We start from the raw sequence: 57,671 nt of genomic DNA, 5'->3' as shown, positions 1-57,671 counted from the left end.
TAATCTTTGTTTTTGTGGTATAATTCAATTGTAAGCGTATCCAAAGATCTGTTTTTCACATAAACAAATGAAAAGAGAGGTAGAAATGATGCAAACAGTGAAACAGGATGCAGATAAAACAGTGTATTCAGTAACCATTAATGGCAAAGAAGAGAATTGTGAAGAAAATAAGAATTTACTAGAATTTCTACGCGAAGATTTAAACTTAACAGGAAGCAAAGACGCTTGTTCGCAAGGTGCGTGTGGTGCTTGCACCGTCTTAATTGGTGGTAAGGCAAGCAAGGCATGTTTGTTTACTTTGGCAAAAATCGCGGGCAAAGAAATCATAACCATTGAGGGCTTATCAATACGAGAAAAAGAAGTGTACAGCTATGCATTTGCAGAAACTGGAGCTGTTCAGTGTGGCTTTTGTATTCCAGGCTTTATCATGTCTGCAAAAAGCCTCTATGAAAAAAATCAACAACCAACAAAAGAAGAAATAGCTAAAGCGATTCGAGGAAATATTTGTCGCTGTACTGGTTATGTCAAAATTATCGAAGGAATTGAGCTTGCTTTTCAATTACTACGTGATAATTTGAGCATACCTGAAGTGTCTTCAAGCGGTAAGCTGGGCGATGATTTTCAGCGTGTAGATGCGAAAGAAAAAGCGCTTGGCACCGGAGAATATGTCAATGACGTAAAACTTCCAGGTATGGTATTTGGATCAGCGATTAGAAGTCGTTACCCACGAGCAAAAGTGGTAAAAATCATGACGGATAAAGCAAAAGAACATCCAGATTGTGAAGCGATATTCACTGCAAAAGACGTTCCTGGAAATAATAAAATTGGCCATCTGGAATTCATTTCTGATTGGGATGTGCTGATTCCAGAAGGTGAGACCACGCGCTATGTCGGCGATGCGATTGCACTGGTCGTATCAAAAAATAAAGAAACATTAAACGAAATAAAAGAACTTGTTGAAATCGAATACGAAGAACAAGTCCCGCTTTTAACCGCAGGAGAAGCACTTAAAGAAGGGGCTCCAAAGCTTCATGAAAAAGGAAATCTTTTATCACAAGAACATTTAGTGCGGGGAAATGCAGAAGAACGATTAGCAAATTCCAAGTATATTGTAAGTGATCATTACTCTGTTCCAATTAATGAACATGCTTTTATGGAACCAGAATGCGCCATCGCTCTTAAAGAAGGCGAAGATGGGTTATTTATGTATACAGGCGGGCAAAGTATTTATGATGAACAGCGAGAAGTTGCGAGAATGCTTGGTGTTGAGAAGGAAAAAGTACATATTCAGTCAAAACTTGTTGGTGGCGGTTTTGGTGGGAAAGAGGATATGAGCGTGCAACACCATGCAGCATTAGCCGCTTGGATCTTGCAAAAACCGGTTAAAGTTTTGTTAACACGTCAGGAAAGTTTAATGGTTCATCCAAAGCGTCATGGGATGGAGATGGATTTCACAGTTGGATGTGATGAATCAGGTAGATTAACGGCGCTTAAAGCTGTGATCGTCTCAGATACAGGCGCTTATGCATCACTTGGCGGACCCGTTTTACAAAGAGCGTGCACCCATGCAGCGGGTCCATATAAGTATCAGGATATCGATATCGAAGGGAAAGCTGTTTATACAAATAATCCGCCTGCTGGAGCTTTTCGTGGTTTTGGAGTTTGCCAAACTTCTTTTGCATTGGAAAGTAGCTTAAATGTGTTAGCAGAAAAAGTTGGGATCTCACCATGGGAAATTCGTTACTTAAATGCGGTTGCACCAGGTGATAGTTTACCAAATGGACAAATTGTTTCTAAAAATGCAGCGTTAAAGGAGTGTTTACTAGCCGTAAAAGAAACCTATGAAAAAGCTACATGTGCTGGCGTTTCTTCCTTTTTTAAAAATAGTGGACTTGGCGTCGGTGTACCAGATACAGGTAGGTGTATTCTCTCAATCGAAGGGGGTAAAATTCATATTCGAACAAGTGCTGCGTGTATTGGACAAGGGCTTGCAACGGTTACAACACAAATTGTTTGTGAGACTCTAGATTTGCCACCTGAGATGATGATTGCCGAGCCCCCTGATACCATTCGGACACCAAATTCTGGAACAACAACGGCTTCAAGACAATCGCTTTTCACCGGAGAAGCAACACGAAGAGCGGCGATGCAGTTACGCTATGAACTTGACATGGGACGAGCGATTTCTGATCTTGAAGGAGAAGAATTTTACGGAGAATATACCGCCAAAACCGATCCGCTTATGAATGACAAAAAGAACCCAGTAAGTCATGCAGGTTATGGTTACGCAGCAGAAGTTGTCATATTAGATGAAAAAGGAAAAATTGAAAAATTTGTTTCAGCTTATGATGTGGGTCGCGTGATCAATCCCAAAGCAGCGGCAGGACAAATTGAAGGTGGAATCATTATGGGAATGGGCTATGCTTTGACCGAGAATTTTGCAATGGAAAATGGTTTTGTTCAAGCGAAATATGCCACACTTGGGCTAATTAAAGCAAATGACGCGCCACCAATTGAAAATTCTTTTGTTCAAGCAAAAGGAATTGATGTCGGTTTAGCTTATGGTATTAAAGGCGTTGGTGAGCTAGCAACGATCCCAACAGCACCAGCTATTGCTGGAGCATATTTTGCATGGGATGGACATTTACGCAAATCATTGCCACTTGAAGACACACCCTATCTGAAAAAGAAACGTTAGGTGAAAATGATGCTAACCAAAACAAGTGTGATTATTATGGCTTCAGGCAAATCAAGTCGGATGGAAAGCAATAAGCTCTGGTTAACGTTTTCAGGAAAAACATTCATTGAACGCGTGATTCAACTAGCCAGCCAATTTGCTTTTCATGAATGTCTTTTGGTTATTTCTGAGCAAAATGCTAAAAAATTACCACAACTTAAAAATAACATGCAAATCATTATCAATGACCAAGCACACATGGGACAATCCGCTAGTGTGAAGCTTGGAACGTTGAACGCGACCGGAGCTGGATACCTTTTTTTACCAGTTGATCAGCCTTTACTTACGCCACAAGTTTTGATGAAAATCCTCTCAAAAGCCACCAGTGAAAATATTGTTGTCCCAACAAACAGGTGCCATCAGCCATGTACGCCAAGCTTCTTTGGCTATAAATTTCGGGAATCGTTATTACATGTGAGAGGTGAAAAAGGTGGTCGAAGCATACGTGATCAAAATACAGAGGATGTGATTGAAGTCATGATTCAAGATGATCAGGTCCTGTTTGACGTTGACACACTGAGTGATTATTCTTTTTTATTAGGGCAAGAAAGATGAAACAAGTTTATTTAAATTGGGCAGCTACTTCTTACCAAAAGCCACCAGAAATGATTGCAAAAGTGACAGAAGAGCTACAAAACAACCAAGCCTTTACTTCTGATCGAAATCTGCCAATGTTTGAAACAGCAAGTCTGGTGTTTAAGACACGATTAAAAATCGCGGAATTTTTTCATGCGGATAAACCGGAACAAGTTATTTTTACAGCAAATATCACAACGGCAATTAATGTCGTTCTTCAAGGATTGCTTAAGGATGGGGATCACGTTATAACAACGAGTGTAGAGCATAATGCTGTGACACGAACGCTTTCTTTTCTTAAAAAAGAACGAGGTATTTCTGTTACTTATTTGCCGTGTTCAAAAGAAGGCGAGCTTGATCCAACAGAAGTTGAAAGGGCGATTCAATCCAATACGCGATTGATGATTATGACGCATGCTTCAAATGTTCTTGGGACAATTTTAGATGTAAAAGCAAGTTTTCATATTGCTAAAAAATATGGCGTTTTAACAATGCTTGATTCAGCCCAGACTGCCGGTTTTTTGAAGATTGATATGAAAAGAGAAGGTATAGATATATTGGGTTTTACAGGGCATAAGAGTTTGATGGCCTTAAGTGGGATTGGAGGCTTCATTTTAGCACAGCAAGTAGCTGATCAACTAACTCCCCTTATTACCGGTGGGACTGGGAACCAATCCAATCTTCCACAACAGCCAAACGAATTGCCAAATAAATTTGAAGCGGGAACCGAAAACACGATCGGGATCTTTAGCTTGTTTCATTCAATTTCTGCGATTGAAAAAATTGGTCTAATCAATATCCAACAACATGAAAACAGTCTTTTTGATCAGTTTGTGCATGGACTTAAGCCAATGCCCGTTCAAATTTTAGGAACAAAATTAAGTCAAAAATCTGTTCCGGTTGTCTCAATAACAGTTCAGAACTTAGAAATGAATGAGCTTGCTATGCAGTTGTTTAGGCAATTTGGCATCATAACACGAGCAGGGCTTCATTGTGCCCCATTTGCGCATCGAACAGCTGGTACCGAAAAGACAGGTGCACTTCGCTTTAGCTTTGGTTACTATACAACAAAAGAGGAAGTAAACTATGCGTTAGCAGCACTTGAACATATTTTTAAGCAGAGAGGAATGGCGTAATATGGAATTTTTATCATCGTGCACTTCAGGAGGATGCGGGGCGAAGATTGGACCAGGCGAGCTCGGGCAATTGTTAAAATCATTGCCGGCCTTTTACGATGATTGCCTGCTTGTTGGTTTTAATAAAGCAGATGATGCAGCTGTCTATCAAATGAATGAAAGCGAAGCCCTAATCTCAACCATTGATTTTTTTTCACCAATGGTAGATGACCCGTATCTTTTTGGGAAAATTGCAGCAACAAATGCTCTTAGCGATGTTTATGCCATGGGAGGGAACGCTCTTTTTGCTTTAAATTTAATTTGCTTCCCGGAAAAAATGGATAAAGCTTTTCTTGCTGACATGATGCGTGGCGGTGCTGAAAAAATTCAGGAAGCAGGCGCTGTCCTTGCTGGTGGACATTCGATTTATGATTCTGAAGTGAAATATGGTTTAGCTGTGACTGGAGTTACCCCACCAGATAAAATTATCCGTAACAATACGCCTATACCAGGAGATGTTCTTATTTTAACGAAAGCGCTTGGCATAGGTTTAATCCAATCTGCAGCACGTGGAAATCTAGCCAGTGAACAGGCAAAACGTGCAGCACTTTCTTCAATGACTCGCTTGAATAAGCAAGCAGCGGAAAAGATGAAGCGTTATCCTGTTCATGCTTGTACTGATGTCACTGGTTTTGGTTTGCTCGTGCACGCAGCAGAAATGGCAGGTAGCGAATATACACTTGCGATTGATTCTGCTGAGTTACCGCTACTTCCAGAGGTTGAAGAATATGCCGCTGCTTATTTGATGACAGCTTCAGGGGAACGCAATCGCCAATTTCTTGAACATTCGGTAGATCTCAAACATATCAAGCCCGCCGTGCAAGAAATTTTATTTGATCCACAAACTTCTGGTGGGCTGCTGATTAGTGTTTCTGCCATTCATGCACAAGAACTCTTAAATGAATTAAAAAAGGATGACCCCGTGTCTTGTATTATCGGTGAAGTAGGCGTGCGAGAAAGAGCAGAGCCTCCTATTTTAGTTTTTTAAGAAAGGGTGAAAAGGATGATCCAAGTAGATGCAATAGGAAAACCTTGTCCAATTCCAGTCATTGAAGCTAAAAAAGCCATCCGCAAGCTTGAAAATGGCACTGGAATAATCGAAATCTTCGTTGATAATGATATTGCTGTCCAAAATATTGCTAAGTTTGCACGTGGCAATGATTATCAAGTGTCTATTGAACAAAGGAAAAAGGATAGGTGGGAAGTGACCATTACCGTTCATGAACCAACCGTAAAAGCTGAAAAAAAACAAGCGAGTTTGATTGTTTGTGCTACAGATCGGTTTGGTGAGGGGGAAGAAGCTTTAGGGAAAATTTTACTAAAAAGTTATTTCTACTCATTAACAGAACTAGATACACCACCAGAGCACCTTATTTTCTTAAATCGTGGGGCTTACTTAACGAGTCGTGATTCTGAAATTATTGAGGATTTAAAAGAATTGGCTCAAAAAGGCACAATGATTAGTACATGTGGCACTTGCTTAGATTTTTATCAGATTAGCGATGCTGTTGTCATTGGGGAAGTGACCAATATGTATGGTATTTCAGAAGCAATGAATGAAGCAGATAAAGTGATTACACTTTAAGGAGAAAAAAATGAAAGTTTTACTGACTTTTCCAAATGTGACACAGGCCATTTGGGCTGAAAAATTGTTTCGTGATAACAAGATGGCGATTCGTGTCATACCTCTTCCTACTAGTTTAGGCGATTTTTGCGGTATTGCACTCCAAATTCAAACAGACGTCGTAGTAAAAGCCAAACAGATCCTACACGAAGCAGGCGTTGTGCTTGAAGCCATTTTTCAGATGGAGGAAAAAGAAGAAGGGACAAGGTATACAAAGTGGGAAATTTCATAGACATTTTTCAGATTGCTCATTGTGAAGTGGTCTCAATTATCGGGAGTGGTGGAAAAACGAGCTTATTAAACGAATTAGGGAAAGCTTTTGCTGATCAGAAAGTCTTATTAGCAACAACAACGAAAATGGCTTACCCACTTCAGAATTTTCATGCGATCTATACAGAAAACTTTGAGCTTGCTGGTTTATATGATCAAGGGATTACGGCAGTTGGAATAATAGATGAAGTGGGTAAATTTAGTGCACTAGAAAGTAAAGCACTAGCCAGTCTTTTCCCGCGCTTTGATCAAATTTTCCTAGAAAGTGACGGATCTAAAAATTTACCCTTAAAGGCATGGAATAAAAGTGAACCCGTCATACCAGAAGAAACAACGACAACAATTGGTGTCATTCCAATACATGTTATCGGCCGAAAGTTATCTCCCAAAATCGCACATCGATTCGCATTATTTAAGCAACATTTTGCTATTTTTGAAGGCGAAAAAATCACAGTTACCCATTTAAGCAAAATCATTTCAACAACAAAAGGGCTTTTTCGTGAAGCAAAAGGACGCAAAATTCTTTGCTTCAATCAAGTGGATACGGAAAAACAGTTAAAAACAGCTAAAAAAGTTGTACAAGCTTTACCAACTGAATTTTTTAAACAAATCGAGCGAATTGTCGCAACGAGTATGTTGAACAAAAGGGGTGTTATTTTATGGCAACAGGGCCCATTGTGATTGTAAGGGGTGGTGGCGATATTGCAACAGGTGTCATTCAGAAATTGTGGCACGCTGGTTTTCGTGTGCTGGTTTTAGAAATCGCATCCCCGCTTACGATCAGGCGAACGGTAGCGCTTAGTACTGCTGTCACAAAAAAAGAAACAATTGTTGAGGATATGTACGCATGTTTAATTGAGGAGATTAGCGCGTGTCCGGATGTATGGCGGGCAGAACAAATTCCTATCCTTATCGATCCCAAAATGGAAAGTGTAGATCGATTAAAACCTGCTATTTTAGTAGATGCGATTTTAGCTAAAAAAAATTTGGGAACAACAAGACAAGCGGCGAAAGTTGTGATTGCTCTTGGTCCAGGATTTGTAGCTGGTAAAGATGTTGATTGTGTGATTGAAACGATGCGTGGGCCTACTTTAGGACGCCTGATTTTGGACGGTCCAGCCTTACCAGATACTAAAACACCAGGGCTAATCGCCGGAAAAAGTCATGAAAGAGTGATTCATGCGGCAACTTCTGGAATTTTAAAAAGTGAATGTGCTATCGGAGATTACGTGCAGGCTGGAGAGATTTTATTTTATATTGATGACACGCCAATGACTGCTCCTTTTAATGGGATAATTCGCGGTTTGATTGGCGACTTTACACCTGTTGAAAAAGGGCTAAAAGTAGCGGATATTGATCCTCGTTTAGATGTTGATTGTGATATGATCTCAGATAAAGCACGTGCTATTGGTGGTGCTGTTTTAGATGCGAGCCTTTATCTATTAAAGAAAGTTTCTAAAAAAAATTATTTTGGTTAGAAAAAAGATTGTAATTATTTTGTTTTATGTTATATTATAAGCATAGGTAGATGACGCTGTCTTCCTTTGTGATCTTATGTACAAAATGAGAAGATGGAAAATGATGGTGTTAAAAAGGTGGAACTATTTTCCCTCTTCAAAATACCTCAATAATGAAAGGATATGAAAAAAATGACAGTAGCAAAAATCGTATACGCAAGCATGACAGGAAATACGGAAGAGATTTCTGAAATTATTGAAAGCGCTTTAGAAGAAGAGGGAATCGAAGTAGAACGCGAAGAATGCACGGATATTGATGCGGATTTTTATGATGATGCAGATCTTTGTATTGTTGCCACCTATACATATGGCGACGGGGAATTGCCTGATGAAATTGTTGATTTTTACGAGGAGTTAGCAGAAAAGGATTTAAGCGGTAAAATTTATGGCGTTGTTGGTTCTGGTGATAAGGAATATGGTGATTTATTCTGTAAATCAGCGGATGACTTTGCCGCCATTTTTGAAAAAATAGGTGCAGAAAATGGTGCCGCAACCGTCCGTATTGAAAACAATGCTGAAGAGGAAGATATTACATTAATTAAAAATTTTGTTAAAAGCCTGGCAGCAAAAATCTAAAAATTAACGTGGGAAGGGAATTATTTTGTATAAAATAATCAAAATGAAGCAACTTACAGATTCCATCTATGATTGCTTGATTGAAGCGAAAAGAATTGCGAGCTCTGCTCATCCTGGACAATTTATTATTGTGCGTAAAGATGAGTTTGCTGAACGGATTCCTCTTACAATTGTTGAAGCAGATAAAGAGACAGGTGTGATCCGGATTATCTTTCAAGTCATTGGCAAATCAACCCGAGACTTAGCACGATTAAAAACAAAGGATACCTTACGTGATGTAGCTGGACCACTTGGGCAAAAAGCTGCAGTGAAAGAGTATGGGACAGTGCTATTAGTTGGTGGAGGCGTGGGGATTGCTGCCCTTTTTCCAATTATAAAAGCGCTGAAAGAAGCAGGAAATCATGTCATTACGATTTTAGGTGCTAAAACGGCGAATCTACTCATGTTAACCAATGAATGTCGTACCTATTCAGATGAGCTTTTGATCACAACGGATGATGGTTCATTGGGAAGTAAGGGTCTTGTAACTGATGTGATGACAGAGATTTTTCAAAAAACAACGATTGACCAAGCTTGGGCAATTGGACCAGGAATCATGATGAAGTTTTGTACGGAAAAAGCGAGCTATTTCAAAGTGCCAATTTATGTATCGTTAAACCCGATTATGATTGATGGAACTGGTATGTGTGGTGGGTGCCGGGTAACTGTTAAGAATAGTATGAAGTTTGCTTGTGTAGATGGACCCGAATTTAATGGTGCTGAAGTAAATTGGACCGATTTTTTACAGCGAATGAAGCAATATCAACAAGAAGAAATCACGGCAAACGAAAAGCAGGTGAAAAGCTAGTGGCGAGGAAAAGTAAACAGCAAACACCGATCAAAGAGCAAGATCCACTGATTCGTCAAACCAATTTCCAAGAAGTCTGCCTTGGATACACATTAGAGGAAGGAATACTTGAAGCTGATCGCTGTCTTCAATGTAAAAATGCTCCGTGTATCAAGGAGTGCCCTGTAAATATTGATATTCCTGGTTTTATTCTTGCTGTTCGTGAGGGCGATCTGAATTTAGCGAGATCTATTTTAGCAGAGTATACAAATCTACCTGCTATTTGTGGACGCGTTTGCCCGCAAGAAAAACAATGTGAGCAGGTTTGTAAGCTTGGTAAAGCAAAAGGATTTGAGCCCGTTGCAATCGGTAAGTTAGAACGCTTCGTAGCAGATCATGTGCGACCTCGTGTATCTCAATTAGTCCCATCTCAGCAAAAAGAAAAAGTAGCAATTGTCGGTTCAGGACCATCAGGACTTACAGCAGCAGGAGATTTGGCAAAACTTGGATATGACGTAACAATCTTTGAAGCTTTGCATTCACCAGGTGGCGTTTTGACGTATGGGATTCCAGAATTTCGCTTACCAAAAGACATTGTTCAGCGTGAGATCAAACAAATAGAGGATTTAGGTGTGACAATCGAAACCAATGTGATTGTTGGTAAAACGCTTAGTATGAGTGAGATTAAAGAACAGTTTGCAGCATGTTATCTGGCAGTTGGCGCTGGAACACCTTACTTTTTAGGGATACCCGGCACAACGTTAAGCGGCGTATATTCTTCTAGTGAATATTTGACACGAATTAATTTAATGCGTGGCTATGAATTTCCGCGTTTTGATACACCCGTTAAGCGTGCTAAAAAAGTAGCTGTTATAGGTGGTGGGAATGTAGCGATGGATGCAGCAAGGTCAGCAAAACGACTTGGTGCAAGCGAAGTAACCATCGTTTATCGACGTTCATTAGAAGAATTACCTGCACGAATTGAAGAGTATCATCACTCCGTTGCAGAAGGTGTTTCCTATCGCTGGTTGACGAATCCAATGGCTTATCTTGGTGATGAATCTGGAAATTTAACAGGGATGACGTGTATTCAAATGGAGCTCGGTGAACCTGATGCATCGGGTAGAAGAAGGCCAGTAGAAATAGCAGGCAGTGAATTGACACTTGAAGTAGATGTGGTGATTGAAGCTATTGGACAAGGCGCAAATCAAGTACTGCTTGATCATTTTAAAGAATTGCCATTAAATGAACGTGGTTATATTAAAACGAGTGAAAGTTCGGCTAAAACAGAAATTGAAGGAATTTTTGCTGGCGGGGATATTGTAACTGGAGCAGCTACCGTTATTTTAGCTATGGAAGCAGGCAAAAAAGCGGCTTGTGAAATAGATACCTATATCAAGCAAAAAGCAGAAAATAAAGGATGAGGATAATGAAAAAAACAATGGACGGGAATACCGCAGCAGCTTATATTTCTTACGCATTTACTGAAGTTGCTGCAATCTACCCAATTACACCTAGTTCAACGATGGCAGAAGTTGTTGATGAATGGGCAACAGGCGGGATGAAAAACGTTTTTGGGAATCGTGTTGAAGTAGTCGAAATGCAATCAGAAGCAGGGGCAGCTGGTGTTGTTCACGGTTCGTTAAAATCAGGCGCACTGACAACCACTTATACAGCATCACAAGGGTTACTTCTGATGATTCCTAATATGTACAAAATTGCAGGGGAACTTTTACCATCTGTTTTTCATGTAGCAAGCCGTGCAGTAACCACGAATGCACTCAGTATTTTTGGAGATCATGGGGATGTTATGGCTGCACGTCAAACTGGTTTTTGTATGCTTGCTGAAAGTAGTGTGCAAGAGGTGATGGATTTATCACCCGTTGCTCATTTAGCTAGTATTGAAGCAAGCCTTCCTTTTATTAATTTCTTTGACGGGTTTAGAACAAGCCATGAATTACAGAAAATTGAAGTGCTTGATTTTGCTGATTTACAACCAATGATGAATATGGAAGCTTTACATCATTTCAGATCGCGTAGTATGAATCCTAATCATCCAACCGTTTCAGGTACTGCACAAAATCCAGATATTCATTTCCAACAACGAGAAACAGCCAATACTTTTTATGACGATGCACCAGAAATCGTTCAAAAATACATGAAAAAAATAAATCAATTACGTGGGACTGATTATGATCTGGTCAATTACTACGGGGCGAATGATGCAACAGAAGTGATCATTTCAATGGGTTCTGTTTCACCGGTGATTAGACAAACTGTAGCAGCACTAAATAATCAAGGAAGAAAAGTTGGACACCTTAATATTCATCTCTATCGCCCGTTTCCACGTGAAAACTTGTTAAGTAAGTTGCCACAAACCGTCCAAAAAATTGCTGTACTTGATCGAACAAAAGAATCAGGAGCAGATGGTGAGCCATTGCTTCTTGATGTTGAAAGCGCGCTTTATAATCAGCCTAATCGTCCAATTGTAATTGGTGGACGGTATGGTCTTGGCTCAAAAGACGTGCAACCAAACCAGATTAAAGCTGTGTTTGATCACCTTAGGCTTGATCAAGAGAAACTTAAATATCGCTTTACAATTGGAATTGAAGATGATGTCACTCATCTTTCTTTACCACTTGAGCCTTCGTTTGATTTAACAGCAAAAGGTACATTTCAAGCTAAATTTTGGGGGTTTGGCTCGGATGGAACAGTGGGTGCCAATAAGCAAGCCATTAAGATTATTGGTGACCATACCGATTTATATGCACAAGCTTATTTTAGTTATGATTCGAAAAAATCAGGGGGATTAACCATTTCTCACCTACGTTTTGGAAAAAAACCGATTACGTCGTCTTATTTAATTGAAGAAGCCGACTTTATTGCCTGCCATAATGCTTCATATGTGCATAGGTATGATCTTTTGAAAGGACTTAAAAAAGGTGGTATTTTCCTGCTAAATACCACATGGGACAAAGAGAAAGTCATGCAACTTTTGCCACAAAAACTCAAAAAAACTTTAAGTGAAAATAACATTCAATTTTATACGATTAATGCAGTAAAACTTGCGCGTGAAGTTGGCTTAGGTCGAAAAATCAATACAGTTATGTCAACGGCTTTTTTTGAAGTGGCAGAGATCATGAATAAAGAAGAATACTTACCTCTGTTAAAAGCCGAAGTTGAGAAAGCTTATGGAAAAAAATCGCAGGAAATTGTTAAGCGGAATCATCAGGCGATCGATCAAACGCTTGCTGTTTTAACAAAAATAGACGTTCCTAAAGAATGGAGCGTACTTACCATTCAAGAAACGCCAGAAGATACAAGCAAGCCAAGTTTTGTCACCAATATTCTTGAGCCGATTAATCGGCAAGTTGGTGATGACCTAACAGTAAAGCAGTTAATTGATAATGGTATGCTTGGTGGAGCCATTCCAGTGGGCACGTCTGCTTATGAAAAACGAGGAATTGCACTTGAAGTACCAGAGTGGCTACCTGAAAACTGCACAATGTGTAACGAATGTGCATTTGTTTGTCCACACGCCGCTATTCGTCCATTTTTAGCAAATGAAAAAGAAGTAGAAGAAGCGCCAAATAATTTTATCACACGTGAAATGCGCGGAACAGATGGTCTTATGTACCGTATTCAAGTATCTATTGAAGATTGCACAGGCTGTGGGTTATGCGTCCAAGCTTGTCCTGCAAAAGAAAAAGCCATCATAATGAAGCCTTATGAGGAACAAAAAGAACAAGCAATTAATTGGGCTTTTGCCATGACACTCAAGCACAAAGAAAATCCAGTTCGGAAATTATCAGTGAAAAGTACACAATTTGAACAGCCATTGATGGAATTTTCCGGGGCATGTGCTGGCTGCGGAGAAACACCTTATGTTAAGCTGCTTACACAAATGTTTGGGGATCGAATGATGATTGCAAATGCAACGGGATGTTCATCAATTTGGGGTGGTTCTTCACCAGTTACACCTTATACAACGAATGAATGCGGTGCAGGACCAGCGTGGAGTAATTCGCTATTTGAAGACAACGCAGAATACGGTTTTGGCATTCACTTTGCGAACAAAGTCAAACGTCATCATTTAGGAGCATTAGTCGCCAAAGCATTACAAAAAGAATTAGGCCCGATAGATGTACGAAAACAGCTTACCGATTGGTTAACCCATATCGATGAAAGCGAGGGTACAAGTCAACGCGCAGCGAAATTAAAAGCTATTTTAGCGTGCGAGAAAGATCCATTATTACAATCCATTTATGAGCAACATGATTTATTTGTCAAACCAAGTCAATGGATTATGGGCGGTGATGGTTGGGCTTACGATATTGGCTTTAGTGGTATTGATCATGTGCTTGCAAGTGGGGCAGATGTTAACATTCTTGTGATGGATAATGAAGTTTACTCCAATACAGGTGGCCAAACGTCAAAAGCAACACCAGCAGCAGCGATCGCTAAATTTTCAGCAGGAGGAAAACAAACCGCGAAGAAGGATTTAGGGATGATGGCAATTACGTACGGTAATGTTTATGTCGCACAAATTGCGTTAGGTGCAAATGCAACACAGACGATTAAAGCTTTTGAAGAAGCAGAGAAATATCCAGGGCCATCTTTAATTATTGGCTATACACCATGTATTAATCATGGTGTAAAAGGTGGCATGAGCCAAACCTTACTAGAAGCAAAAGAAGCTGTTGAATCTGGTTATTGGTCATTATATCGTTACAACCCACTTTTAGCTGAAAAAGGAAAGGAACCATTTGTGCTGGATTATAAGAAAACTGATTTTAGTAAAATGCCCGCGTTTTTGGCGAAACAAACAAGATTTTCTGCTTTATATAGCGTAAAAGAAGAACCCGCATTTGCAGATGAGTTGTTAGAAAAAACGGTTAAAGATGCAGAAAACCGCTCAGAACACTATGAGCGCTTGATGAGTCATACAAAAGCATTGAAAAATAAATGATTCAAAGTTAGCTAAGACAACTTGTTAAAAGTAACTGAACTACGCAATCGATGTGTAGAAAATCCAATTCCGCAACTATTTTAAGCTCTTTTTCGAGAGCGAGCTTAAAATAGTTGCGGAATTTCTTTTTTTATTATATTTTGTAAGGAGATATGTCGGGAAAGAAAGGGGAATAAATCTTGGAAAATCCGATCATTGTTGTTTTAACTATTTTTTGCATTAATATTTTATACGTTGCGCTTTCTACAATTAGACTTTTGCTTACGATGAAAGGATATCGTTATCTAGCAGCTTTTGCAAGTATATTTGAAATGATTATTTATGTCGTAGCACTTAGTCTAGTACTTGATAATTTAAATAATGTTTACAATATCATTGCCTATGCTGTTGGATTTGGGGTTGGCCTTTTTATTGGTATGAAAATAGAAGAACGACTTGCTTTAGGCTATATTACTGTTAATGTGATCACTAAAGACTACAACCTTGATTTACCTAATCAAATTCGTAGTTCTGGATACGGTGTGACAAGTTGGCTTGCAAATGGCAGAGATGGTGAACGGATGATGCTTGAAATTTTGACACCACGTAAAAACGAACGAAAATTATACAAAGAGATTATTGCTATTGACGAAAGAGCATTTATTGTCTCATCTGAACCTAAGCAAATATATGGTGGCTTTTGGATAAAACAAATTAGACGCTAAAAATTAACCTGACGATCTGCACTTTGAGTGTAAATTCGTCTTTTTACCCATTATAGAAAGCGTTTTCTTTAATGAACTTGAAAATAAAACTAAAAACGAACAATACATTCGATTATTTTATAAATGTTCGATTTTTGTTTGACAATTGCTGTTAATGTTGCTAAACTAAAATGGTAATAAGGGAAAAACATAACATTCAAAGGAGTTGAGCCGTAAATGTCCGTAGAAGTTGGCGTGATTATGGGAAGTACTTCTGACTGGGAAACGATGAAAAATACCTGTGACATACTAGATGAATTACATATTCCTTTCGAAAAAAAAATCATATCCGCTCATCGCTCACCAGATTATATGTTTGACTATGCTGAATCTGCGAGAATTCGTGGCTTGAAAGTTATTATTGCCGGTGCTGGAGGTGCCGCTCATTTACCAGGGATGGTTGCTGCAAAGACAACTTTGCCTGTTATTGGTGTTCCTGTAAAATCACACGCATTAAACGGAATAGATTCGCTTCTTTCCATTGTTCAAATGCCAAGAGGAGTCCCTGTTGCTACAGTTGCAATAGGTGAAAGTGGTGCAATCAATGCTGGTTTGCTTGCTGGACAAATCTTATCCATTTCAAATGAAGCAATTAGTAGCAGATTAGCAGAGAGACGTGCTAAACTAGAAGAAAATGTACTAGAAAGTAGTGATTTTCTTGAGTAAACATTATTTGCTTCCAAACAGTACCATTGGGATTATTGGTGGGGGACAATTAGGTAGAATGATGAGTCTAGCTGCAAAAAGCATGGGTTTTCGAACGATTGTTTTAGATCCTACCCCAGATTCTCCCACTGCTCAAGTAGCTGACGAACAGATCATTGCAGCTTATGATGACAAAGAAGCGCTTAACCAATTAGCCATTAAATCAGACGTTGTGACTTATGAATTTGAAAATATTGATTACGAAGCACTTCTAACCATTGAAAAAGAAGTAAGCATTCCCCAGGGTTCTGAGCTTCTTTCAATCACACAAGATCGCATTTTAGAAAAAGCCTATTTGGAATCATGTAACGTTAACATTGCGCCGTATGTCGTTGTTGTAGAGCCAAGTGACATTTATGAAAAAATCAATAGCTTAGGCTATCCAGCTGTTCTTAAAACCTCACGTGATGGCTATGATGGTAAAGGTCAAATGATCATTCACACAGAAAGCGATATTGACAAGGCAGGAGAATTGTTGAAATATGGCTCTTGTGTTCTTGAAGCTTGGGTGCCATTTGATAAAGAAATTTCCGTCATTGTTGCACGAAACAATCGCGGCCAAATTGAAACGTTTCCAGTGAGTGAAAATATTCACCGAAACAATATTTTGCATCAATCGATTGTCCCGGCACGTATTGAAGTAGAGGTGGAGGAAGAAGCAGCTAATATTGCGAAACGTTTAGCTGGATTTTTGCGTTTACAAGGCGTTTTAGCCGTTGAGATGTTTGTGACAAACGCTGGTGCCATTTATGTTAATGAGCTGGCACCACGTCCGCATAATTCCGGGCATTATACGATTGAAGCATGTAACATTTCCCAATTTACTGAGCATATTCGCGCCATCTGCGGCTTGCCATTATTAAAACCAGAACTGATTAAACCTGCTGTTATGGTCAATATTTTGGGTCAACACGTAACAGATGTCAACAATCAGATGGGTGATTATCCACATTGGTTTATTCATTATTATGGGAAACGTGAAATGAAAGTCAATCGAAAAATGGGGCATCTAACCATTTTAACAAAAGACACAAACGATGCATTAACTGAGTTAGCTAAAACGAAAATTTGGGAATAATTGGAGGAACAAAAAAGCATGTTAGAACGCTATACAAGAGAAGAAATGGGCAAAATTTGGACAGAAGAGAATCGCTTTAAAGCATGGTTAGAAGTGGAAATTCTTGCTTGCGAGGCGTGGGCAGAATTAGGTGAAATTCCACGTGAGGATGTAGCAAAAATTCGTGAAGATGCAACGTTTGATGTAGCGCGCATTAAAGAAATTGAACAAGAAACACGTCATGATGTTGTGGCCTTTACAAGAGCAGTTTCTGAAACATTAGGAACTGAAAAAAAATGGGTACATTATGGCTTAACCTCAACAGATGTTGTTGATACAGCAAATTCTTATTTGTTAAAACAAGCAAATGATCTTTTACGCCAAGACATTGAAAAGTTCATTGCCATTTTAGCTGAGAAAGCAAAGGAACATAAAATGACTGTTATGATGGGCAGAACACACGGAGTCCACGCTGAACCAACCACTTTTGGGTTAAAACTTGCACTCTGGCATGAAGAAATGAAACGCAATTTGGAGCGCTTTAATCAATCGGCAAGCGGGGTTCAGTTTGGAAAAATTTCTGGGGCAGTGGGAACTTATGCCAATATTGATCCATTTGTTGAAGAATATGTTTGTAACAAATTAGGAACAACACCAGCACCCATTTCAACGCAAACATTGCAACGAGATCGCCATGCCGATTATATGGCAACACTTGCACTTATTGCCACTTCAATTGAAAAATTTGCCACTGAAGTACGTGCGCTCCAAAAAAGCGAAGTACGGGAAGTAGAAGAATTTTTTGCAAAAGGTCAAAAAGGCTCGTCGGCGATGCCACATAAGAGAAACCCGATTGGCTCTGAAAATGTAACTGGCCTTGCACGTGTCATCCGGGGGCACATGGTAACCGCTTATGAAAATGTTCCCCTATGGCATGAGCGTGATATTTCGCATAGTTCTGCTGAGCGTATTATTCTTCCAGATGCAACGATATTGCTTGATTATATGCTAAACCGTTTTGGAAACATCGTTAAAAATTTGACAGTATTCCCTGAAAATATGAAACGGAACATGGAGCGAACACTTGGACTTATTTATTCACAGCGTATTCTTCTGGCTCTTATCGATAAGGGCATGGCGCGTGAGCAAGCTTACGATATCGTTCAGCCAAAAGCAATGGAATCTTGGGAAAAACAAATTCCTTTCCGAAAGCTTGTTGAACATGAGCCGAAAATAACCCAACTCCTTTCAGAAGAAGAAATAGCGGATTGTTTTGATTATCATTATCACTTGAAAAAGGTTGACATGATCTTTAAACGTTTAGGCCTTTGAGCATTTTGGCTGATAGAATTTTCTATCAGCCAAAAGAATCAAGGAGAGGAAGTGCTAAGATGAATGAACTAATTTATGAAGGAAAGGCAAAGCAATTATTTCGAACGGATCAGTCTGAGATTCTCCGTGTGTTCTATAAAGATCAAGTAACAGCTCTTAACGGGGCGCGTAAAGAAGAAATGCACGAAAAAGGGCAACTTAATAATCAGATCACTAGCTTGATTTTTGAATATTTGATTAAATCTGGCATTAAAACGCACTTTATCAAACAAATTTCCGCGAATGAGCAACTGGTGTCAGCGCTAGAGATGATCCCTCTTGAAGTGGTTGTGAGGAACGTCATAGCAGGAAGTTTGGCTAAGCGCTTTGGAAAAACAGAAGGTAAGGAATTAAAGACACCAATCATTGAATTTTATTATAAAGCAGATGAGCTTGATGATCCGTTTATCAATGATGATCATATCTGTTACTTAAATATCTTAACAAAACCTGACATTGAATTATTAAGAAAAAACGCATGGCTCATCAACCAGATGCTGCAAACGTTATTTACGCAAATGGACGTGACGCTTGTTGATTTTAAATTAGAGTTTGGGAGAAACCAGGAAGGTGAACTTATTTTAGCAGATGAAATTTCACCTGATACCTGTAGGCTTTGGGATAAAAAGACTGGAGATAAGCTAGATAAAGATGTTTTTAGACGGAATATTGGGAATTTAATATCAACTTACCAAGAAGTACTTCGAAGGTTAAAGGAGGGTACCTAAATGTATCATGTTAAAGTTTACATCACACTTAAAAAAAGTGTTCTAGATCCACAAGGTGTAGCCATAAAAGAAGCAGCTACAAGCTTAGGTTATACAGAAGTTGATGATCTAAGAATTGGGAAATACATGGAGCTTAAAGTCGTTAAATCTAACCGAGATATTGACCAAGTATTAAATGAATTGTGCGCTAAATTATTAACGAATCCAGTCATGGAAGATTATCGTTATGAAATTGAGGAGGCCTAATCATGAAATTTGCAGTGATACAATTTCCTGGGTCAAATTGTGACCTTGATATGCTTCGAGCTGTCTCTCATGTCTTAGATACCGAAGCCGAGCTTGTTTGGCATCATGAAGATTCACTTGCAGGATTTGATGCTGTCCTTTTACCTGGAGGTTTTTCATATGGTGATTACTTAAGGACAGGCGCCATTGCAAAATTTGCAAATATTATGCCGGAAGTTATGCGTTTTGCTGAAGAGGGGAAGCCTGTTTTAGGTGTATGCAATGGTTTTCAGATTTTAACAGAATGTGGGCTTCTTCCTGGAGCGTTAATGCGCAACGATCAATTACGTTTTATTTGTAAGACAATAACACTTGAAGTTGTTAATCAAAAGACAATGTTTACTTCACTTTATCACGAGGACGAAAAAATTAAAATCCCAATTGCTCACGGAGAAGGCCATTATTTTTGCGATGAGAAGACACGATTACGTTTACAAAAAAATAAGCAAATTGTTTTCCGGTATACTGAAAATCCAAACGGTAGTGTAAATCATATTGCTGGAATCACGAATGAACGTGGAAATGTCCTTGGCATGATGCCTCATCCCGAGCGAGCCGTCGAAAAAGTAATTGGTGGAACAGATGGCTTGAAGTTATTTAAATCGATTGTAAAAAATTGGAAGGAGTCGCAACAACATGTCAAATAAAGAACCTTCTACCTATGAGATAAAAGAACAAAAACTTTACCAAGAAATGGGTCTCACTGAACATGAGTATCAATTGATTTGTTCCATTTTAAAACGACTGCCTAATTATACTGAAACAGGCCTTTTTTCTGTCATGTGGTCAGAGCATTGCAGCTATAAAACGTCAAAACCAATTTTAAAAAAATTTCCAACTACTGGCCGAGTTGTATTACAAGGTCCTGGTGAAGGAGCAGGCGTTGTTGACATTGGAGATGGTCTTGGAATTGCTTTTAAAATTGAAAGTCATAATCATCCTTCTTACGTTGAACCCTATCAAGGCGCAGCAACAGGTGTTGGCGGAATTATTCGCGATGTTTTTTCAATGGGGGCTAGACCTATTGCCATCCTCAATTCTTTGCGTTTTGGTGAGCTTACACAAAAGCACACGAAATATTTAGTGAATCAAGTCGTAGCTGGGATCGCTCACTATGGAAATGCGATTGGAATTCCAACAGTTGGTGGTGAAGTGCAATTTGATCCTTGTTACCAAAAAAATCCATTAGTTAATGCGATGTGTGTTGGCTTGATTGAAGCAAACGCGATTCAAAAAGGACAAGCCTCAGGTAGTGGAAATATCATCATGTATGTCGGCGCAAAGACAGGGCGTGACGGGATTCATGGTGCTACTTTTGCTTCTGCTGAATTCAATGAAGAAGAGGAACAAGAACGTTCAGCAGTTCAAGTTGGCGATCCATTTATGGAAAAGCTACTACTTGAAGCCTGCCTTGAAGTCATTCACCAGCATGCTGATATTTTAGTTGGGATTCAAGATATGGGAGCAGCTGGGCTTGTCAGTTCGAGTTCAGAAATGGCATCGAAAGCAGGATACGGGCTAAAACTTGTCATGGATGATGTTCCTACCCGTGAAATAGAAATGAGCGCTTATGAAATGTTACTTTCTGAATCGCAAGAGCGAATGCTTCTTTGTATAAAACAAGGCCATGAAGCAGAAATCAAAGCCCTTTTTGAAAAATATGATCTAGAGGCAGTGACGATTGGAGAAGTGACGGATGATAAAATGTATACGATTATTCATCACGATAAAATTGTTGCAAGTGTTCCAGTAGATGCACTTTCTGAAGATGCACCAATTTATCATAAAGAAATGGCAGAACCAGCTCGCCTTAAAGCTTTTAAGCAAGAAAAACCACTAAAAATACCAAACATTCATCCAGTTGAGACTTGGAAAAAATTATTAGCCCAGCCGACCATTGCAAGCAAAAAAGTAATTTATGAGCAGTATGATTATCAAATCCGTACAAATACAATCGTTACACCTGGATCAGATGCAGCGATCATTCGTATTCCGGGCACTAAAAAAGCGATAGCACTTACGACAGATTGTAATGCGCGCTATTTGTATTTGGATCCAGAAGTTGGTGGATCGATTGCCGTTTGTGAAGCTGCCCGAAACATTGTTGCAAGTGGTGCTAAGCCACTCGCGATTACAGATGGACTTAATTTTGGAAATCCTGATAAACCTGAAACCTTCTTTGAAATGGCAATGGCTGCTGATGGGATAAGTGAGGCAGCTACATTACTTAATACGCCCGTCATTTCTGGCAATGTGTCCCTTTATAATGAAACCGATGGAACTGGAATTTACCCGACACCAGTGATTGGGATGGTTGGCTTAATTGAAAATGATCGCCATATCATGACGCAGGATTTTAAACAAGCAGGGGATTTGATTTATTTAATTGGTGAAACAAAGCTTGAACTTAATGGAACGGAATTGCAAAAATTAGTTCAAGATAGAATTAGCGGTAATGCTCCAGAACTCGATTTAGCAATTGAAAAAACACATCAAGAAATGGTGCTAAAAGCCATTCAAACAGGACTATTAAATAGTGCTCACGATTTATCAGAAGGGGGGGTTGCTGTTTCTTTAAGTGAATCACTTTTTCAAAATGAATTAGGTGCGGAAATTGATTTTCCATATCCTGATGTGGCACTTTTTAGTGAAACACAATCGCGTTTTCTAGTTTCTATTCGTCAAGAAAAACAAGCCGCTTTTGAAAAAATGTTTCAAGAGATCCATTTGGTTCTATTAGGGAAGGTAACAGCAACTGGTTTTGTAAAGATCAAGACGAATGAACGTAAATTTTTATTACAAACAAAAGAGCTAAAACAAATCTGGGAAGGAGCGCTACCATGTTTACTGAAATAAAAAGTCTGAATGAAGAGTGTGGTGTATTTGGGATTTGGAATCACGCGCAAGCAGCTGAAGTCACTTACTATGGCTTGCATAGTTTGCAGCATCGAGGGCAAGAAGGAGCTGGTATCGTTTCAACAGACGGGACTCGTTTACAAGGGCATCGTGATCTTGGTTTACTAGCAGATGTCTTTAAACAGGGAGAACTAAGTGCTTTAACTGGCCACGGAGCAATTGGGCACGTGCGCTACGGAACAGCAGGTGAGAAAAGCATCGATAATGTTCAACCTTTTTTATTCCATTTTCAAAATTCTTCCTTTGCTTTAGCGCATAATGGGCATTTAATTAATGCCAAAGCACTTCGTAACCGGCTAGAAGACGACGGGGCCATTTTTCAAACGAGTTCTGATACCGAGGTGCTCGCTCATTTAATAAAACGCAGTAAAACAGGGGATTTTCTGCAAGATTTAAAAGCGGCATTAAATCAAGTAAAAGGTGGTTTCGCCTATCTTTTACTTACTGAAAATGCTCTGATTGCAGCACTCGATCCTAATGGTTTTAGACCACTTGCGATCGGAAAAATAGGCGATCGTTATGTCATCGCTTCTGAGACGTGTGCCTTTGATACTGTTGGTGCTGAGTTTGTTCGGGATGTTGAACCAGGAGAAATCATTGTTATTGATGAAAAGGGTCTTCATATTGATCATTTCACAAAAGAGATTACTCACTCAATTTGTAGCATGGAATATATTTATTTTGCCCGTCCAGATTCAAACATCGCGGGGATAAACGTTCATGCTGCTCGAAAGCGCTGTGGCAAGCGTTTAGCAAAAGAAGCCTTTATTTACGCAGATGTTGTCACAGGCGTTCCTGATTCAAGTATCTCAGCAGCGATTGGTTACGCCGAAGAGGCTGGACTTCCTTATGAATTAGGATTAATTAAAAATCGTTATGTGGCAAGAACGTTTATTCAACCATCGCAAGCATTACGTGAACAAGGCGTGCGTATGAAGCTTTCGGCTGTTCGGGGTGTAGTAGAAGGCAAACGCGTTGTCATGATTGATGATTCGATTGTTCGCGGGACAACGAGTAGGCGAATTGTTGAGCTGCTTCGTTTGGCGGGAGCAAAAGAGGTTCATGTCAGAATCGCTTCGCCACCACTTGCTTACCCTTGTTTTTATGGCATTGATATCCAAACGCGAAATGAATTAATTGCTGCAAATCATAAGAAGGAAGAGATTTGTGAACTCATTGGCGCTGATTCATTGGAATTTTTGAGCGAAACAGGCCTTATTGAAGCGATTGGAAAACCTTATCCAGACGAACCATATGGCGGATTGTGTATGGCTTATTTTAACGGTGATTATCCAACTGCACTATATGATTACCAAAGAGACGGTTTAGCAAACTCACACTGAAAAAGAGAGGGTGTACATGATGAGTAGAAATGCGTATAGCCGTGCAGGCGTTGATGTGAAAGCTGGTTATGAAGTGGTGGAACGAATTACAAAACACGTTGAACGGACAAAACGTTTAGGTGCAGTTCATTCACTTGGTTCTTTTGGTGGGATATTTGATTTAAGTAAGCTTCATTTGCAAGAACCTGTACTTGTTTCAGGAACAGATGGTGTAGGTACGAAGCTGATGCTGGCTATTCAAATGAAAAAACATGACACCATTGGTATTGATTGTGTTGCCATGTGTGTGAATGATATTTTGGCGCAAGGTGCCGAGCCACTTTATTTTTTAGATTATCTAGCTACAGGAAAAATTAACCCTAGCAAAATGGAACAAATTGTAAAAGGTGTAGCAGATGGTTGTGAGCAATCCGGATGTTCACTAATAGGCGGAGAAACAGCTGAAATGCCTGATATGTATGCGACTGAAGACTATGATTTAGCAGGTTTTGCAGTGGGAGCAGTAGAGAAGAAAAAACTCATTCAAGCAGAACAAGTTAAGGCAGGGGATCTTTTGATCGGTCTTGCCTCCAGTGGGATTCATAGCAACGGCTTTTCCTTAGTTAGAAAAATCTATTTTAAAGATCATGACTTTACTTTAAATGAAAGATTACCAGAATTTGAGCGAACACTTGGAGAAGAGCTCCTTGAACCAACACGAATTTATGTCAAACCTGTTTTAGCACTTTTTGAGAAATACAACATTCATGGCATTTCGCATATTACTGGCGGCGGTTTTATCGAAAATTTACCACGCATGTTTTCTGAGGATTTGGCTGCAGAAATTAAACATGGAAGTTGGCCAATGTTGCCTATTTTTACAAGTTTGCAAAAGCATGGGGATTTACTAGAAATGGAAATGTATCAAATCTTTAATATGGGAATTGGAATGGTCCTTGCCGTTTCAGAAAAAGATGCAGAGGGCGTGCTAGAAGTGCTAACGAAAGCTGGAGAAAGAGCGTATCAAATTGGACAAGTGGTTCCAAAAAAAGCAGCCTCTGTCATTTTTACTGAGGGAGGAGAGTAAATGAGGATTGCGGTTTTTGCTTCTGGCGCGGGCACGAACTTTCAAGCGATGGTGGACGATGCTAGGTTAAAAAAACATATTAAACTGCTTGTCTGTGATCACCCTTTAGCAGGGGTTTTAAAACGCGCTAAACAGGCAGGAGTCCCGTATTTTTCTTTTAAACCGAAAGACTATCCGAATAAGGAACATTTTGAACAAGAAATATTACAACTTTTGCAGAAGATGAAGATTGATTTCATCGTTTTGGCTGGGTATATGCGCTTAATTGGGCCTGTTCTCTTGAAAGCCTTTGATCGTCGTATGATTAACCTCCATCCTTCTCTTTTACCAAACTTCCCTGGGAAAGATGCGATTGGCCAGGCGCTTTTAGCTAGAAGTGATGAAACAGGGGTAACGGTCCATTTTGTCGACCAAGGGATGGATACAGGTGAAATCATTGCGCAAGAACGAGTTTGCATAGCAAAAGACGATACAAAAGCAACATTAACAGCCAAAATCCATCAAGTAGAACATCATTTTTATAAAGAAGTGATTAAGCGATATTTTTTAGAAAAGGAAGATGATTTATGAAAAGGGCGCTAATAAGTGTTTCTAATAAAACGGGCATCATTCAATTTGCTAAATCATTAGTTGATATTGGTTTTGAAATTATTTCAACGGGTGGTACGAAAGAGGCGCTTGAGCGGGCGAACCTACCTGTTACATCTGTTGAAACTGTGACTGGTTTTCAAGAAATGTTAGATGGACGCGTCAAGACATTAAACCCTCACATTCACGGGGGCCTTCTTGCTAAACGGGATGATCCAGAGCATATGAAGCAACTCGAGTTAAAAAATATCTGTCCAATTGACCTGGTTTGCGTTAACTTATATCCTTTCCAAGAGACAATTGCTAAAAAAGAGATTTCTTTAGATGAGGCCATTGAGCAAATTGACATTGGCGGCCCAGCAATGCTTCGTTCTGCCGCAAAAAATTACGCAGATGTCACGGTTGTTGTTGACCCAAATGATTATTTAACTGTCATTACTGAATATCAAAAAAATAAGCAAACAGAGTTCGTCACTAGAGAAAAATTAGCAGCAAAAGTATTTAGACATACAGCTTTTTATGAGGCACTGATCGCAGACTATTTAACAGAGATCACGCAAGAAAAATTCCCTGAAAAGATAACACTTGCGTATGCGTTAAAAGAAACACTTCGTTACGGGGAAAATCCCCATCAAAAAGCCGCTTTTTATACAGTGCCTTTTGCTAAAGAAAATACGATAAGTTGCGCTAAACAGCTACATGGAAAAGCTTTAAGTTATAATAATATCCGTGATGCAAATGCTGCTTTAAACATTGCCGCTGAATTTAGCGGCCCTGTCGTAGTGGCTGTGAAACATTTGAATCCATGTGGTGTTGGTAGGGGAAACACCATTGAATCCGCTTATCTTAAGGCTTACGAAGCAGACCCAATCTCGATTTTTGGTGGAATCATCGCTTTAAACCAAGAAGTAGATGAACGAACAGCAAGACATATGAGCGAGCTTTTCTTAGAAATCATTATTGCACCAAGTTTTTCAAAAGAGGCATTTAAGCTATTAAGTCAGAAAAAAAAAATTCGTTTGTTAACAACTTCTTTCGCTAAGTCGAAACAAGCCATTGAAAAAGTTTCGATAAATGGTGGGCTTTTACTGCAAGACGCAGATGCACTTGTTGAAAATCCTGAAGCGTATCAAGTGGTGACCAAAAAAAAACCAACTGAAACCGAACGAAAAGCACTTGAAATGCAGTGGAATGTTGTGAAGCACGTGAAATCGAATGCCATCGTGATTGGAGATGACACGCAGACAGTAGGAATTGGTGCAGGCCAAATGAATCGTATTGGCGCAGCACAAATTGCAATTTCCCAAGCAGGTGAAAAATCAAAAGGAGCTGTTCTAGCCTCAGATGCTTTTTTCCCAATGAGTGATACAGTAGAAGCTGCAGCAAAAGCTGGAATAACAGCAATAATTCAGCCAGGCGGTTCCATTCGTGATAAAGAGTCTATTGATAAGGCTGATCAATACGGAATCGCAATGATACTAACCAATATACGCCATTTCAAACATTAAAAGGATGTGAATAGACAGTGAATATACTTGTCATTGGTCGAGGTGGACGGGAACATGCAATCTGTAAAAAACTATTAGAATCTAACAAAGTGGCACAAGTGTTTTGTGCGCCTGGAAGTGATGCGCTAGTAAAAGAAGGAATAATTTGCCCTAACATCAATGAAATGGACTTTGAAAAATTAATCAACTTTGCTAAGGAAAATCGCATCGCTTTTGTCATTATCGGGCCTGAAGTGCCACTTTTAGAAGGAATGGTAGACGCTTTTTCAGCAGCGGGAATCAAAGCATTTGGACCAACAAAACGAGCAGCACTCATTGAAGGAAGCAAAGATTTTGCTAAACAGTTTATGCAAAAATATCAAATTCCAACAGCCTCTTCAAAAACATTCACTGATTATGAGCATGCGCAAAATTATGTCAATCAAGTAGGCGCTCCAATTGTCATTAAAGCAGATGGTCTAGCAGATGGAAAAGGCGTTGTTGTAGCGATGACGTTAGCAGAGGCCACACTTGCTTTAAAAGAAATGCTACTTGAAAATAAATTTGAAAAAGCATCAGAAAAAGTTGTGATTGAAGAGTTTTTAGTAGGTGAAGAATTCTCGTTAATGGCTTTTGTAAATGGCAAAAAAATTTACCCGATGGAAGTAGCGAAAGATCACAAGCGTGCTTATGATGGAGCTAAAGGGCCAAACACAGGCGGAATGGGAGCTTACTCGCCTGTTCCACAAATTTCAGAAGCCCTAGTCGATGAAGCCATTCAAAATGTCCTTGTGAAAGCGGCAAATGGTCTGTTTCAAGAAAATCGTGCTTTCCGTGGTGTTTTATATGCTGGTTTAATGGCGACATCAAGTGGTGTTAAAGTGATTGAGTTCAATGCACGCTTTGGTGATCCGGAAACACAAGTTGTATTGCCGCGGCTTACAAGTGACTTTGCTGAGCTTATCCAAGCGCTACTTGACGATGAGGAGCCCGTTGTGACTTTTAAAGAAACCGGCGTCAATTTGGGGATTGTGCTTGCCAGTAAAGGATATCCCGCTTTTTATGAGAAAAATCATTTAGTAACTGGATTAACAGAATTAAGTGCTGAAGTTACGGTTTATCACGCAGGAACTTATTTAAATGAAGCCGGTGAATTCATTTCAAATGGAGGACGTGTCTTGCTCCTCACACTTGAAGCAAAAGATATGACTGACGCACGTCAACAACTTTATAAGGAAATGGAAAAGCTTGATACTCCTTCTTTTTTTTACCGAATTGATATCGGCGGAGAGGAGTAAATCGAAGCAAAGCATCAAATAAAAGCCGACCTTTTATCTAAATTTAAACTAAATATTCAATTTGGAAAGATAAAAAAGTTGTTTTTCACGCGTTGGTACGTTAAAATATGAAAGTAATGATTGAACGATAATCGGAGGTATACGTATGCAAATCGAAAAATTGCGCGGAGAAGGTTTAGATGATTTTTTTAAAAGCGTTTTAACATTAAATTCTTTAGAAGAATGCTATGCTTTTTTTGATGATGTTTGCACGGTGAATGAAATCCAATCGATGTCCCAACGGTTTCAAGTTGCAAAAATGCTTTCAGAAGGTAAAACTTATAACGTCATCGAAGTGGAAACTGGGGCAAGTACAGCGACCATTTCTCGTGTGAAACGTTCACTTAACTATGGGAATGATATGTATTTAAAGATTTTTGAGCGGATGAAAGAGCAAAGTTGAATCAATAAAAAGATGATTTCTAGAAAAGTAGAAATCATCTTTTTATTTACAAACCATTAAAATAAAAACTTAATCAATCCGGTAGCCGATAAAAATACAAAAATAATCGCAAGAGGCGCTACAAAACGGATCACAAACAACCAAATGATAAACAATTTTTTCCCAAAATGATTGCTTGCCGTAAACTCTTCAAATAGTACAGCTCTAGGTAAACGATAGCCTACAAAAAGCGCAATGAAAAAGGCTCCAAATGGCAAAATGATATTAGAGACTAAGTAATCGGCTAGTTCAAAGAAGGTTAATCCAAAAAGATGGATATTGCTTAAAACGCCAAAACTAAGTGCTGAAGGAATTGCCAAAATAACAATCAATAAGCCGATCCAATTTGTTGCACGTCTTCTTGTGGCTCCTTTTGTTATCAGTGGAGCAACAATCGCTTCAAGTAGTGAAAAACTTGAAGTTAGTGCGGCAAAGGCAAACAAGATTAAAAAGATGATAAAAAAGAAGGTTCCAAATGGTAATTGATTAAAAATGGTTGGTAAGATGACAAACAATAGTCCAGGCCCTGCATCGGGTTTAATACCAAAAGAAAAAGCAGCAGGGAAGATCGCAAGCCCAGCCAGTAGCGACACAACCATGTTCATTAGCGATACAGATAAAGCAGAACCAGGTAAACTAGTCTTTTTATCCAGATAAGAACTATAGGTCACCATAACCGATAATCCAACGCTAAGTGAGAAGAAAGCTTGTCCCAATGTAATTAAAATGGTATTTGCTGTAAAATGAGAAAAATCCGGTTTTAAAAAATAACTAACCCCACTCATAGCACCAGGTAGCGTCAGTGAACGAATAATTAAGACGATAAATAAAATAAAAAGTGCAGGCATCATCACTTTATTCATTTTCTCAATGCCAGCAACAACCCCACGATTAATCACAAGAACATTCAAGAAAATAAAAACAAATGTCCCTAAAAGCGAAATCCAAGGATTGGCCGTTGTATTCGCAAATTCAGTTAACAATTGTGTTTGAGTCGTACCATGAATCGTTAGGGTGACCGCTTTAAATAAATAAGTAATGATCCAACCACCAACAACGCTATAAAAAGAAAATAGAATGCTTGCTCCAATGACACCAAGGCGACCGATCAAATTCCATTTAGTACCTGGCGCTAGTTTTTCATAAGCGACGATCGCATCTTTTCTAGAATGACGACCAATTATAAACTCAGCAATTAAAAGTGGCATAACAACGAATACAGTAATGAGTAAAAAAAGTAGAAAAAAGGCTCCTCCACCAGCAGTTGCTGCCACATATGGTAATTTCCAAATAGCGCCAATGCCGATCGCTGACCCGGCAGAGGCAAGGATAAACCCTAATTTTGAACTCCATTCTTCTCTACTTTGTTCCATAAAAACTCCCCTTTATTTTCAGTTAATCTTTTTTATCATACCATAATTTCAAGTAAAGCCATATAGCTTTATTTAAATAAGTTAAAATATTTACAGGATAGATGAACGGAAGCACAACTAATGCTATAATAAAAAAGCAAGAAAATACATGAGGGGGATAACTTTTTGCAGCATTTATTTAAAATTGATCCAGCGAAAAAATTACCACCCGGTGCAGTATCTAAGCTTGAATCAAGCGGGACTTCAGGATTTATCATTGGTGGAACAGATAACCTGACACATGAATTAGTTGTTGCTACATATGAACTTTTTGCTGAAACAGAACTTCCCGTTTATTTAGAAGTGAGTCAGCCTGATATCATTTTACCTGTTTGCGATTTGTTTTTAATCCCTAGTGTTTTAAATACAAATGATGTGGCTTGGCTACATCAGAAGCACCATCAGGTTGTTAAGCAGTTCCACGGGTTTTTGCCTTGGGATAAAATGACATCTGTCAGCTATATTATCTTAAATAAAGAAAGCAAAGTAGCTACTTTAACACAAGCAAAGACCGATTTAACCGTAGCTGATATTATCGCTTATGCTGAGATTGCCGACAATCTCTTTCAAATGCCTGTTGTTTATTTAGAATATAGCGGCATCTATGGAAATAAAGAAGTCGTTCGTACCGTTTCAGAGGTGTTAAAGCGCGCGAAGTTATGGTACGGCGGTGGAATTAAAACAAAAGAACAAGCGCTTGAAATGGCGCAGTTTGCTGATACAATTGTAGTTGGAAATATCATTTATGAGGATTTTGCAGCAGCGCTTGAAACAGCTATGGTCTTTAAGTAAAGCATTTTGAAGCAAATTATGTTAAAATAAGAACAAATGTTTGTATGGTGGTGGGAAAATGAAATGGAATAAAGAAGAGTTATTAGCAGGGCTTAACCCCGAACAGAAAAATGCAGTAGAAACAACAGAAGGACCACTTTTAATTATGGCCGGTGCAGGCAGTGGAAAAACGCGTGTCTTAACACACAGAATCGCTTATCTGATAAAAGAACGAGAAGTCAACCCCTATAATATTTTAGCAATCACATTTACGAATAAAGCAGCACGTGAAATGAAAGCACGGATTGGCTCGCTTTTAGGTAGTACTTCTGAAAGTATCTGGATTTCCACATTCCACTCAATGTGTGTACGTATTTTACGCCGTGACATTGATCGGATTGGTTATGCGCGTAATTTTACCATTTTAGATAGTGGCGACCAGCTCTCTGTCATTAAAGGAATTTTAAAAGAAAAGAATATTGACAGTAAAAAATTTGAACCGCGCGGGATCCTCGCTTCAATTAGCAATGCTAAAAACGAACTGATAACAGCAGCAGCGTATGAAAAAGAAGCAACAGGGTACTACGATAAAATGGTAGCCGAAGTCTATACACTTTATGAGAAGAAGTTGAAAAAAAACCAATCGCTTGATTTTGACGATTTGATTATGGTAACCATCAGCCTCTTTGAACGAGTACCAGATGTGTTAGAATACTATCAGCGCAAATTTCAATATATTCATGTGGATGAATATCAAGATACCAATCACGCACAGTACTTACTTATAAAGCTCCTTGCTGCAAGGCTTAGTAACTTATGCGTTGTTGGTGATTCTGATCAATCCATTTATGGTTGGCGTGGTGCAGATATTACAAACATCCTTTCTTTTGAAAAAGATTACCCAAGTGCTAAGGTCATTTTACTTGAAGAAAATTATCGCTCAACAAAACGCATTCTTGAAGCAGCAAACCATGTCATTGAAAACAATCATAATCGTAAACCGAAAAATCTTTGGACAAAAAAAGATGAAGGAAAAAAGATTTTCTATCATAAAGCATTAACAGAAAAAGAAGAAGCAACTTATGTTGTCAGCAAAATTCAAGAAGAGATAAAAGCTAATAAACGTCCACTTTCCGATTTTGCGATTTTGTACCGGACAAATGCACAGTCACGTGTACTAGAAGAATATTTTATGAAATCAAATATCAGCTATACAATGGTTGGTGGGACGAAATTCTATGACCGTAAAGAAATTAAAGATATTTTGGCTTATTTACGCTTGATTTCAAACAATGATGATGACATTAGTTTGACAAGGATTGTCAATGTTCCAAAACGCGGTGTTGGTGCTACTTCACTCGATAAAATTGCCCAAACAGCAGCTGCTTATGATATGACTTATTTTGAAGTGCTGGAACGGATCGAGTTAGTCGGTCTTTCAACTAAAATTAGCAAACAGTTAGCCGCTTTTTATGAGCTCATTCGCGGTTTTACGGAAATGCAGGAATTTTTATCAGTGACAGAACTTGTTAATGAAGTACTTGATAAATCAGGTTACCGTGAAATGCTAAAAAACGAACGAACACTTGAAGCTGAAGCACGCCTTGAAAATATCGAAGAGTTTTTATCCGTTACACAAAATTTTGAAAAAGAAAATGATGACAAATCATTGCTTTCATTTTTAACAGATTTAGCACTTGTTGCAGATATTGATAAATTAGAAGAACAAGAGGGTGAACAAATAGGATCAGTCACTTTGATGACGCTTCACTCCGCAAAAGGCTTAGAATTTCCAGTCGTTTTTTTAGTAGGACTGGAAGAGGGGATTTTCCCTCATTCAAGAGCGCTATTTGAAGAAGATGAAATGGAAGAAGAACGCCGTCTTGCTTACGTAGGCATTACACGTGCAGAAGAAGAACTTTTTATAACAAGCGCTTATTCGCGGATGCTTTATGGACGCCAAGCTTCAAACAAAGAATCGCGCTTTATCGGTGAAATTCCCCAAGACTTACTTGAAACAGGCCAGGAAAGTCGCATACAAGATGTGCCATTTTCTCGTGCTAGAATCATGCCAAAGCAAGTGGCTAACTATAACGCATCAGGAGCTTCTTCATTTGGATGGAGTGTAGGAGATAAAGCTGGTCATAAAAAATGGGGAGTCGGAACAGTTGTTAGCGTAAAAGGAGAAGGGGATAATATGGAACTTGATATTGCCTTTCCAAGCCCAACTGGTGTAAAACGCTTATTAGCAGAGTTTGCCCCAATTGAAAAAGTTTAAAGTAGGTGGATAAGAAGTGGAAGAAAAAAAACGTTATCAGGAAATAAAAGAGCTGCTTCTAGAATACAGCCATGAATATTACGTAGAAGATAACCCAACCGTAGAAGATGCCGTATATGATAAATACATGCAGGAATTACTACAAATCGAAAAAAAACATCCTGACTGGGTGACAAATGATTCACCAAGCAGACGTATTGGTGGTGAAGTGCTTGAAGGTTTTACGAAAGTGCGGCACGGGAAACCAATGCTAAGCCTTGCTAACGCTTTTAATAAAGAAGACCTACTAAACTTTGACAGACAAATTCGCGAAAAAGTTGGTGAAGACAGGGAATATATGTGCGAATTGAAAATCGATGGACTAGCTATCTCACTTACGTATGAAAATGGGCAATATAAACAAGGCGCAACACGTGGAGATGGCACAATCGGTGAAGATATCACGGAAAATTTACGTACCATTCGTTCAATCCCAATGAAACTAAAAAAACCTTATTCCATTGAAGTTCGTGGCGAAGCTTTTATGCCTAAAAACTCATTTAAAAAGTTAAATGAAAGACGTGAAGAAGAAGGGCATACACTATTTGCTAACCCACGGAATGCAGCTGCGGGTTCACTCCGGCAATTGGATACAAAAATCGCCGCACAAAGGAATCTTGATATTTTCTTATATGCCGTTTCCGATTTTGGCGAAATGGGTGTAAAAAGACATAGTGATGGCTTAGATATGCTCCATTCACTTGGACTAAAAACAAATAAAGAACGCCGCGTTTGCCAAACGATGGACGAAGTTTTTGCTTACATTGAAGAATGGACGGAAAAACGGACACAGTTAGATTATGATATTGATGGGATTGTTCTGAAGTTAAACAGTTTAAGCGAGCAGCGTGAAATGGGCGAACGGATTAAAACACCACGTTGGTCGATTGCTTATAAGTTTCCAGCAGAAGAGGTCCGAACTGTGTTAGAGCGAATTGAGTTAAACATAGGAAGGACCGGCGTTGTAACACCTACTGCTATCCTTGATCCAATCTTTATAGCAGGAACAACCGTAAGCCGAGCATCCCTCCATAATGAAGATTTAATTCATGAAAGAGATATTCGCATTGGAGATACCGTAGTGATTAAAAAAGCAGGCGATATTATCCCAGAAGTTATTCGAAGCCTTCCAGAAAAACGTGATGGTACACAAGTTACTTTTCACATGCCAAAAGAATGTCCCGCTTGTCAAAGTGAACTTGTACGTTTAGAAGATGAAGTTGCCCTTCGCTGTATTAATCCAAAATGCCCCGCTCAAATCAAAGAAGGATTGATCCATTTTGTTTCACGGAATGCAATGAATATTGATGGATTAGGTGAAAAAGTTGTCACGCAACTTTTTTCACATCAATTCATTAAGGATGTTGTCGATTTATACTCTCTTTCTAAAGAAAAACTGCTTGATTTAGAGCGAATGGGCGAAAAATCTGTAACAAATTTGCTTGACTCCATTGAAAAAAGCAAAGCAAACAGCTTGGAACGGCTATTATTTGGTTTAGGTATCCGCCACGTTGGAGCAAAAGCTGCGCGTACGCTTGCCATTCAATTTGATACGTTAGCAGCATTAAGCAAGGCATCTAAAGAAGAACTAACAGAAATTCCTGATATTGGGGATATCATGGCAGACAGTATAGTCACCTATTTTAGTAATGATGAGGTTCATGAATTGATGGATGAACTTAAAAAAGCAGGCGTGAATATGACTTATACCGGGCCAAAACCCGCAGAACGCGCTCATGAAGAACTTGTTTTTTCAGGTAAAAAAGTTGTCTTAACAGGAAAACTAACTCGGCTAACAAGAAATGACGCCAAAGCGTTAATTGAAAATCTAGGTGGAGACGTCGCTGGAAGTGTAAGTAAAAAGACAGATATTGTTATTGCCGGGGAAGATGCAGGAACAAAACGAGAGAATGCAGAAAAGCTTGGTATTCCTATTTGGCGTGAAGATGACTTACTAAACTATTTACCAGATAAAGTAGAAAAAGAAATCGAAGGAGACTAAGCTGGAATTTTTAGCCCAAAATAGACATATGCTCTACAAACCCAGCTTGTCTATGATATAATTCTAACATTAGTGAAAAAAACAAAGTTGAACTAAAAGGAGGATGGCGTTTTGACAAACATATCCAAAGAAACGGTTGAAAAAGTAGCAAATCTGGCAAAACTAGAAGTAACAGAAAATGAAGCAAATATTTTTGCCGGGCAGCTTGGTAAAATTATAGAAATGGTTGAAAAACTAAACGAACTTGATACAACAAGTGTTGAGCCAACTTCCCATGCCATTGAAATCGCAAATGTACTACGTGAAGACGTTTCAAAACCAGGCTTACCACGTGAAGACGTATTAAAAAATGCCCCAGAAACACAAGATGGCATGTTTAAAGTACCAACCATTATTGAAGAATAGCAGTTTAGGAGGGAATCGATTTTGAGCTTATTTGAACACTCAGTAAAAGAGCTACATGAATTGCTCGTTAAAAAAGAAATTACACCATTTGATTTGGTAAAAGAATCCTTTGAGCGAATTGAAGCAGTAGAAGATAAAGTTGGCGCTTTTATTACATTAAATAAAGAAACCGCTTTTGACGTTGCGTCTGAGCTAGGGGATGCAGGCGTTGATCCGAATAATATGTTGTCTGGATTGCCAATTGGAATTAAAGACAACATTGTCACTAAAAATTTACGCACAACAGCTGCAAGTAAGATTTTAGAAAACTTTGACCCTATTTATGACGCCACTGTTATGCATAAATTAAAAGGAGCACAAGCGATTAACGTTGGTAAGTTAAACATGGATGAGTTTGCGATGGGCTCATCAACTGAAACTTCTTATTTCAAAAAAACACGCAACCCTTGGGATTTAACCAAAGTTCCAGGCGGTTCCTCTGGTGGCAGTGCCGCGTCCGTTGCTGCTTCAGAAGTTTTATTTTCATTAGGAACAGATACAGGCGGCTCCATTCGTCAACCAGCTTCTTTTTGTGGCGTTGTTGGTATGAAGCCTACATACGGACGTGTATCGCGTTTTGGTTTAATTGCTTTTGCCTCATCACTTGACCAAATTGGCCCAATTACGCGCACTGTAGAAGACAACGCGTATTTGCTTGAAGCGATTAGTGGCGTAGATGAAAATGATTCTACATCGATTAACCGACCGGAAACAGACTTCACTAAAAAATTAACCGATGATATCAAAGGACTTAGAGTCGGCGTCCCTAAAGAATATCTAGGTAGTGGAGTAGCCCCTGGTGTAAAAACAGCTGTTTTAGAAGCGCTGAAAACGTTAGAACAATTAGGAGCTACTTGTGAAGAGGTTTCTTTACCACATTCTGAATATGGTGTTGCCAGTTATTATATTTTAGCCTCCAGTGAAGCTTCTTCAAATTTATCTCGTTTTGATGGCGTTCGCTATGGCTATCGCTCTGAAAACGTCAATTCATTAGAAGATCTTTATAAAAAAACACGTTCCGAAGGCTTTGGCAATGAAGTAAAACGCCGAATTATGCTTGGAACCTACTCCCTAAGCTCTGGCTATTACGATGCTTATTATAAAAAAGCACAACAAGCACGTACATTGATCAAACAAGATTTTGAAAAAGTATTTAGCGAATATGATGTGATTATTGGACCAACATCACCAACAACTGCCTTTGCTATTGACGGTATGATTCATGATCCAATTACGATGTATTTAAATGATTTATTAACGATTCCAATTAATTTATCTGGGCTACCAGCAATTTCTATTCCATGTGGATTTTCAGACGGGTTGCCTGTTGGGCTACAAATTATCGGGAATCATTTTGAAGAAAGCAAGATCTATCAAGTTGCTCATGCTTTCGAACAGGCAACAAATTTCCATAAAGAGAAGCCATCACTATAAGGAGGAAGAATGAGTTATGAATTTTGAAACTGTCATTGGACTTGAAGTACATGTTGAATTAAAAACTGAATCAAAAATTTTCTCTTCTGCTCCTGCTCATTTCGGTGCAGAACCGAATACAAACACAACCGTTGTTGATTTAGGTATGCCTGGTGTGCTCCCTGTCTTAAATAAGCGCGCTGTTGAATACGGGATGAAAGCAGCCATGGCCATCAATTGCGAAATTGCGAAACATACAAAGTTTGACCGCAAAAATTATTTTTACCCAGATAATCCAAAAGCGTATCAAATTTCTCAATTTGATAAACCAATTGGCGAACACGGCTTTATCGAAATTGAAGTTGGTGGCAAAAAGAAAAAAATTGGCATAACGCGCCTTCACCTTGAAGAAGATGCCGGTAAAAATACGCATACCTCACAAGGATATTCACTAGTCGATCTTAACCGTCAAGGCACACCGCTGATTGAAATCGTGTCAGAACCAGATATTCGTTCAGCTGAAGAAGCTTACGCCTATCTTGAAAAATTAAAAGCAATCATTCAATACACTGGCGTTTCCGATGTGAAAATGGAAGAAGGCTCGATGCGTTGTGATGCCAACATTTCGATTCGCCCTGTAGGACAAGAAGAATTTGGTGTAAAAACAGAACTAAAAAACTTAAATTCCTTCAACAATGTACGCCGTGGGATTGAATTTGAAGAAAAACGACAAGCGGAAGTGTTGATGGCTGGCGGTGTGATCATGCAAGAAACACGTCGTTATGAAGAAGCTACAGGTAAAACAACATTAATGCGCGTAAAAGAAGGTTCTGATGATTATCGTTATTTCCCAGAGCCAGATTTAGTCGATCTTTATATTGATGACGCTTGGAAAGAACGCATTCGTACTGAAATCCCAGAGCTTCCAGACAAGCGTAAGGCACGCTATATTTCTAATCTTGGATTGCCACCTTATGATGCGATGGTGCTGACACTCACAAAAGAAATGTCGGATTTCTTTGAAGAGGCCGTAGCGATTGGTGCTGAGCCAAAACAAGCTTCCAACTGGCTAATGGGTGAAGTATCTGCCTACTTGAATGCTGAACAAAAAGAGCTAGTAGATACAGGACTTACACCAGCCAATCTTGCGCAAATGATCCAACTCATCGAAAATGGCACGATTTCATCAAAAATTGCCAAAAAAGTTTTCCGCGAATTAGCAGAAAATGGTGGTAATGCAGAAGAAGTTGTCAAAGCAAAAGGGCTTGTTCAAATTTCAGATGAAGGGGAATTACGTAAGGTTATTTCCGAAATTCTAGATAGTAACGAGCAATCCATCATTGATTTCAAAAATGGTAAAGATCGTGCAGTTGGTTTTCTTGTTGGGCAAGTGATGAAAGCAACAAAAGGGCAAGCGAACCCGCCTATGGTAAATAAGATTTTATTAGATGAAATGAATAAACGCTAAAAAAATAGCACTTCGCAGTACATGAGTGACCAAAAAGAAATCATGTTATTGCGAAGTGCTTTTTTAATTAGGAAAGAAGAAAGGTAGGCGTAATGAATGACAACCATTGAAAGTAAGTTTAAAAGATTAGAGGAAAAGTATCAAGCTACTTTAGGTATTTATGCCATCGATACAAAGACCACAAAAGAAATAACCTATAATCAAGAAGAGCGATTTGCCTTTACCTCTACTTATAAAGCGATCATTAGTGGCATCATCCTCAGAAATTATACCAATGAACAGTTAAATAAGCGTATTTTCTACACAGCAGAAGATTTAGTCACCTATTCACCAATTACTCAAGACCATGTTTCTGGTGGCATGACAATAAGAGAAATTATTCATGCAGCTATAACATATAGTGATAACACAGCAGGGAACCTATTATTTAATGAGTTAAATGGTCCTAAAGAATTTCAAAACGCATTAGAAAAAATAGGCGATCAAGTGACCCATTCAGACAGGTATGAGACAGATTTAAATAGCGCAGTTCCTTCTGATATAAGAGATACAACGACTCCAACAGCCTTTTTAAAAGACCTATCTTTCTTAATGGATCCAAGCCATATGAATCATGAAGCTTTAGCCTATTTCAAAAAAACATTGATTGAGAATACAACAGGTGATCACCTAATACGTGCAGGGGTACCCGATGGCTATATTGTAGGCGATAAAACAGGTGCAGGCTCGTATGGTACAAGGAATGATATCGCTGTCATTTTTAGCTCTAAAGATGATATGAAGCCGTTTGTCTGGATCATATTTTCAAAAATGGTTAAAAAGGAAGATCAATATCATGATCAGCTAATTGCGGATGCAGCTAAGCTACTAAGCGAATATTATTCTTTATAAAAGTAGGTTCTAAGTGATATTGGATAAAAATTAGTAGTTATTCCGTTTCATCTTGCTAACGAACAATAGTAAAACCTAAGTTTTTTTGCTATAATAAAGACGCCCAGTAAGAAATTTTACTTATCCAATCTGTGGCGTTTTTTGTTTTAGAGAGGATGAAACTAATGAACAAACAAGCACGGGTCATCTATAACCCAACATCTGGTCGAGAAATTATAAAAAGAAATTTAGCAGATGTTTTAAATATTTTAGAAAATGCTGGCTATACTGCCTCCGCTCATGCAACAACACCCGAAGCAGGAGATGCCAAGCGTGAAGCAGAGTTGGCCGTTTCTGAACATTACGATTTAGTCGTTGCTGCTGGTGGGGACGGGACAATCAATGAAGTCATTAACGGCATTGCTGGAAAAGACTATCGACCAAAAGTAGGTATCATTCCAACGGGGACAACGAACGATTTTGCACGTGCATTACATATTCCACGCGATGTAATAAAGGCTACTAAAATCATCGCTAGCGGTAAAAGTGTCGCCATGGATATTGGGAAAGCAAATGATACATATTTTATCAATATCGGTGGTGGTGGGCGGATTACAGAGCTTACTTATGATGTTCCAAGCAAGCTAAAAACGATGCTTGGGCAACTTGCCTACTATTTAAAAGGAATTGAAATGCTCCCTTCATTAAAAGCGACAAGGGTCAAGGTAGAATATGATGATGGAATTTTTGAGGGAGAAGCCATGTTTTTTCTTCTCGGCCTAACGAATTCAATTGGCGGCTTTGAAAAAATAGCCCCTGACGCTAAACTTGATGATGGCAAATTTTCTCTCATCATCGTTAAGAAAGTTGGCTTGCCAGAATTCATTCGCTTAGTCACTCTCGCATTACGCGGTGATCACATTAAGGAACCCAATGTGATCTATGTTAAATCGCAAAAAGTGATGGTGACTTCCGCTGAAAAAATGCTCATCAATCTTGACGGAGAACTTGGTGGAGAAACCCCAATGTCTTTTACAAATTTAAACCGACATATTGAATTTTTTGCAGATATTAGTTCTATTCCAGCTTCGGATTTAGCTGTGATCAAAGAAGATACAGCGACCGTATAGAAAAATAAACGATACACAAAATAAATCAGCGATAAGCGCTCGCATTGAAGAAGTTTGCCTGACTTCCGGTTCTCACGTACAGTCCCCGGTTTCTGGCAGACTTCTTCAATACAAACGCTTTCGCTCGATTTGTCGTGTTCGACATGTAACATCTATGCTTTGCTTTTTAAATTGTATTTTCTTAAAAAATAGAGCTAAATCGCGTTATCTCCCTGACTCTTGCTTTTTTATGCTCCAGACTCATTTTTTTGTGAATCAAGCTCTTGCCATTTATTTACTTTTTTCGGTGGCTGATAAGTAAAAAGCTTTTCAACAAGCTGCTTTGGATCGCTTTCTAGAATGAACAGTTGGTCTTGGCCAGAAGGAATAAAACCATTTTCAATGCAAGCGTTGATCCATTTTAGAAAGCCATCATAAAAACCATTGACATTAAAAAAAGCAATTGGTTTTTGATGAAGGCCTAGTTGCGCGTAACTTAATACTTCAGAAATCTCTTCAAAAGTCCCATAACCACCTGGCATAGCAATAAAGGCATCACTTAAACGCATCATTTCCGATTTACGTTCAGGAATGGTACTCACCTCAACAAGCTCGGTCAGACCATGGTGTAAAAGCTCCGAACGAAATAAACCACTTGGCATTACCCCAGTTACACTACGTTTATAAAAAAGCATTTCATTCGCAATGGTCCCCATTAATCCAAGTCTACCGCCTCCATAAACGAGATCACATTTTTTATCACTTAAAGCCTTAGCTAAAAGCTTTGTTTGTTCCCGGTAAATTGGACTATTTCCAGGATTAGAACCACAATAAACACAAACTTTCATCATCTCAAACCCCCGTATCAACCAAATTGTATCGAAAAAACGCAGCTAAAACAAGCCAAAAGTAAAAAAGTAATAGACAATGTCTGTCATTATATAGTAAAAAAGTTGTCTTTTTTGTAAAGATATTGTATTATTTCTTGTTTGGCATTATAATAAATTGGCTTGAAGAGTTTTGAAAGCAGGTGAATAAATCGGTGGAGAAAGCCCCACGCAATCATATAGGCTTTGTTATTCTTTTTGTAATTATTTTTCTTGCTGTTGCAATTCTCATTGTATTTTGGAGAGTTCAAGCTGATGAAGTATTACCTGAAGTAAGCAAAACAACGCTGATTGCAAGTAATAAGGCATGGATAGAAACCAAAACACCTATCCCATTATCTGAAAGGACGACTCTTTCTTTCCCAACAGATGAAACACAAGTAGAAGTAGCAAAAAATGGCGATTTAATCGTTAATACAACCAATAAAAATTACCTGAAAAAATTAACGAATGAAAATATAAATACTAGCGGTGCAAAAGGATATCGCTTAGTTATATTTGCTGATAAAGTATCTGACTATATTAATAACAGTCAATATCGCTATCCAACAGCAAAAGAAATCGCTGGCGTTACAAGTTACCAAATCAATTGCGGAACAAGAAAAATTGAAACAGGGAACAAAGAAATTCCTTTAGTCATTAAAAATGAACAAGCAACAGTTAAAGCAACACTTGCTAGTCAATTTTCAAATAAACTGGCTGAAGAAGCTTCTGTCACTTTAAAACTTGGTATTAATAAAAAGAGTGCTTCCATTGACGATACTTTTTTTACAAAAGCAAATCAGGTAAAAGCCTACCCCAAAAATTTACGCTATGATTTTAATGTAATGAAAAATGCGATGTTCTTTTTTAATGAGAAGACGCAAGCCGATATTACTGAACCTATTGGGATTGAATATGTTATAAAATAAGTGCTTGAACATTATGCTTCAGGTTCTTATTTTAATTAACAAAAATACAATAATAGGAACATCGGTAAAAAAGTCCAATTTTTCATTAGATCAACGCTTAAATCGATTATCTGACTAGTTTTACTATCAAAAGCAAACAAATTCTTATAAAGAAGCCCTTTACGATTCATTGATGGGAACGAGTAACTGTGCTAGCGAACAAGAATTGATCTCTAAAGAATTAAAGAGAGATAAAAAAGTTAAAAATATTACAGATTTTCAAACGGATAATTTTTATTTTTCATGAGTATAGGACACAAAACCAATATTACCCTATACCCATGAATTTATTCTTCTTAAACATCCTTTCGATACACGCCTCGAAAATAATTTTCTTTTTTTCGGACATCATAAAAATCAAAGTCATTTCCTTCCTCTAATCGCTCAATAATCGTTCGTTTTTTCTCAATAAGTTCCATTGAATTCATGGTTTTCTCAAGTCCACAAACCACTTGAATAAATATGGAGAACGGAAACCCAACAGATAGTTCAGTATCTTTCCATCTTGCTACATGACGTGTTCCAGAACACATGAGTGAAATATTCATTTGACCACTTTCATAAGGAAAAGAAGTGGTTTCTTGACAAATTCCTTGCATGCCAGCCATTTTAATGTTGGTAAGTTGGCCGTTATGGTAAACGTTTCCTTGCACCATGCGCATGGCATTATGCGGATTCGTTATCACAAGAACGATGTTAGGGTCTTTTTTCCAATAGCTAATCGGCAATATACCAATACCAGCGTTCTTTTTTTGGCAACCAACCATCTCATCTAATACTTGTTTACTAACCGCCAAATTTTGATAAACATCCATATGAACATAACGTTCGATATCCGTCTGTTTATCCATTTCATCAATCAAGCCTAGCGAAATCGCTGCTGCTTTACAAGCGAGATTATTAGCGTCAATTTTAAAAGGTTCCCCAGCGGTTGCTTTTTGAACAAATCGGCAATAGGTAGCTTGCTTTTTTGGCTGGGGGGCATCGAATCGTTCAAAATCTTCCTTATGATGTAAAAAATAGATCCCAACAATTTCCCGGTCAAGCGCTAGCAAATAATTGATTCTTTTATTTAAGGATGAATAATTTTGCCATTCCATACATAAACCTCCTTTTATATGCTCATTATATCACAAATAGGTGATGATGAACTTATCTCACCTTAGCAAATCTTGTGCGAGGATAGCTATTTCAATCTATAGCGTAAGAAAATTGGACAAAACAATAGAGAGCAAGGTATGCTAAAGAAGAAGTTAATTAAAGGAGATTTATTATGAATGCTTTAGTAAGTGTTATTGTCCCGGTTTTTAATACAGCAGCATACTTAGAACGCTGTCTTGATTCGATTGAAAAGCAGAGTTATCCACATTTGGAAATTATTGTTATTAATGATGGTTCAACGGATGATTCAGTACAATTAATAAAAAAACATCAAGATCCTAGAATTAAGTTGATTGAGCAAGAGAACAAGGGGCAAGCGAGCGCTAGAAATCATGGGCTTGATATAGCAACTGGCGAATATGTAATGATGGTAGATAGTGACGATTATATTTCTAAAGATCTCGTTGCCACGTGCCTTGAACAAGTAGAAAAAACGCAAGCCGATCTTGTGATATTTACTTCTTATAATGTAAATCAAAATGGAGATAAGTTATATATTCCAAGACATAGTGGTTATAAATTAATGGATGCAGGTAGTGTCCCGTGGAATAAATTTTATCACCGTGACTTATGGCGGGAATTACGTTTTCCAGTTGGTTATTGGTATGAAGACTTAGGTATTGTTCCCGTAACGGTCCTACGTGCAAAAAATCCTGTGCAAATTGACGATGCCCTTTATTATTACATTGTTGATCGCGCTGATTCACAGTCAAATATAACGGATAATGCCCATTTACTTGATGTCATTCCGATGCTTGAAAATATGACAAATGAACTTGAAAAATTAGATTTATATGAAGAAAATAAACGTGACATAGAATACCTTTATATGGAGCATCTCATTTATCGAACCATTTTAAGAAAAATGATCTTTTTAAAACCAAAATCAGACCAAAAGAAACGACTAAAAGAAATCCGTCAAGCCATGTACCAAGCTTTCCCAAATTGGCGTAAAAACGGGTATAATCCTGGTACAGGCTTAACAAATCAACTTAAAAAATGGGCTGTACGCTCTTATTTAGCTGGCCAAATTACGCTTGGAAACTTAATCTGGAAGTATCCATTTGAATTAAGACGCAAGCAAACGGGCTTTTAAAAGGAGGGCAATATGAAATTAAGTATCATTATACCAGCGTATAATGTAGAAGCATTCATTACCCCGTGTATTGAATCCATTCTGCAAGAAAAATACCCACATAAGGAAATCATTATTATTAATGATGGCTCGACTGATCAGACTAAGGGGCTTCTTGACCAATTAAAACAAACGTACCCACAAATACATGTGATCCACCAGGAAAATATGGGTCTTTCAGCAGCTAGAAATCGCGGGGTAGAAGAAGCAAGTGGCGATTACATTACATTTGTTGATAGCGACGATGTAGTCGCAGTTGATATGTATCAAAAGATGATGAAAAATGCGTCCGCTGAGAATCCAGATATCGTTACGATCGGAGTGGCGCGTTTAGCTAGCGACCGTGTTTATCCATCTGTCTTGCATGAACGCTTTATGAAGGCGAACAAAGAAGATACAACGCTCTTTTTGACTAAAGAGCTTTTGTACGATACCACTGCTTGGAATAAAATTTATCGGCATACGTTTTGGCTTGAACATAAACTGGCCTTTCCAGTAGGCAAAACCTATGAAGACATCGCCGTGACAATGGTTGCCTATGTTTATGCACGTCATGTGAATGTCATTTGTGATGTCGGTTATTTTTGGCGTGTACGTCCAAGTGGGAATAAATCGATTACGCAGCAAAAAAATAATTTGAAAATGGTACGTGACCGACTAGAAGCAATGCAAATAGTGGATGCAATTTTTAAGGAGCAAAACGTCCCAGTTGAACTAGTCAAAGCGAAAGAATATAAATACTTAATGATTGACTTGTTTTCAATGATTGAATGGTTATTTTTAGCACCGCAAAAAGAGCAAGCGATAATACGATCGCTCGTTGTATCCTATATCAATGCTTACATCCAACCTGAAAATTTAAAAATGCTACCAAAAGCTAAAAGAAAGATGTATCACGCTTTAATGGCTAATCGAAAGGTTCAATTCAAATTAGCAAGTTATTTTTATACTTTAAAAAAAGCAGCCCAAAAATTTAGCAAATAAACGATAGAAAAGAGGATGGCTATGGAGAAAACAAACCATGCGTTTATCATCCAAACAGCACTACTAACAGGAAAATTACTTCTTGAAAGCGGCGCTGAAATTTCACGCGTAGAAGATACAATGGAACGAATTATCCGGAAAAGCTTGGGAAATGAATGTACAAAGAGTTATTATACTTATGTGACGCTCTCCGGTGTATTTGTAAAGACTAACCTTGAAGAAAGTAGTTTTTTAAGAATTGATGAACGTGGCTATAATTTGGAAACGATTGTGTTTGTCAACCAAGTTTCTCGCGATTATCATGATGATAAAATTACTTTCTCTGAACTCGCACGGTTATTAGGAGAACTTGATTCTAACAAAAAGCAGGATCAATTGTCTAAGCGGCTTTTGTTTACTGCTTTATTGAGCGGTTCGGTTGTTCTTATTTTTGGCGGAAAATTTGTTGATTTACCAAGTAGTATCATTGCTGGAGTAGTAGCGTATTGGCTATTTCAAAAATTAACCGAAAAAGCGGACTATCCATTTATTTTCGAGTTTATTTCAACTTTTTTAAGCGGTTTGGTCGGTTTTTTAGTCTTTCATTTTGTTGGAGCAAATATCAATATGACGATGATTGGCACAGTTGTTCCACTTGTTCCAGGAATCGGGATTACAAATTCAATTCGAGATTTGATGAGTAGGCAGTATATTTCAGGGATTATCCGCTTGGTTGAGAGTTTGTTTATTGCAGCAGCACTTGGTTTAGGTGTCGCTTTAGTTTTTATTATCTTTAATTAGGGAGATGTGATGATGCTTATTATTATTTATCATTTTATTTTTAGCTTCATTGCTTCGATTTCTTTTGGAATGCTATGTCGTGTTCCAAAAGAGACCGTTATTACTGGAGGAGTGGTTGGAGCTTCTGGTTGGCTTGGCTTCTTTTTACTTAATGAAGCGGGTTATGGCATTTTTATTACGAGCTTTTGTTGTTCCCTTATTTTAAGTATTTTAAGTTATATTTATAGCTACTGGAAAAAATACCCTTCTATCGTCTTTTTCATTCCTGGACTTGTTCCAGTTGTACCAGGAATTACTTTTTATGAGGTCTTTAAGGCTTTATTTATGGGTAATAGCGCTACAGCCTCTGCACGTTTTTTTGATGTCATTGCTTCAGCTGTTGCGTTAGCTTGTGGGATTACAATTGGAAATATTATTTTTTTAATGGCTAAAAATCTCATTTCTTCAAGGAAAACAAAGCGCAAACTTAAATTAAAATAAACAGCCATTCTAAAAAAGAAAGACTATTCTCGTTTTTTAAAGACCGTTTAAAAGTTAACAGGGACAATTGCGAAATAAAGAAATTTAGCGTATGCTTGTAATAAGTCTATGAGAAAGGCAGGCCTTTGATTTGAAATACAAAAAATTAACAAAGAAAAAAAAGCAGAAAAGACTGCTGACAATCTCTGGCATAGTGATTTTAATCATCTTTATTGGTGTTCTTGCTTCTTTTATTCGTGAGGTTTACCTCGATATAACCGCTCCAGAACCAGCTTATAAGACAAAACAACAAGCTTTTATCAACAAACTGTCCAAACATGCACAAGAAATACAACAAAAAACGAACATTTTAACAAGTATTACATTGGCTCAAGCAATTTTAGAATCAAATTGGGGTGAAAGTGAACTTTCCAGAACCGCCAATAACTTATTTGGTGTGAAAGGGAAAGAAAATTTGCCAACGATCAATTTAAAAACAAAAGAATATACAGACGGTAAATGGATTGAAATCAAGGCTAATTTTCGCAAATATCGTGATTGGAACGAGTCTTTAGATGAGCATGCTAATTTATTTGTAAACGGTACGTCGTGGAATAAAACCAAATACCATCCTGTTATTCAGGCAACAGATTATAAATTAGCCGCCAAAGCGCTACAAAGTGCTGGTTATGCAACGGATCCTGACTACGCATTAAAATTAGTTGACATCGTTGAGCGCTATCAACTAAGTATTTATGATAAGATTTCTGACCAACTTTTATCAACCAAAAAAATTTCAGAATATGCTAAAGTAAACAAAGATGCCGATGCTACGGTATGGAGTGTTCCCTATGGATTAGTAGGAGCGCAAAAAGTAGAAAAAATAACCTTCTATCGCCGTGATAAATTACAACTTGTTCGCGAGGCAAAAACAAGCAATGGATTGTGGTACCAATTTGCTGTCGATGATAAAGTTGTTGGCTGGGTTAAAAGTGGACAAATCACTAAAAAATAATAAAAAAACTAGCAAAATAGCTGTCTTATTTGTGAGTCAAAAGACCTAATTTGCTAGTTTTTTAATATGGAACTAAAAATTTTTTCAGCCAAAAAAAGCTTGGGAAATCCTTATATTTACTATTATTTGAAATATTTGTTACCAAAAAGAAATATAGATTGCAGAGAAGTTTTGTTAGAATGAAAGGGCCGCAAAAAAGGGAGGGGCAAAAATAATTATGTTACAATTTGCGAAAAAGTATTTATTTAAAATATCACTTTTCGGGATATCATTGACGTTTTTTTCTTGGCCGTCTCATATTCAGGCCGCTGAGCAACAACAAAACATGACTGGGGAACAAGTGGCATTTGTTAATGAAATTGCACCTCATGCAATCAAACTGCAAAAAGAGTATGGCATTTTAGCAAGCATCACAATCTCTCAAGCAATCTTAGAGTCCAATTGGGGGAAAAGCGAACTAGCTCAAAAAGGAAAAAATTTATTTGGAATAAAAGGTGCTTATCGCGGACGTTCGATTAACATGTCGACAAAAGAATGTATTGATTCTGATTGGGTGGAAATCAAAGCAGATTTTAGAGCTTATCCAAGTTGGTATGACTCTATTTTTGATCACGCATTATTGTTTACACAAGGCACAAGTTGGAATCCTAATCTTTATAATGGCGTAATCAATCAAAGTGATTATATTTCAGCTGCAAGTGCTCTAGGGGATACTGGCTATTCTTCTGATCCAAAATATAAGGAAAAAATTATTTACTTAATCAAAAATTTCAATCTAACAAAATATGACCATGAACTGGAAAGTAAAAAAATCAATGAAGCAGCTGTTTCTGGCATAGCAACGTTTGAAAAAAATAAAAAGGTAAAAGTATATAGTGAACCTACTGGAATTATTAATTCTAAGCAGATTACAGAATTACATACAAATAAAGTAAAACTCATCAAAAAATGTCAAATTACCCCAGAAAATCAAATTTGGTATAAAATTCAAGCAAACGATTTAACTGGATGGATTAGTGAAAAAGAGACAGGGCAATTGTCTTTTCTTGAAAATAGTAAAGAAAAAGCCGTTGCCAAAACATCTACAGATCAACCTCACTGGCTTATCTTTAGCTTGGTTAGCATCTTTAGCATCATGAACATGAATATGTAGAGATAGAACTCATTTTAGGAGAAGCACCTTCTCATTTTTTAGGATATGGCCAACTAAAATAGTGGCATATTCTTTTTTATCGTACCTTTGATTCTTTTTTGCTATAATACAACCGTTGAATGATTTTAATCCACGACGGAGGAAAAGTAAAATGAAAGAAACAATTCAAATGTTAAAGACACTTACTGAAGCTAAGGGAATTGCTGGGCGCGAAGATCAGGTACGCACATTATTTAACGGATATATTTCACCGTTTGCAGATGAAATCATGCAAGATGGTTTAGGCAGTCTCATTGCTAAAAAACAAGGGACAAAGACAGGCCCGAAAATTATGATTACTGGCCATTTAGATGAAGTAGGCTTTATGGTAACACAAGTCGATGAACACGGTTTTATTAAGTTTCAGCCCATTGGTGGATGGGTTCCGCATGTGATGTTATCTCAGAAAGTGACAATCGTGACTAGAAGCCATGCAGAAATTATTGGCGTCATTGGTTCAAAACCACCTCATATCATGACTCTAAGCGAGCGTGAAAAAACGGTAGCGATTCAAGACATGTTCATTGATATAGGAGTATCCAGCCAAAAAGAGGCACTAGATGCTGGGATTAGACCAGGAGACATGATTGTGCCAGTATGTGATTTCACCGTCATGCACAATGAAAAATATTTACTTGCTAAAGCATGGGATAATCGAATCGGTCTAGCTGTGATTATTGAGGTTTTGAAAGCTTTACAAAAAGAGGAGCATCCTAATATCGTTTATGGTGTCGGTGCTGTGCAAGAAGAGGTTGGTTTAAGAGGTTCAAAAACAGCCACTCATCTTGTTCAGCCTGATATTGGTTTTGCTCTTGATGTAGGAATTGCTGGAGATACACCTGGTATTTCTGCCAATTTAGCACAAAGTAAAATAGGATTAGGTCCACAAATTGTGATTTATGATGCTTCAATGGTAAGCCATCCAGGACTTCGTGATTTGGTTACAGATATCGCTGATGAGCTTCGTATCCCGTATCAATTTGAAGCGATTCCTAAAGGTGGGACCGATGCAGGCTCCATTCATTTAACGGGAAATGGCGTCCCGTCACTTCCAATTACCATTGCGACACGTTACATTCATTCTCACACCTCAATTTTACACTATGATGATTTTATCAATACTGTGAAACTTACCACTGAAGTCATTAAACGACTTGATCAAGAAAAAGTAGAACAACTCGTCATGAGAAGATAAACTTTGAAGTAAACGAATGAACGCGTTCATTATATACGAAAGGGAGGTTGATCAAGCTGGAATTTATTCAGTCTACAAAAAATGAGCATGTCAAAACATGGCGTAAACTACAAACGCATAAAGGACGGCAAAAAACAGGTAGTTACTTAGTAGAAGGGCATCATTTAGTTGAAGAAGCTTTGAAACAAGATGGTTTGGTTAGAGACATTATCTTGACGGAAGAGCTCTATGCAACAATGGATTTAAATACAAGTGACACAAATGTTTTTGTTGTATCAAAAGAAGTAAGCCATGCCATCAGTGATACAAAAACAGAACAAGGGATTTTTGCCGTCGTTGATATGATAGACCCGGAATTAATGCTTCTTTATGGGAAAAAGTTTTTATTAATGGACGCTGTTCAAGATCCAGGAAATTTAGGCACATTAATTCGAACGGCTGAAGCTGCTGGATATGATGCAGTGATTATCGGGAAAGGAAGCGCTGATTTGTATAATCCTAAAGTCATCCGTTCAGCCCAAGGAAGTCATTTTCATATTCCCGTTCTTTCAGGTGATTTAATGGATTGGATCGAACAGTTAAACGAAGAAGGTGTTCCCATTTTTGGAGCTGTGCTTGATCAAGAAGCCAAACTTTATAACGAAATAAAGCCGCAGCAAACCTTAGCACTCGTTGTAGGAAATGAGGGGCAGGGCATTTCTGATGAAGTCATTCACTATCTTTCTCAAAAAGTATACATCCCAATTTACGGAAAAAGTGAATCTTTAAATGTAGCGATTGCAGCAGGGATTTTGCTTTACGCATTAAGAGAAAAATAGTTTATCTATCAGCTAGTTTTGTTTCGCTAATGAGGACAGGATGAAGGGCTTTTTTTACACTACGAATATAGTTTGCAGCAATCATAGAATCAAAATTAAATAAGCCACGATTGGCATGAGTTGTTGAAATAACGGTAACTTCTACTTGATCATAAAAATCGTGTAATGTAATAAAGAGAGACGTTGGTTGATTTGTATAAAAGCCATATTTTTCGTAAGCAAGTGTTGCAAGTTTGTGGTCCCCAATTACTGTGCGAATTTCTTCAAAAACGGGGGTACTTGAACTTTGTGATAATTTAAGTAAATCCATGGTTTCTTGGGTTGTACTTTTGACAATATAACGATAAACAGTCATCATTTTTCACCCCTTCTTTATTCTTACGTTCATTTTAAATTTTGTTATTTTATTTTGCAATGAAAAGCATTGCTTACTAAAAATAAGTAATATGAAATACATTAGTTACTTTGCACCTTTATTTGTGGTACAATAAAAAAGAGGTGAGAGTAATGGCTGAATTATGCAAAGTTTGTCCGAAGTTTGAGTCAGCATTTCAACTTCTTGGTAAAAGGTGGACAGGTTTAATTATTAGCGTGCTTTTGACAGGACCAAAGCGTTTTAAGCAAGTCGCTGCTGAGATTCCACAAATGAGCGATCGTGTTTTAGCTGAACGCTTGAAAGAGCTTGAAGAATTAAATATTGTCATTCGTCACGTTTATCCCGAAACACCTGTTAGAATCGAATATGATTTAACTGAAAAAGGGCGAGATCTTAAAGAAGTAATGGAGCAAGTTCAACGCTGGGCGGATAAATGGGTCTCTCTAGAAAATAAATAGCTCTAGTGTATGACTTGAAAACTTCTGAATCCCATATTATAATAGCTAGTAAATCATAATGAAAAAGACAATGAAAGAGACAAGTAACAACTTATTAAAGTACAGGGAGAAGTGGTCTAAGACTGGAAGCCACTTTACATGCCTTTGTTGTGAAAATTTCAGCTCTGGAGTTGCTGCCGGGAGATCATTTCAAAAGGCAGGCCGGTCAATGCCATTGATCGTTAACATGAATGAAGTGAAAATGCAATGTCATTTTTATGAGGGTGGTACCGCGAGCAAACCTCGTCCCTTTGTGGATAGAGGTTTTTTATTTTGTTTAAAAAGAAAAGGAGTGTTTGAAATGCTTGAAGCGTTAGCAAAATTGTTGAACAACGCAAAAGAGGAAATTGACAAAGCTGTAAATCTAAAAGAATTAAATGATTTACGCGTAAAATATCTCGGAAAAAAAGGCCCAGTAACAGAGATCATGAAGCAAATGAGCAAGTTACCAGCTGATGAAAAACCACTTGTTGGAGCAAAAGCCAATGAAGTTCGTACGGCTTTAACTGAAAAAATCACAAAAAAAGAAGCTATCCTTGAAGAAGAAGCCATTTCTAAACAGCTTTTACAAGAAAAGATTGATGTGACGCTTCCAGGAACAAAAGTAAAAAAAGGCGTTGCTCATTTATTAACACAAGTTATTGAAGAAATGGAAAATCTATTTATTAGCATGGGGTATAAAATTGCAGAAGGGCCCGAGGTAGAGCTTGATTATTATAATTTTGAAGCATTAAATTTACCACAAGGTCACCCAGCTCGCGATATGCAAGATAGTTTTTACATTACAGAAAACACATTACTACGAACACAAACCTCTCCTGTACAAGCGCGAACAATGGAAAAACACGATTTTAAAGACGGTCCAATTAAAATTATTTGTCCTGGGAAAGTCTATCGTCGGGATAATGATGATGCCACCCATTCTCATCAATTTACGCAAATTGAAGGTTTAGTTGTTGGTGAAAATATTACTTTTGCTGACTTAAAAGGAACGCTTACTGTTCTTGCTAAAACAATGTTTGGAGAGGAACGAGAAATTCGTTTACGCCCAAGTTTTTTCCCATTCACTGAGCCATCGGTTGAAATGGATATTTCCTGTTTTAAGTGCGGGGGAGAAGGTTGTCGAGTATGTAAAGGGACTGGCTGGATTGAGATTCTTGGCGCGGGGATGGTCCATCCAAATGTCCTTGAAATGTCCGGCATCGATTCTAAAATTTATAGCGGCTTTGCATTTGGCTTAGGACCTGAGCGAGTGGCGATGTTGAAATATGCTGTCGATGATATTCGTCATTTATATACCAATGACTTACGCTTTTTAAATCAATTTTCCGTAAAAGAAACGGGGGAAAACTAAATGTTAGTGTCTTACAATTGGGTAAAAGAATTCTTTCCAAATCTAAAATTAAATCCAGAAGAACTTGCTGAAGCGATTACACGTACTGGAATTGAGATTGAAGGTGTTGATCAATTAGATGCAAGTCTAAAAAATATTGTTGTCGGTGAAGTCCTAACATGCGAAAAACATCCAAGTGCTGACAAATTAAGTAAAACAACGGTAAAAACGGATGAACCTGAACCATTACAGATTATTTGTGGCGCACCAAATATCAAAGCTGGTCAAAAAGTGATTGTAGCTAAAGTTGGTGCACGTCTTCCTGGAGGCTTAAAAATAAAACGAGCAAAATTACGCGGTGAAACCTCAGAAGGAATGATTTGTTCTTTACAAGAGCTTGGTTTTGCTTTGAAAGTAGTACCTAAAGCTTATCAAGAAGGTATCTTTGTTTTACCAGATGAAGCGATCGTTGGTGCAGATGCCATCCGCTTATTTGGTTTAAATGATGCAGTGCTAGATATGGCGATTACACCAAACCGAGCGGATGCACTTAGCATGATTGGCGTTTTTCATGAAGTTGGGGCCATTATTCATGAAAAACAGCTGCCACTAGAACAACCAGACGTTAATGAAAGTGGACAAATTCGTTCGGAAATAAGCGTGACTGTAGAAGCAGAAGAAGCAGTCCCTTATTATGCTGTAAAAATGGTAAAAGATATTAAAGTTACCGCTTCACCACTATGGCTACAAGCACGGCTAATGAAAGCAGGAATTCGTCCACATAGTAATGTTGTAGATGTGACCAATTATATTAACCTGCTTTATGGTCAACCGCTTCATGCTTTTGATTATGACCAATTAGGTAGCGATCAAATTGTTGTTCGGTTGGCAAACGAAGGTGAAAAAATAACAACATTAGATGGAGAAGTACGCCAGTTATCAGTTACAAATGCTGTTGTTACAAATGGAAAAGAAGCACTTGCCATTGCTGGTATCATGGGTGGTGAAAGTTCTGAAGTGACAGCAGATACAACAACTGTTTTACTAGAAGGCGCTATTTTTGATAGTCATTATATTGGCAGTACTTCACGTGAATTAGGTCTTCGGACAGAAGCGAGCATTCGTTATGATAAAGGCAGCGATGCGTGGAAAGTAGAACAAGCTTTAGCACACGGAGCAGCTCTAATTGCTGAATTAAGTCATGGAAAACTTGTTGGCGGTGTCGTAGAAGAAGATAAGCGCGCCACTTATCATAATGAAATTACGACAAGCTTAACCCGTGTGAATCGCTTACTTGGCACATCCATTGAAATGAATGAGATTGAACAAATTTTTGAGCGATTAGGTTTTGATATCACTGCTTCTAAAGATGAATTTACGGTTATTGTACCATCTAGGCGTTGGGATATTTCTATTGAAGCCGACTTACTTGAAGAAATTGCACGGATTTATGGTTACCATGCGATTCCAGCAACGCTTCCAAAAACGGCAACAACTGGAGGACGTACTCCGAATCAGTTAGCCAGACGTGTACTTAGAAATGATTTAGAAGCTTCTGGTTTAACACAATGTTTGTCTTATTCATTGACATCAGAAAAAGAAGCCACTCGCTTTGCAACGGCAAATGAACAAGCAGTGAGCATTGCTATGCCAATGAGTGAAGCACATAGCCATTTACGAACAAGCATTATCCCTGGCTTATTAGAAGCTGCACGTTATAATTTTGCACGAAAAAATAAAAATATCGCTTTTTATGAACTCGGGCATGTATTTTATAAACAAGAAGGCGATAAATTGCCAATTGAAGAAGAACACTTAGCAGCACTTATTACTGGAGATTGGCACGACGAAGATTGGCAAAAGCAAACAAGATCTGTTGATTTCTTTATCTTAAAAGGTATTTTAACAGATACACTAGAACAGCTTGGTCTCACTTCACCCCTTCGTTTTGAGCAAACTGAGCGAAAGGATATGCACCCAGGTCGAACAGCTAATGTCTATTTAGGCGAAACGGAAATAGGCTTTATTGGACAAATTCATCCATCAAGCCAAAAAGAATATGATTTAACCGCAACATACGTGTTTGAAATCAATCTTGCACCTGTTCTGCTAGCTCAAAAAACAAAAGTAGTTTACAAGCCAATCCCACATTTCCCTGAAATGACAAGAGATATTGCGCTTCTTGTTGATAAGAAGATTTCACAAGCTGTCGTTGAACAGGTCATTTTTGAAAATGGAGGAGAACTTCTACAAGCTGTTAAGTTATTTGATATTTTTGAAGGAGAAAGCCTTGGAGAAGATAAGAAGTCCTTGGCCTATACACTGACTTATTTCGATCCTGAACGCACATTAGTAGAAGAAGAAGTAACCGAGCAAAACACAAGAATTACGAAGGCTTTAATTGAAAAAGTAGGAGCTGTAATACGCTAAAAAGAAGAAAAAGTTTGAGGGGTTAATCGGTGATAAGCTAACGCGCTTGCTACACTAATTTATCCCCCAGGCTTTTTTCCAAAATGAAAATGGGAGGTTAGCTATGAAAAAAGGGCTGTGCTTTATCGTGACATGTATCATGATTCTGTTGGTTGTTAGTTTAGCTGCTTGTAGTAGTAAAGGTGAAACGAGTAAAAAAATCAATGTTACAATTACGGTAACCAAAGATCATGGCAAGCAAATGGTCGCCAAGAAATCGTTACAAGTCAAGGATAAAAGCAATCTTTACCGTATCATGAAACAAGAATTCACAATAAAAGAAGATAACGGTTTTATTCAATCAATTAATCATGTTACCCAAAATGAAAAACAAGGAAAATACTGGATGCTAGATGTTAATCATCGCCCGTCACCAAAAGGCGCAAAAGAAGTAACTCTCCATAAGAATGATCAAATAAGTTGGGATCTCCATGCAAATTAAGAATCGATATCATCAAGTGTCATTGATGAATATTCGAAGTATAGCGCTTCTAGGTATTCTGACTGCTCTAACCGTTATATTACGCTTATTTTTTGCTGTTATTCCTAATGTCCAGCCAGTCACTTCACTTGTGATTATTTTGACGATTTTACTTGGTATGCGTTATGGTTTTGTCTATGCAACACTTGTTATTGTCATTTCAAACTTACTTTTAGGCTTTGGAATTTGGACGATGGGGCAAATCTTGGGTTATGCGATCATTGTTATGTTAACAAGTTTTGTTATTCGGCCTTTTTTTGCACGCATTCCCATGTATTGGATGATGGTTTATGCTGCTTTTTGTGGGTTTTTATACGGCTTTATTTTAGCATTAACTCAGATTCCTCTTTATGGGGTATGGTATTTTGGAATTTATTATGCAAGTGGGGTGTTGTTTGATTTTTATCATGCAGTTGGCAATGCTTGCTTTTATCTAATTCTTGCACCCGTTATATTTCCACTTCTAGATAAAATGCTCATTCAATATCGTAAAAACTAGCTTCTTTTACTGAGCTAGTTTTTTAGTGTACAAAAATTGGTTCAGAGGGTATAATAAAATAGTTCAGGGGGTGAATAAATGGAACAACATTTAGTCCAGCAATTAATCGATAGTTATCAAACCACCTATATTCGAGCAACAAAAGATATTAGTGAAATCATCAACAGTTTAGACCGCGAAATTTCCACTGAACAATTCTTCTTTTTGCGTGAATTGAAAAAAACAGATGGGATTAGTGCAACAGATATGGCTAAACGCTTAAATGTAAATAAAAGCGCCATTACTTCTAAAATCAAACATTTAGAAGAAAAAAGATATATCAAAAAAGAAGTTAATTTGAGTGATAAACGATCGATGATTGTCAGTATGACAGATAAAGGAGCAGCGTTTACTGTGAAATGTGAACAAGTAGTAGAGCGACTGATCGCTACATGGTTGAATCAACTTGGTGACGAAGAAAGCAGCCAATTTGTTCATCTATATAGCCAATTTACAACCGAAGTGTTCCAACATGTTAAGGAGGAAAATAATTAATGAAACAAGTAATGCGTTTTAAGTGGCTTGTTGCTATTTTTTGGATTATTCTTGTCGCCGTTTTAGCTTTTACAGCGCCGAATATGAATGATCTTGTGCGTGAAAATGGTGAAATTAAACTACCAGATGGTTATGCTTCATCAATTGCTAAAAAACTACAAAAAAAGCATGATTCAAATAAAGAAGGCGAACAATATCTCGCCGTGTATACATCAAATAAAAAGCTAACAAAAGATGATTTTAAACAAATTGAAAAAAAGCTAACATCAATTGAACAGAATAAAGCACAATATCATGTCACAGAAATGATGACAAGTTTTAACCAACCAGATTCAAAAGATCAATTTATCGCAAAAGATGGTAAAACGATGATTGCTTCGTTAACAATAGACGCTTCTAATAAGTCTGTGAAAAAAATACGTAGCGATCTTGATAAAAAGATGGAAATTAAAGGAATATCGCACTATTTAACCGGTAATGCTTTAATTCAAGAAGATGTTATCCAAGGTTCAGAAGACGGATTACATAAAACAGAAGGAATTACGGTTGTCTTTATTTTAGTTGTTCTGTTTCTTGTCTTCCGCTCAGTTGTAGCACCACTTATTCCGTTATTAACGGTGGGTATCACTTATCTTGCTTCACAAAGTATTGTTGCTTTTCTAGTGAAATATTTAGGCTTTCCTGTTTCTACTTATACGCAAATTTTTATGGTATGTATTATGTTTGGGATCGGTACCGATTATTGTATTTTACTAATGAGTC

54 protein-coding genes and 1 other annotated feature (1 of these 55 only partly in view) are annotated in these 57,671 nt (G+C 38.0%); of the genes, 50 read left to right on the top strand and 4 right to left on the bottom strand.

The features are described from left to right. Positions 1 to 85: 85 nt before the first annotated feature. The 26 genes from xdh to G6Q10_RS05185 all read left to right on the top strand — a co-directional run bounded on the left by xdh (position 86) and on the right by G6Q10_RS05185 (position 28,299). Positions 86 to 2,698: a selenium-dependent xanthine dehydrogenase gene (gene xdh / locus G6Q10_RS05310; protein ID WP_197914081.1), complete on the top strand. Its 2,613-nt coding sequence runs from the start codon at positions 86 to 88 to the stop codon at positions 2,696 to 2,698. A 6-nt stretch (positions 2,699 to 2,704) separates the two neighbouring features. Continuing rightward, a complete protein-coding gene (locus G6Q10_RS05305) occupies positions 2,705 to 3,292 on the top strand; it encodes an NTP transferase domain-containing protein (RefSeq protein WP_163653795.1) in 588 nt (195 codons plus the stop codon). After that, the gene (sclA, locus tag G6Q10_RS05300) at positions 3,289 to 4,449 is read left to right on the top strand and encodes a selenocysteine lyase SclA (RefSeq protein ID WP_163653792.1); all 1,161 of its coding nucleotides are present in this window, start codon (positions 3,289 to 3,291) and stop codon (positions 4,447 to 4,449) included. Before G6Q10_RS05305 ends, sclA begins: the two co-directional genes overlap by 4 nt. A gap of 1 nt (position 4,450) precedes the next feature. Beyond that, positions 4,451 to 5,476 carry a selenide, water dikinase SelD gene (gene selD, locus G6Q10_RS05295; protein ID WP_163653789.1) on the top strand — a complete coding sequence of 342 codons (1,026 nt, stop codon included), beginning with the start codon at positions 4,451 to 4,453 and terminating at the stop codon, positions 5,474 to 5,476. 15 nt (positions 5,477 to 5,491) lie between these two features. Then, positions 5,492 to 6,073, top strand: a complete 582-nt coding sequence (yedF, locus tag G6Q10_RS05290) for a sulfurtransferase-like selenium metabolism protein YedF (protein WP_163653786.1) — start codon at positions 5,492 to 5,494, stop codon at positions 6,071 to 6,073. A 10-nt stretch (positions 6,074 to 6,083) separates the two neighbouring features. Then, on the top strand, positions 6,084 to 6,344 hold the full coding sequence (locus tag G6Q10_RS05285) for a putative Se/S carrier protein (protein WP_163653783.1): 261 nt from the start codon (positions 6,084 to 6,086) through the stop codon (positions 6,342 to 6,344). Continuing rightward, positions 6,329 to 7,063, top strand: a complete 735-nt coding sequence (gene yqeC / locus G6Q10_RS05280) for a selenium cofactor biosynthesis protein YqeC (RefSeq protein WP_163653780.1) — start codon at positions 6,329 to 6,331, stop codon at positions 7,061 to 7,063. Before G6Q10_RS05285 ends, yqeC begins: the two co-directional genes overlap by 16 nt. After that, a complete protein-coding gene (yqeB, locus tag G6Q10_RS05275; protein ID WP_163653777.1) occupies positions 7,042 to 7,860 on the top strand; it encodes a selenium-dependent molybdenum cofactor biosynthesis protein YqeB in 819 nt (272 codons plus the stop codon). The genes yqeC and yqeB overlap by 22 nt, the downstream gene beginning before the upstream one ends. 171 nt (positions 7,861 to 8,031) lie before the next feature. Continuing rightward, positions 8,032 to 8,475 carry a flavodoxin gene (locus tag G6Q10_RS05270; protein WP_163653773.1) on the top strand — a complete coding sequence of 148 codons (444 nt, stop codon included), beginning with the start codon at positions 8,032 to 8,034 and terminating at the stop codon, positions 8,473 to 8,475. Positions 8,476 to 8,500: 25 nt separating this feature from the next. Continuing rightward, positions 8,501 to 9,322 carry a sulfide/dihydroorotate dehydrogenase-like FAD/NAD-binding protein gene (locus G6Q10_RS05265; RefSeq protein ID WP_197914080.1) on the top strand — a complete coding sequence of 274 codons (822 nt, stop codon included), beginning with the start codon at positions 8,501 to 8,503 and terminating at the stop codon, positions 9,320 to 9,322. After that, positions 9,244 to 10,725, top strand: coding sequence for an NADPH-dependent glutamate synthase (gene gltA / locus G6Q10_RS05260; protein WP_232057791.1), 1,482 nt, complete (start codon positions 9,244 to 9,246; stop codon positions 10,723 to 10,725). The genes G6Q10_RS05265 and gltA overlap by 79 nt, the downstream gene beginning before the upstream one ends. A 5-nt stretch (positions 10,726 to 10,730) precedes the next feature. Continuing rightward, positions 10,731 to 14,270 (top strand): pyruvate:ferredoxin (flavodoxin) oxidoreductase, encoded by a 3,540-nt coding sequence (gene nifJ, locus G6Q10_RS05255; protein WP_163653771.1) that lies wholly within the window; start codon positions 10,731 to 10,733, stop codon positions 14,268 to 14,270. 179 nt (positions 14,271 to 14,449) lie between these two features. Then, a complete protein-coding gene (locus G6Q10_RS05250) occupies positions 14,450 to 14,974 on the top strand; it encodes a DUF2179 domain-containing protein (protein WP_163653768.1) in 525 nt (174 codons plus the stop codon). 216 nt (positions 14,975 to 15,190) lie between these two features. Further along, entirely contained in the window at positions 15,191 to 15,679 is a 489-nt protein-coding gene (purE, locus tag G6Q10_RS05245; RefSeq protein WP_163653765.1) for a 5-(carboxyamino)imidazole ribonucleotide mutase, read from the top strand. Beyond that, positions 15,672 to 16,796, top strand: a complete 1,125-nt coding sequence (gene purK / locus G6Q10_RS05240) for a 5-(carboxyamino)imidazole ribonucleotide synthase (RefSeq protein ID WP_163653762.1) — start codon at positions 15,672 to 15,674, stop codon at positions 16,794 to 16,796. The genes purE and purK overlap by 8 nt, the downstream gene beginning before the upstream one ends. Before the next feature lie 18 nt (positions 16,797 to 16,814). Then, positions 16,815 to 18,107 (top strand): adenylosuccinate lyase, encoded by a 1,293-nt coding sequence (gene purB, locus G6Q10_RS05235; protein ID WP_163653759.1) that lies wholly within the window; start codon positions 16,815 to 16,817, stop codon positions 18,105 to 18,107. 59 nt (positions 18,108 to 18,166) lie between these two features. Then, positions 18,167 to 18,874: a phosphoribosylaminoimidazolesuccinocarboxamide synthase gene (gene purC / locus G6Q10_RS05230; protein ID WP_163653756.1), complete on the top strand. Its 708-nt coding sequence runs from the start codon at positions 18,167 to 18,169 to the stop codon at positions 18,872 to 18,874. Further along, positions 18,875 to 19,120 carry a phosphoribosylformylglycinamidine synthase subunit PurS gene (gene purS / locus G6Q10_RS05225; protein WP_163653753.1) on the top strand — a complete coding sequence of 82 codons (246 nt, stop codon included), beginning with the start codon at positions 18,875 to 18,877 and terminating at the stop codon, positions 19,118 to 19,120. Between the two features lie 2 nt (positions 19,121 to 19,122). Further along, the gene (gene purQ / locus G6Q10_RS05220; protein WP_163653749.1) at positions 19,123 to 19,806 is read left to right on the top strand and encodes a phosphoribosylformylglycinamidine synthase subunit PurQ; all 684 of its coding nucleotides are present in this window, start codon (positions 19,123 to 19,125) and stop codon (positions 19,804 to 19,806) included. Then, a complete protein-coding gene (gene purL, locus G6Q10_RS05215; RefSeq protein WP_163653740.1) occupies positions 19,796 to 22,015 on the top strand; it encodes a phosphoribosylformylglycinamidine synthase subunit PurL in 2,220 nt (739 codons plus the stop codon). The genes purQ and purL overlap by 11 nt, the downstream gene beginning before the upstream one ends. Next, positions 22,000 to 23,418, top strand: a complete 1,419-nt coding sequence (gene purF, locus G6Q10_RS05210; RefSeq protein ID WP_163653737.1) for an amidophosphoribosyltransferase — start codon at positions 22,000 to 22,002, stop codon at positions 23,416 to 23,418. The genes purL and purF overlap by 16 nt, the downstream gene beginning before the upstream one ends. A 19-nt stretch (positions 23,419 to 23,437) precedes the next feature. After that, the gene (gene purM / locus G6Q10_RS05205) at positions 23,438 to 24,484 is read left to right on the top strand and encodes a phosphoribosylformylglycinamidine cyclo-ligase (protein ID WP_163655755.1); all 1,047 of its coding nucleotides are present in this window, start codon (positions 23,438 to 23,440) and stop codon (positions 24,482 to 24,484) included. Next, positions 24,485 to 25,054 carry a phosphoribosylglycinamide formyltransferase gene (gene purN, locus G6Q10_RS05200; protein ID WP_163653734.1) on the top strand — a complete coding sequence of 190 codons (570 nt, stop codon included), beginning with the start codon at positions 24,485 to 24,487 and terminating at the stop codon, positions 25,052 to 25,054. Then, positions 25,051 to 26,580, top strand: a complete 1,530-nt coding sequence (purH, locus tag G6Q10_RS05195; RefSeq protein WP_163653731.1) for a bifunctional phosphoribosylaminoimidazolecarboxamide formyltransferase/IMP cyclohydrolase — start codon at positions 25,051 to 25,053, stop codon at positions 26,578 to 26,580. Before purN ends, purH begins: the two co-directional genes overlap by 4 nt. Before the next feature lie 17 nt (positions 26,581 to 26,597). After that, positions 26,598 to 27,857 carry a phosphoribosylamine--glycine ligase gene (purD, locus tag G6Q10_RS05190; protein ID WP_163653728.1) on the top strand — a complete coding sequence of 420 codons (1,260 nt, stop codon included), beginning with the start codon at positions 26,598 to 26,600 and terminating at the stop codon, positions 27,855 to 27,857. Between the two features lie 145 nt (positions 27,858 to 28,002). Continuing rightward, entirely contained in the window at positions 28,003 to 28,299 is a 297-nt protein-coding gene (locus G6Q10_RS05185; protein WP_163653726.1) for a YerC/YecD family TrpR-related protein, read from the top strand. A 56-nt stretch (positions 28,300 to 28,355) separates the two neighbouring features. On the opposite strand, the gene G6Q10_RS05180 is transcribed toward G6Q10_RS05185, so the two are convergent. After that, positions 28,356 to 29,711, bottom strand: coding sequence for a sodium-dependent transporter (locus G6Q10_RS05180; RefSeq protein ID WP_163653724.1), 1,356 nt, complete (start codon positions 29,709 to 29,711; stop codon positions 28,356 to 28,358). A gap of 165 nt (positions 29,712 to 29,876) precedes the next feature. Between G6Q10_RS05180 and G6Q10_RS05175 the strand changes: the two genes are divergently transcribed. The 8 genes from G6Q10_RS05175 to G6Q10_RS05140 all read left to right on the top strand — a co-directional run bounded on the left by G6Q10_RS05175 (position 29,877) and on the right by G6Q10_RS05140 (position 40,165). Continuing rightward, positions 29,877 to 30,542, top strand: a complete 666-nt coding sequence (locus tag G6Q10_RS05175) for a geranylgeranylglyceryl/heptaprenylglyceryl phosphate synthase (protein WP_163653722.1) — start codon at positions 29,877 to 29,879, stop codon at positions 30,540 to 30,542. A 58-nt stretch (positions 30,543 to 30,600) separates the two neighbouring features. Then, the gene (pcrA, locus tag G6Q10_RS05170; RefSeq protein ID WP_163653720.1) at positions 30,601 to 32,799 is read left to right on the top strand and encodes a DNA helicase PcrA; all 2,199 of its coding nucleotides are present in this window, start codon (positions 30,601 to 30,603) and stop codon (positions 32,797 to 32,799) included. Between the two features lie 16 nt (positions 32,800 to 32,815). After that, on the top strand, positions 32,816 to 34,840 hold the full coding sequence (gene ligA / locus G6Q10_RS05165) for an NAD-dependent DNA ligase LigA (RefSeq protein ID WP_163653718.1): 2,025 nt from the start codon (positions 32,816 to 32,818) through the stop codon (positions 34,838 to 34,840). A 111-nt stretch (positions 34,841 to 34,951) separates the two neighbouring features. Then, a complete protein-coding gene (gatC, locus tag G6Q10_RS05160; RefSeq protein ID WP_163653715.1) occupies positions 34,952 to 35,245 on the top strand; it encodes an Asp-tRNA(Asn)/Glu-tRNA(Gln) amidotransferase subunit GatC in 294 nt (97 codons plus the stop codon). A 21-nt stretch (positions 35,246 to 35,266) separates the two neighbouring features. Continuing rightward, positions 35,267 to 36,718, top strand: a complete 1,452-nt coding sequence (gatA, locus tag G6Q10_RS05155) for an Asp-tRNA(Asn)/Glu-tRNA(Gln) amidotransferase subunit GatA (RefSeq protein WP_163653712.1) — start codon at positions 35,267 to 35,269, stop codon at positions 36,716 to 36,718. Between the two features lie 16 nt (positions 36,719 to 36,734). Then, on the top strand, positions 36,735 to 38,165 hold the full coding sequence (gene gatB / locus G6Q10_RS05150; protein WP_163653709.1) for an Asp-tRNA(Asn)/Glu-tRNA(Gln) amidotransferase subunit GatB: 1,431 nt from the start codon (positions 36,735 to 36,737) through the stop codon (positions 38,163 to 38,165). 96 nt (positions 38,166 to 38,261) lie between these two features. Then, the gene (gene bla / locus G6Q10_RS05145) at positions 38,262 to 39,056 is read left to right on the top strand and encodes a class A beta-lactamase (RefSeq protein ID WP_163653706.1); all 795 of its coding nucleotides are present in this window, start codon (positions 38,262 to 38,264) and stop codon (positions 39,054 to 39,056) included. A gap of 164 nt (positions 39,057 to 39,220) precedes the next feature. Then, positions 39,221 to 40,165 carry a diacylglycerol kinase gene (locus G6Q10_RS05140; RefSeq protein ID WP_163653703.1) on the top strand — a complete coding sequence of 315 codons (945 nt, stop codon included), beginning with the start codon at positions 39,221 to 39,223 and terminating at the stop codon, positions 40,163 to 40,165. A 227-nt stretch (positions 40,166 to 40,392) separates the two neighbouring features. Here G6Q10_RS05140 and G6Q10_RS05135 read toward each other — a convergent pair whose 3' ends face one another. Next, positions 40,393 to 40,995, bottom strand: a complete 603-nt coding sequence (locus G6Q10_RS05135) for an LOG family protein (protein ID WP_163653700.1) — start codon at positions 40,993 to 40,995, stop codon at positions 40,393 to 40,395. 191 nt (positions 40,996 to 41,186) lie between these two features. Here G6Q10_RS05135 and G6Q10_RS05130 point away from each other — a divergent pair, with 191 nt between their 5' ends. Then, complete coding sequence (locus G6Q10_RS05130; RefSeq protein WP_163653697.1) at positions 41,187 to 41,942, top strand: hypothetical protein; 756 nt, start codon at positions 41,187 to 41,189, stop codon at positions 41,940 to 41,942. A gap of 335 nt (positions 41,943 to 42,277) precedes the next feature. On the opposite strand, the gene G6Q10_RS05125 is transcribed toward G6Q10_RS05130, so the two are convergent. Further along, positions 42,278 to 43,081 carry a DUF169 domain-containing protein gene (locus G6Q10_RS05125; protein WP_163653694.1) on the bottom strand — a complete coding sequence of 268 codons (804 nt, stop codon included), beginning with the start codon at positions 43,079 to 43,081 and terminating at the stop codon, positions 42,278 to 42,280. A gap of 173 nt (positions 43,082 to 43,254) precedes the next feature. On the opposite strand from G6Q10_RS05125, the gene G6Q10_RS05120 reads away from it, so the two are divergent. The 8 genes from G6Q10_RS05120 to G6Q10_RS05085 all read left to right on the top strand — a co-directional run bounded on the left by G6Q10_RS05120 (position 43,255) and on the right by G6Q10_RS05085 (position 50,720). After that, positions 43,255 to 44,238: a glycosyltransferase family 2 protein gene (locus G6Q10_RS05120; protein WP_163653691.1), complete on the top strand. Its 984-nt coding sequence runs from the start codon at positions 43,255 to 43,257 to the stop codon at positions 44,236 to 44,238. Between the two features lie 12 nt (positions 44,239 to 44,250). Then, positions 44,251 to 45,261, top strand: a complete 1,011-nt coding sequence (locus G6Q10_RS05115) for a glycosyltransferase (RefSeq protein WP_163653688.1) — start codon at positions 44,251 to 44,253, stop codon at positions 45,259 to 45,261. Between the two features lie 21 nt (positions 45,262 to 45,282). Then, a complete protein-coding gene (locus tag G6Q10_RS05110) occupies positions 45,283 to 46,041 on the top strand; it encodes a threonine/serine exporter family protein (RefSeq protein ID WP_163653685.1) in 759 nt (252 codons plus the stop codon). A 9-nt stretch (positions 46,042 to 46,050) separates the two neighbouring features. Continuing rightward, on the top strand, positions 46,051 to 46,521 hold the full coding sequence (locus tag G6Q10_RS05105; RefSeq protein ID WP_163653683.1) for a threonine/serine exporter family protein: 471 nt from the start codon (positions 46,051 to 46,053) through the stop codon (positions 46,519 to 46,521). Positions 46,522 to 46,774: 253 nt separating this feature from the next. Then, positions 46,775 to 47,515: a glucosaminidase domain-containing protein gene (locus G6Q10_RS05100; RefSeq protein WP_370519542.1), complete on the top strand. Its 741-nt coding sequence runs from the start codon at positions 46,775 to 46,777 to the stop codon at positions 47,513 to 47,515. A gap of 217 nt (positions 47,516 to 47,732) precedes the next feature. After that, a complete protein-coding gene (locus tag G6Q10_RS05095) occupies positions 47,733 to 48,668 on the top strand; it encodes a glycoside hydrolase family 73 protein (RefSeq protein WP_163653678.1) in 936 nt (311 codons plus the stop codon). Positions 48,669 to 48,819: 151 nt separating this feature from the next. Continuing rightward, entirely contained in the window at positions 48,820 to 49,902 is a 1,083-nt protein-coding gene (locus G6Q10_RS05090) for a M42 family metallopeptidase (protein WP_163653675.1), read from the top strand. 56 nt (positions 49,903 to 49,958) lie between these two features. Beyond that, on the top strand, positions 49,959 to 50,720 hold the full coding sequence (locus G6Q10_RS05085) for a TrmH family RNA methyltransferase (RefSeq protein ID WP_163655753.1): 762 nt from the start codon (positions 49,959 to 49,961) through the stop codon (positions 50,718 to 50,720). A 1-nt stretch (position 50,721) separates the two neighbouring features. Here the strand turns inward: G6Q10_RS05085 and G6Q10_RS05080 are convergent, their stop codons facing one another. Continuing rightward, positions 50,722 to 51,078, bottom strand: a complete 357-nt coding sequence (locus G6Q10_RS05080; RefSeq protein WP_232057790.1) for a DUF6054 family protein — start codon at positions 51,076 to 51,078, stop codon at positions 50,722 to 50,724. 149 nt (positions 51,079 to 51,227) lie between these two features. On the opposite strand from G6Q10_RS05080, the gene G6Q10_RS05075 reads away from it, so the two are divergent. The 7 genes from G6Q10_RS05075 to G6Q10_RS05045 form a co-directional block, all read left to right on the top strand. After that, the gene (locus tag G6Q10_RS05075; protein WP_163653672.1) at positions 51,228 to 51,554 is read left to right on the top strand and encodes a winged helix-turn-helix transcriptional regulator; all 327 of its coding nucleotides are present in this window, start codon (positions 51,228 to 51,230) and stop codon (positions 51,552 to 51,554) included. Between the two features lie 61 nt (positions 51,555 to 51,615). Then, positions 51,616 to 51,847, top strand: a binding site (T-box leader). A gap of 47 nt (positions 51,848 to 51,894) precedes the next feature. Further along, the gene (gene pheS / locus G6Q10_RS05070) at positions 51,895 to 52,947 is read left to right on the top strand and encodes a phenylalanine--tRNA ligase subunit alpha (RefSeq protein WP_163653669.1); all 1,053 of its coding nucleotides are present in this window, start codon (positions 51,895 to 51,897) and stop codon (positions 52,945 to 52,947) included. Then, positions 52,948 to 55,356, top strand: a complete 2,409-nt coding sequence (gene pheT, locus G6Q10_RS05065; protein WP_163653666.1) for a phenylalanine--tRNA ligase subunit beta — start codon at positions 52,948 to 52,950, stop codon at positions 55,354 to 55,356. It abuts the gene before it with no gap. A gap of 103 nt (positions 55,357 to 55,459) precedes the next feature. Beyond that, positions 55,460 to 55,837, top strand: coding sequence for a DUF4430 domain-containing protein (locus G6Q10_RS05060; protein ID WP_163653663.1), 378 nt, complete (start codon positions 55,460 to 55,462; stop codon positions 55,835 to 55,837). Further along, on the top strand, positions 55,827 to 56,375 hold the full coding sequence (locus G6Q10_RS05055; RefSeq protein WP_163653660.1) for an ECF transporter S component: 549 nt from the start codon (positions 55,827 to 55,829) through the stop codon (positions 56,373 to 56,375). Before G6Q10_RS05060 ends, G6Q10_RS05055 begins: the two co-directional genes overlap by 11 nt. Positions 56,376 to 56,453: 78 nt before the next feature. Further along, the gene (locus G6Q10_RS05050) at positions 56,454 to 56,909 is read left to right on the top strand and encodes a MarR family winged helix-turn-helix transcriptional regulator (protein ID WP_163653657.1); all 456 of its coding nucleotides are present in this window, start codon (positions 56,454 to 56,456) and stop codon (positions 56,907 to 56,909) included. After that, positions 56,909 to 57,671: the 5' end (the start) of an MMPL family transporter gene (locus G6Q10_RS05045; RefSeq protein ID WP_163653655.1), read on the top strand. It continues 2,414 nt past the right edge of the window; only the first 763 of its 3,177 coding nucleotides appear in the window; the start codon lies at positions 56,909 to 56,911; the stop codon falls past the right edge of the window. Before G6Q10_RS05050 ends, G6Q10_RS05045 begins: the two co-directional genes overlap by 1 nt.

The organism is Listeria sp. PSOL-1 (genome assembly GCF_902806445.1).
Taxonomy (GTDB): Bacteria; Bacillota; Bacilli; order Lactobacillales; family Listeriaceae; genus Listeria.
The sequence above is the reverse complement of the archived record's forward strand: the minus strand, read 5'-3'. Positions and strand labels throughout refer to the sequence as shown.

What these genes read in the sequence shown, in the direction of transcription:
- purS (WP_163653753.1), top strand. Translation starts at nt 18,875, where the DNA reads ATGTATCATGTTAAAGTTTACATCACACTTAAAAAAAGTGTTCTAGAT.
- G6Q10_RS05270 (WP_163653773.1), top strand. Translation starts at nt 8,032, where the DNA reads ATGACAGTAGCAAAAATCGTATACGCAAGCATGACAGGAAATACGGAA.
- sclA (WP_163653792.1), top strand. Translation starts at nt 3,289, where the DNA reads ATGAAACAAGTTTATTTAAATTGGGCAGCTACTTCTTACCAAAAGCCA.
- purE (WP_163653765.1), top strand. Translation starts at nt 15,191, where the DNA reads ATGTCCGTAGAAGTTGGCGTGATTATGGGAAGTACTTCTGACTGGGAA.
- purC (WP_163653756.1), top strand. Translation starts at nt 18,167, where the DNA reads ATGAATGAACTAATTTATGAAGGAAAGGCAAAGCAATTATTTCGAACG.
- G6Q10_RS05140 (WP_163653703.1), top strand. Translation starts at nt 39,221, where the DNA reads ATGAACAAACAAGCACGGGTCATCTATAACCCAACATCTGGTCGAGAA.
- G6Q10_RS05115 (WP_163653688.1), top strand. Translation starts at nt 44,251, where the DNA reads ATGAAATTAAGTATCATTATACCAGCGTATAATGTAGAAGCATTCATT.
- G6Q10_RS05055 (WP_163653660.1), top strand. Translation starts at nt 55,827, where the DNA reads ATGCAAATTAAGAATCGATATCATCAAGTGTCATTGATGAATATTCGA.
- G6Q10_RS05090 (WP_163653675.1), top strand. Translation starts at nt 48,820, where the DNA reads ATGAAAGAAACAATTCAAATGTTAAAGACACTTACTGAAGCTAAGGGA.
- purH (WP_163653731.1), top strand. Translation starts at nt 25,051, where the DNA reads ATGAAAAGGGCGCTAATAAGTGTTTCTAATAAAACGGGCATCATTCAA.
- yedF (WP_163653786.1), top strand. Translation starts at nt 5,492, where the DNA reads ATGATCCAAGTAGATGCAATAGGAAAACCTTGTCCAATTCCAGTCATT.
- nifJ (WP_163653771.1), top strand. Translation starts at nt 10,731, where the DNA reads ATGAAAAAAACAATGGACGGGAATACCGCAGCAGCTTATATTTCTTAC.
- G6Q10_RS05135 (WP_163653700.1), bottom strand. Translation starts at nt 40,995, where the DNA reads ATGATGAAAGTTTGTGTTTATTGTGGTTCTAATCCTGGAAATAGTCCA.
- G6Q10_RS05080 (WP_232057790.1), bottom strand. Translation starts at nt 51,078, where the DNA reads ATGATGACTGTTTATCGTTATATTGTCAAAAGTACAACCCAAGAAACC.
- bla (WP_163653706.1), top strand. Translation starts at nt 38,262, where the DNA reads ATGACAACCATTGAAAGTAAGTTTAAAAGATTAGAGGAAAAGTATCAA.
- G6Q10_RS05180 (WP_163653724.1), bottom strand. Translation starts at nt 29,711, where the DNA reads ATGGAACAAAGTAGAGAAGAATGGAGTTCAAAATTAGGGTTTATCCTT.
- purN (WP_163653734.1), top strand. Translation starts at nt 24,485, where the DNA reads ATGAGGATTGCGGTTTTTGCTTCTGGCGCGGGCACGAACTTTCAAGCG.
- G6Q10_RS05120 (WP_163653691.1), top strand. Translation starts at nt 43,255, where the DNA reads ATGAATGCTTTAGTAAGTGTTATTGTCCCGGTTTTTAATACAGCAGCA.
- G6Q10_RS05285 (WP_163653783.1), top strand. Translation starts at nt 6,084, where the DNA reads ATGAAAGTTTTACTGACTTTTCCAAATGTGACACAGGCCATTTGGGCT.
- G6Q10_RS05110 (WP_163653685.1), top strand. Translation starts at nt 45,283, where the DNA reads ATGGAGAAAACAAACCATGCGTTTATCATCCAAACAGCACTACTAACA.
- G6Q10_RS05095 (WP_163653678.1), top strand. Translation starts at nt 47,733, where the DNA reads ATGTTACAATTTGCGAAAAAGTATTTATTTAAAATATCACTTTTCGGG.
- purL (WP_163653740.1), top strand. Translation starts at nt 19,796, where the DNA reads ATGTCAAATAAAGAACCTTCTACCTATGAGATAAAAGAACAAAAACTT.
- yqeB (WP_163653777.1), top strand. Translation starts at nt 7,042, where the DNA reads ATGGCAACAGGGCCCATTGTGATTGTAAGGGGTGGTGGCGATATTGCA.
- G6Q10_RS05075 (WP_163653672.1), top strand. Translation starts at nt 51,228, where the DNA reads ATGGCTGAATTATGCAAAGTTTGTCCGAAGTTTGAGTCAGCATTTCAA.
- purF (WP_163653737.1), top strand. Translation starts at nt 22,000, where the DNA reads ATGTTTACTGAAATAAAAAGTCTGAATGAAGAGTGTGGTGTATTTGGG.
- pcrA (WP_163653720.1), top strand. Translation starts at nt 30,601, where the DNA reads ATGAAATGGAATAAAGAAGAGTTATTAGCAGGGCTTAACCCCGAACAG.
- xdh (WP_197914081.1), top strand. Translation starts at nt 86, where the DNA reads ATGATGCAAACAGTGAAACAGGATGCAGATAAAACAGTGTATTCAGTA.
- pheS (WP_163653669.1), top strand. Translation starts at nt 51,895, where the DNA reads ATGCTTGAAGCGTTAGCAAAATTGTTGAACAACGCAAAAGAGGAAATT.
- G6Q10_RS05125 (WP_163653694.1), bottom strand. Translation starts at nt 43,081, where the DNA reads ATGGAATGGCAAAATTATTCATCCTTAAATAAAAGAATCAATTATTTG.
- gatB (WP_163653709.1), top strand. Translation starts at nt 36,735, where the DNA reads ATGAATTTTGAAACTGTCATTGGACTTGAAGTACATGTTGAATTAAAA.
- pheT (WP_163653666.1), top strand. Translation starts at nt 52,948, where the DNA reads ATGTTAGTGTCTTACAATTGGGTAAAAGAATTCTTTCCAAATCTAAAA.
- G6Q10_RS05305 (WP_163653795.1), top strand. Translation starts at nt 2,705, where the DNA reads ATGATGCTAACCAAAACAAGTGTGATTATTATGGCTTCAGGCAAATCA.
- purM (WP_163655755.1), top strand. Translation starts at nt 23,438, where the DNA reads ATGAGTAGAAATGCGTATAGCCGTGCAGGCGTTGATGTGAAAGCTGGT.
- selD (WP_163653789.1), top strand. Translation starts at nt 4,451, where the DNA reads ATGGAATTTTTATCATCGTGCACTTCAGGAGGATGCGGGGCGAAGATT.
- G6Q10_RS05060 (WP_163653663.1), top strand. Translation starts at nt 55,460, where the DNA reads ATGAAAAAAGGGCTGTGCTTTATCGTGACATGTATCATGATTCTGTTG.
- purB (WP_163653759.1), top strand. Translation starts at nt 16,815, where the DNA reads ATGTTAGAACGCTATACAAGAGAAGAAATGGGCAAAATTTGGACAGAA.
- G6Q10_RS05185 (WP_163653726.1), top strand. Translation starts at nt 28,003, where the DNA reads ATGCAAATCGAAAAATTGCGCGGAGAAGGTTTAGATGATTTTTTTAAA.
- purQ (WP_163653749.1), top strand. Translation starts at nt 19,123, where the DNA reads ATGAAATTTGCAGTGATACAATTTCCTGGGTCAAATTGTGACCTTGAT.
- G6Q10_RS05105 (WP_163653683.1), top strand. Translation starts at nt 46,051, where the DNA reads ATGATGCTTATTATTATTTATCATTTTATTTTTAGCTTCATTGCTTCG.
- G6Q10_RS05050 (WP_163653657.1), top strand. Translation starts at nt 56,454, where the DNA reads ATGGAACAACATTTAGTCCAGCAATTAATCGATAGTTATCAAACCACC.